Origin of the sequence: Actinomadura alba (assembly GCF_014323705.1) — a bacterium.
In the GTDB taxonomy this organism is placed as follows: domain Bacteria; phylum Actinomycetota; class Actinomycetes; order Streptosporangiales; family Streptosporangiaceae; genus Actinomadura_C; species Actinomadura_C alba.
This window is the reverse complement of sequence record NZ_JABVEC010000001.1, coordinates 499,315-556,985: the sequence shown is the minus strand read 5'-3', so window position 1 is coordinate 556,985 and position 57,671 is coordinate 499,315. Positions and strand designations below refer to the sequence as shown.

The following is a 57,671-nucleotide window of genomic DNA, read 5'->3' as shown; positions in this document are numbered from 1 at the left end:
CGCCGCCGGGGCCGCCGCCGGGCCGCCTGTACGACGACCGGCTCTGTGTCCGGGGCCGGCGCCGGGTCGAGTGCCGGGTCGACGGTCCGCGCGGGAAAGAAGAGGTACGACACGAGCACACAGGCGCCGGGCAGCATGAAGAAGTAGGTGCGCAGGGCGATCTCGCCGCCGTAGCTCTGCAGGCCGAACGAGGCGAGCGGCGCGAGCAGCAGCACGAGGGCGACGCGGTCGCCGGTCCGGCGGGTGCGCCGCCGCAGCAGGCCCAGCAGGGCCAGCGACGAGACCAGCACCGCCAGCGCGATCCGGGCGGACTGCACCCTGGCGAGCTGCGGGCTGCCCCGCGTGATGCGGTCGCCGACGCTGGCGGACAGGTTGGTCCCGAGCCGGCCCACGCCGCCGAAGACATCGCCCAGGTGTCCCGCCCAGTAGCCGCGGGTCATGAAGCTGAGCCACGCCACGAAGATGACCGAGCCGAGCAGGGGCAGCCCGCGAAGGGTGCAGCGGCGGGTCACCACCAGCCCCGCGGCCGTCGCGATCATGAGGAACGGGGTCAGCTGGTGGGAGGCGGTCGCCACCACGATGAGCGCCACCAGCAACAGGAACAGGACCGAGCGGTCTCTGGTGTCAATGGGCGGTCGCCGCAGCTCACCGGGCTCCATCGGGCCGAACGTCCAGTCGTAGGCACGCCAGAACCGCCCGGTGCGGCGCGCCCCCGGGCTGCGGCGCCGGCCCTCCGCGCGGACGGTGGCCGGGGCCGGCTGGAACCAGTTCACCAGGATCGCGACCCAGCACAGGTACAGCAGGTAACCGAAGGCCTGCGGGGACAGGTAGTCCTGGCCGACCCAGTTCGCCACCGGGAACAGCCAGGCGGCGAACCACTTGGCCCGCCAGGTGGCCCGCAGGGTCCGCAGGATCAGCGCGAAGGGGCCGAGGTAGAGCAGATTGGTGAGCACCGGCGCCCAGTGCAGCACCGGTTCCAGATCGTCCAGCCCGGCCGCCCTGGTCCCGAAGCCGATGAGGGCGAAGAAACCCGGCCAGTTGAAGCGCGCGTCGAGCAGCGTGTCGACGCCGTGCGTGCGCGTGATGTACTCGATGAACCCCGCGTGCTGCCAGGCGGTCGGGAAGCGCGCGAGCGGCTCCAGCGCCTGGGCCAGCGCGTGCAGCGAGACGGCCGTGCAGAGCAGCTGTACGGTCAGCAGCGCCCGGTGCGGCCGGCTCAGCCCCAGCGTGATCAGGAAACCGGCGGTGAGCACCGCGGCGCCCGCCAAGGTCGGCACCGGCAGCACCGAGATCAGTCCGTAGCCGCTCATGGCGTCGAGCTCGACCCCGCGCAGCGGCAGCCAGAACAGCGCGAGCCCGATCACGAACACGGCCCAGACCACGACCGCCGCGTCGAGACGGACCCGCCCGCGCACGCCGGTCGATTGGGACACCGGTCGCCGGGTCTTCCCTTGCCGGGCACCCCGCCGCCCGGCCGACCGCCGGGTCGTGTTGACCGGTCGTGCGGTGGTGATCGTCGCCGTGGACCCCGTGCCCGCGGTGAGGGGTCCGGTCGTGTGCGTCTCCGTCCGCCACGGTCCGCGGGGCATCGTCAGCAAGGGGCGGCTCTCCTTGGACCGTTCGCCACGGGTTCGTCGCCCTCGGCGGCGGCGCGGCGCAGGGCGGGGTAGACGGCGATGGCGATGACGACGTGCACGAGCAGCACGCCCACGCCCGTGCCGATGAGGACCGACTCGGTGGGCACCATGAGCACCACCGCGAGCGTGCCGGTGAGGCGGGCCCCTTGGATGACCGCAATCGCGCGAGTGCGCGACCGTACCCGCAGGACGCCGAGGTACAGCTCGATGATCGCTTTCGGCAGCGTGGCGGCGGCCAGCAACTGCAGCAGCGGCGCGCCCTGGGCGGCATAGCCGGGCCCGAACACCTTCAGGGCGAACGGGCAGAGCAGCACCGTCAGCACCGACGCGGGGATCAGCAGCATGACCGTGCGCCGCAGGGCCGCCCGTACCTTCACCGCGAACCGGGTGCCGTCGAAGGCGCCCTCGACGGTGAGCGACATCGCCATGGTGATCGACAGCAGGTTCAGCATCATGCCGAGCACCCACGCCATCGTGAAGTAGGCGTTGGTGTGCGGGTCGATCCTGGCCGCGACGACGACCGGGATGAGATTGATCGTCGCATGGGAGAACAGCCCGCCCAGGTAGTCGCCGCCGACGTAATGCGCGATCTCGGCGCCCTTGGGAGGCGGCCGCCGCCCTCCGGTCTCGCGGGCATGGGCCGGGATGAGCCGGCCGAAGATGAAGAGGTTCACCGGGACCAGCGACACCATCACCGGGAGCATCCAGGAGAGCCCCACGCCATCACGCGGCAGTGCTGCCGCGAAGGCCACCAGCAGCACCGCCTTCGCCACGCCGAAGACGGTGTTCTCGATCGGTACCCAGTGCGCCTGCCGCAGCCCGGTGAAGACCGCGTCCTGCTGGGTGAAGATATTCCACGCGAACGCCATCGCGAGGAACCACAACCCCGCTCCGACGCCGTGCAGGTGGGCGAATGAGGGCCCCCACCAGTGGAGTGTGAGCAGGAAGCCGAGTGCGATGACGACGGCGGCGCCGGAGCCGATGACGTAGCTGGCGGCGACGAACGCCCCGGTGCGGCGGCCGGTCTGCGGAATGAACCGGATCAGCATGAAGTTCAGCGCGGTCAGGCCGCCGACGAACATGACGGCCTGGATGACCGCCCAGTTCCGGCCGACGTCGGCGGGGTCGTAGTGGCGGGCGGCGAGGAACCAGTAGCCGAGCCCCAGCAGGCCGGTGATCCCGCCGTTGGCCATCAGGGCGTAGGCGTTGCGGAACAGCGGATCGGCCAGATCGGCGGCGACCCGCGCCGGGGCCGCCGAGGCGGGGTCAGACATCGCGCAGCATCCGCCGGGCCGCGTAGCGCGACCGCCGCACGACGGCGTACCCCTTGGTGAGCGCGTGTTCCAGCCGGTAGGCGGCGGCACCGTCGACGATCCGCCCGAACCGCTCGAGCGTGGTGCCGGCGCGGATCGTCAGGCGGGGGAGCGCCAGCCGGTCATGACGCGCCGGCTCGGCGACCTCGTTGGCCACCGCGCAGGCCCTGCGGTAACCCGTGTGCAGCGCGGCCCGCCGGACCCGGGCGCTCGAGTAGCCGTAGGGATAGGCCATCGCCTGCACCGGAACGCTCAGGTCGTCTTCGAGCAGCCCCCTGCTGCGGGTCAGCTCGTCGTACAGCGGCGGGCCGGGCAGCTGATCGAGCTGGGGGTGGCTGTGCCCGTGCGCGCCCACCTCGACGCCGTGCGCGGCGGCCTCACGCACCTGGCCCCAGCTGAGAGTGCGGTCCGGCGGGCGGCCGGCCGCGTGCGGCCCCGCGTCGGCCAGCCAGCCGGTCGTGACGAAGACGGTCGCGGTGAACCCGAGACGTTCGAGTACGGGCAGCGCGTTCTCGTGGAAGTCGGCGTACCCGTCGTCGAAGGTGATCACGACCGGTCGCCCCGCCGCGGTATCGGGCCGGCCGGCGCGGACCTCCGCGGAACGGCGGATCGGGAGGTCGGAGAGGGGGATGGGGGTGAAGCCGCGGTCGGCGAGGAGCGCCATCTGGTCGGCGAACGCGCCGGGATGGACCGCGAGCGGCGCGGTCGCCGGCGGCGGGTGCTCGCTGATCGAGTGGTACATGAGGATCGGCACGCCCGTCATCGCGTCCTTCCCTGGTGGCTGAGGATCGGCACGCCCGTCATCGAGTCCTGCCCGGCCGCCGGGCCGGCGGTCCGGCACCGACCACCGCGGGGTCGCGGGGGCCGCCGCCCAGGCCGAGAGAGCCGGCGGCGTAGCCGAACGCCGTACAGGACAGGCCGGTGACGATGGCCGCCGAGCGCCCCAGGCCGCTCAGGTCGCCGCGTACGGTGTCGCGTAACCCGCGGACCGCGCCGCGCGGCAGCGCCCGCAGGACGTGGGCGCGTTCGCTGGCCAGACCGTCGCCGGCGCCGACGCTGCGGGTGACGAGTGCCTTGGACAGCCCCTCCGCGTAGCAGCGGGCGCGGAAGTAGCCGAACCGGGCCCGCTCCGGCGGGACGCGGTGCCAGATCACGGCGCGGTCGTCGAAGAGCAGCACGGCACCGGGGCTGCTGCGCCCCAGCCGGATGCAGAACTCGGTCTCTTCGCAGCCCAGCGGCCGCTTGCCCGGGCCCCGGCCGATCCCGGTGGCGAACCCGCCGGTCAGCTCGAACGCCGCGGTGCGGAACGAGCAGTTGCCGCCCATCAGATTGCGGACCGGCCCGGGATCCATGCCCCGGTAGGTGCAGCCGACGGTCCAGTCGAACTCCTCGGGAAACCAGCCCGGCCGCCGCCCCGTGCCCCGGGCGAACGTGAGCTCGCGGTGCGTGGTGCCGACGAGCTCGCGCGATGACGGGGCGCCCGGCCACAGTGGGATCGTCAGTCCGCCGACCCCGATGACGGAGGGATCGGCGAAGCCCTCGGCGAAGGTGGCCAGCCAGCCCGGGGCGGCCACCGCATCGTCGTCGAGATAGGCCACCACGTCGCCGCGGGCCAGTTCGGCACCGGTGTTCTTGCCGCCCGACAGCCCCTTGCGATGCCGGTTGGCGACGACGACGACGTCCGGCAGCGACGCCTTCAGCCGGGCGAGCAGGTCCGGATTGTGGTCGACGGACAGGATGATCTCGTGGGGGGCGTGCCGCTGGGCCCGTACGGACATGACCGCCGCGTGCACGTCGTGCCATCGCTCCTCGGTGAAGGCGCAGATGACGACGCTGATCCGGATACCGGTGCCGGTCAGGGAAACCGCCTCCTCATCCGCGCATAGGTCTTGAGCACCCGGTCGGCCCGGTCATAGAGCCGTGGGTCGCGCAGCGCGGCGTTGCGGGCCACGCTCACCGGTTTGGTGCGGAGCCAGTGCAGGCCGGCACCGAGGCGGGCGCGCGCGACCCGGCCCTCGGCGATGCGGATCTCGCGGCTCTTCAGCTGCTCCTTGAACCGCTTGCCGCCGCGGCCCATGGCGATCTCGGTGATGCCGTGCTCGGCGCATGCCTGGGCGAGCCGCAGGTTGCCGATCAGACCGGGGGAGTACTGGGCGAAGCGGGTGTCGTAGGCGGTGAACCAGCCGGCGACCGTCGTGCGGTGGCGCAGGTCGAAGTTGGCCGCGATCGGCTGGTCACCCGCGTACAGGATGTTCAGCATGCCGAAGCCGGTCCGGTGGAAGTGCTCGACCAGCCGTACGATCCAGGGCCGGGCGAACCGGTCCATGCGGCCGGTGCGCCGGTACTGCTCGGACTTCCAGCGCATCAGCAGCCGCAGCGCGGCCGGGTCGGCCGAGGCGAAGACGTACCGCACCTCGCCCACCTCGCGGCCGAGCTTGCGCTCCTTGTACCTGACCGTCTTGTAGCTTTTCGGCGCCGCGCGCCGCGTGACCTCGGCATAGGCCTCGAAACCTCCGCTCAGATCGATGATCGGCTCGGCCCGCTCGACCGAGTGGTAGGGCCGGAACGTCTGCTGATGGGCGATCAGGTGGTCGAAGTCCCAGACGTCCAGGCGGCACGCCTCGAGCAGCGCCGGCGCGTCGAGCCGCAGCTCGGGCGGGGCGATGATGCCCTGCAGGTCGGTGAGGCCGGACCCGACCGGGTGGCCGATGCCCAGGGCGGTGCGCTCATGCGGGAAGAAGGCGACCACGTCCTGGCCCTCTTCGACGACGGCCACCCGGACACCGGGCCGGCACCGGCTGACGCCGGCCGTGAACTCGGGTGACATGAAGGGGTTCTGCAGAGCCGGGTCGGATCGCTGGAGCGCCCGCCACCGTTCGAGCTCGGCGGTGCCGAGCTCACGCGGGGCGACGAGAGTTACCTTCATGGCTCACCGGCTCTCGGCGCGGCCCAGGGCGGTGGACAGCCGGCTCACCGCGACCGGTTCCAGCGCCTGCCCGGCGTGCGTGTCGCCCAGCCGGCCGCGGAGGCGAAGCCGGACCATGGTCCTCAGCACCCGCCAGCCGTCCCGGAGGGTGCGGAGGTTGGAGTCGCCGTACCGCCGGTGGTGTTCGTGGCTGGCGACCTCGGCCATCCGCAACCCCGAGCGAACCGCGTTGACGCACATCTCGGTCTCGATCTCGAAGCCCGTCGAGGTGAGCTGGAGCCGCTCGACGGCGGACCGGCGCATCGCCACATAGCCGTAGCACAGGTCGGTCCAACTGGTGCGGTAGAGCAGGTTGGCCAGCCGGGTCAGCCACCGGTTTCCCTTGCTGCGGATCCGGGTGAGGTCGTCGGACGCGCCCCCGCAGCCGTAGCGCGTGCCCTTGACGATGTCGAACCCGCGGGCGATCAACGCCAGGAAGGCGTCGAACTCGGCCGGGTCCATGCTGCCGTCCGCGTCGAGCATGATGAGCACCTCGGAGCTGGCCACGGCCATCCCCGTCCTCATCGCACTGCCCTTGCCCATCGGCGGTTCGATGATGATCACTGCGTCGGGCCGCAGCAGCCGGGTGATCTCCACCGTGCCGTCGGTGGACTCGCCATCGACGATCACGACTTCGTCCACCGCGGTCAGCCGCGGCAGAAGCCATCGGAGGTTGTCCGCCTCGTTGAGGGTCGGGATGACGGCCGTGACCGTCGGCCACCGGTTGCCGGGCCGGCCGAGGCCGAGATGGTGAGGCTGCCGTACGGATGGTGCGCTCGAGGCGCCATCGGCGCGCACGAGGGGGTCAGGACTGTGCATGGGAGCCCCCGTGGGAGTGGTGTCTGCTTATTTGACGCCAGCCGTCCCCGTCATGCGTCGAGTAATCACGCATCGCTCCCTTTTGGTGACGCAGTGCTCACCATGCATCTCGTACCATTCCGTCACTTAAGGGATCGGTCACTCGCCGTGACCGGGCGCGTATTCAGCGTTAGTCCTGACTTTGGGCCATGGGACCGCGTCGGGGTGCGGCTTTGCCCAAAGATGATGGGTGGATTGCCGTCACGTGACCCGATCCTGGCCGTGGATCTACCTCGGAGCGGCGGCCCGGCCCACGATGCGGCTCACCGCCCGGAGCGCCCGGAGCGCCAGGAGCGCCAGGAGCGCTCGGGGTGCCGGGGCGCTCGGGCGCGGGAACGGCTCAGACCACGGAGTGGCGGAACGAGCTGAGCGGGATGTGCAGCCACGAGGGGCGGTTGCGCGCTTCGTACAGGACCTCGTAGACGGCCTTGTCGTACTCGAAGGCGCGCAGCAGCACCTCGTGCGCGGAGGGATCGGGGCCGCCGCCCTCGGCATAGCCCCGGCAGAACGCCGCCCTGTTGCGCTCGGCCCACTCACGGGCGCGGACCTCCAACTGCTCGCCCACCTCCGGGGCCACCTGGGTCTGCCCCGCGAGCAGGTGGCGGGAGGCGTACTCGAAGGAGCGCAGCATTCCCGCGACATCGCGCAGCGGGTGGCTGGGCGTGCGGCGTTCGGCCAGTGTGTGCAGCGGCTCACCCTCGAAGTCGAGCAGCATCCAGCCGCGCTCGGTGCGCATGACCTGGCCGAGGTGGTAATCGCCGTGGATCCGCTGCACAGGCAGATCCACCTCGTGCTTGGCGAGGTCGTCGAACACCGCGCCGATCATCGCGGCGTACGGCTCGAGCTCCGGCACCGCGAGGACCGTCTCGTCCAGCCGCCGGTGCATGTCCTCGGCCATCGTCCGCACATCGTCGACGGGAAGCCGGGAGACACCGAAGGCGCGGGCGAGGTCGCGGTGCACGGCCGCGGTCACGGCGCCCAGCCGCTCGGCCTCCGACGCGAAGTCACCGCCGACCTCGTCGGCGTGCAGGTCCACCTCGGCGTACAGGTCGCGGACGCTGGTGGCCGCGAGCCGCCAGCCGTCGGTGGCCGTGCGCAGGAACTCCGACAGCATGGCGAGTGTGGTGGGCTCACCGTCGAGGTCGGTCTCGGCCCAGCCGTGCAGCGCCGGGATGTGCTCGCAGCCGACCCGGGTGAGGCCGAGGTTGAGCTCCAGATCGGGATTGGTCCCAGGGGTGATCCGGCGGAACAGCTTGCAGATGTAGACGTCCCCGAAGATCAGGGAGCTGTTGCTCTGCTCGGCCGGGCTGGCGAGGCTGACCAGGTCGGTCTCGATCTCCTGGCCGGGAACGGTCCGCAGCCGGAGCGGGCCGGTGTCGGCGTTGCCGGCCATGCCGGTGAGCAGCGTGCGGGTGAGTTCAGGATCATGTACGGCGTCGTAGATGTGTCGCCCGCCCAGCCGCCCGATCTCGGCGTACTCCAGCCGGCCGGGCAGCTCCGCGCGCGTGCCGAGGAGCAGCTGGTAGCGGTCGACGGTGCCGGGCCCCGGAAAGCCCGGCTCGGCGTCGTGTCCGACCCCGATGACGAGATGGTGCAGGCCGGGGTCGCCGACGGTCAGCTCGGTGGCCTCGAGCACCGTGACCTCGCGCACCTCCCGCCCCTTGCCGGCGAACCACCGCTGCCGGGGCACCCATTCCCGCAGGAGCTCTGTCAGACCCGGCAGATCGACGACGTTGTCTGGGGTCGGTGCCCCGGTGGGCTGGTCGGACGACCGCACGGACTACTTCACCTCTTCTTGGTCTTCGCCTTCTGTCTCGCGGGCCGGGGGGACGGGGGGCAGCAGGAACCAGTAGAACCCATGCCCGGGAAGCGTCAGGAGATACGGGAGTTCACCGGCGGCGGGGAACTGGACGCCGCCCATGCACTCGATCGGCGTCGATCCCTCGAAGCGCCGCAGATCGAGCTCGACCGGCTGCGGAAAGCGCGACAGGTTGTTGACGCACAGTACCCGGTCGTCGCCGAACTCCCGGACGAACGCCAGCACGCTGGGGTTGGAGGCCGACAGCTCGACGTAGGAGCCGAGCCCGAACACCGGGTGCCGCTTGCGAATCTCGATCATCTTGCGGGTCCAGTGCAGCAGCGAGCCGGGATTCTTCTGCTGTGCCTCGACATTGATCGCCTGGTATCCGTAGATCGGATCCATGATCACTGGCAGGTAGAGCCGGGCCGGGTCGCACTTGGAGAAGCCGGCGTTGCGGTCCGGGGTCCACTGCATCGGGGTGCGGACCCCGTCGCGGTCGCCCAGCCAGATGTTGTCGCCCATCCCGATCTCGTCGCCGTAGTAGAGCACCGGCGAACCCGGCAGCGACAGCAGGAGGGCCGTGAACAGCTCGAGCTGGTTGCGGTCGTTGTCGAGCAGTGGGGCCAGGCGCCGCCGGATGCCGATGTTGGCCTTCATCCGGGGGTCCTTGGCGTACTCCGTGTACATGTAGTCGCGCTCTTCGTCCGTGACCATCTCGAGCGTCAGCTCGTCGTGGTTGCGCAGGAAGATGCCCCACTGGCAGTTCTCCGGGATCTTGGGCGTCTGCGCCATGATCTCGGAGATGGGGTAGCGCTGCTCGCGTCGCACGGCCATGAAGATGCGCGGCATCACCGGGAAGTGGAACGCCATGTGGCACTCGTCGCCCCCGGTGGCGGGGTCGCCGAAGTACTCGACCACGTCGGCGGGCCACTGGTTGGCCTCGGCGAGCATCACCCGGTCGGGGTAGAGCCGGTCGATCTCGGCGCGGACCCGCTTGAGGTAGTCGTGCGTCTCGGGCAGGTTCTCGCAGTTCGTGCCCTCGCGCGCGTAGAGGTAGGGCACCGCGTCGAGCCGGAACCCGTCGATGCCGAGGTCCAGCCAGAACCGCAGGACCTCGATCATCGCGTCCTGGACATCGGGGTTGTCGTAGTTGAGGTCGGGCTGGTGGTTGAAGAACCGGTGCCAGTAGTACTGACCGCGCACCGGGTCGAAGGTCCAGTTCGACGCCTCGGTGTCGACGAAGATGATCCGGGCGTCGGCGTACTTGTCGTCGGTGTCCGACCACATGTAGAAGTCGCCGTACGGGCCGTCCGGGTCGGAACGGGACGCCTGGAACCAGGGGTGCTGGTCGCTGGTGTGGTTCATGACCAGGTCGGCGATGACCCGGATGCCCCGCGCGTGCGCCTCGTCGATCAGCTCGACGAAGTCGCCGAGATCGCCGAACTCCGGGAGGATCTTGGTGTACTCGCTGATGTCGTACCCGCCGTCGCGCAGCGGCGACTGGTAGATCGGCAGCAGCCAGATGCAGTCGATGCCGAGCCACTGCAGGTAGTCCAGCCGCTGGATGAGCCCGCGGATGTCACCTGTGCCGTCGTCGCTGGAGTCGTTGAAGCCGCGGATGGCGACCTCGTAGAAGACGGCTCGCTTGTACCAGTGGGGGTCGTTGGGCTTCTCGTGCGTGAACGTGTCAGGAATGGGCTCGACGGCCGCGGTGTCGAGTGCGGCGGTGTCGGCCTCCGGCAGGGCGCCGGCGGAAGGCGGCGTGGTCAACTCTCAGTTCTCCGGACCGTGAAGATGTGGGCAGGCTGGGCGTGCGGGTCGAGGCGCACGTAGTTGGACTGCCGCCAGTCATAGGAGTCGCCGGTGAGTTCGTCGGTGACGACGAAACCCTCCGACCAGTCGAGACCGAGGGCGGGCAGGTCGAGATGGACGGTGGCCTCGTGAACATGATGCGGGTCGAGATTGACGACGGCGAGCACGACATCGCCGGGACCGGTGCCGGACGCGTCCTCGCCCGGATCGCCGGAGCCCGCGCCGGGCAGTCGCTTGGAGAAGCAGATCACGTCCGGCTGGTCGACGTGGTGGAACCGCGGGTTGCGCAGCAACTGCAGTGCGGGATGGGCCCTGCGCAGGGCGTTGAGCCGGCTGAGGAGGGGGGCGATGGTGCGCCCCTCGCGCTCGGCGGCCGCCCAGTCGCGCGGCCGGTACTGGTACTTCTCGGAGTCGCGGTACTCCTCGCTGCCCGGCCGCACCGGGATGTTCTCGATCAGCTCGTACCCGGAGTAGACGCCCCAGGTGGGGGAGAGCAGCGCGGCGAGGACGGCCCGGATCTCGAACGCCGGCCGGCCGCCCTGCACGAGGTACTCGTTGAGGATGTCCGGCGTGTTGACGAAGAAGTTGGGACGCATGTACTTCGCGGCGTCCCCGGACAGCTCGCGTACGTACTCCTCGAGTTCGTCCTTGCCGTTGCGCCAGGTGAAGTAGGTGTACGACTGGTGGAAGCCGATCTTGCCGAGCGTCTGCATCATGGCCGGCCGGGTGAACGCCTCGGCCAGGAAGATCACGTCCGGCGCGATCTCGTTGATCTCCGACAGCAGCCGGGCCCAGAAGGCGACCGGCTTCGTGTGCGGGTTGTCCACCCGGAAGATCCGTACTCCGTGGTCGATCCAGTGCCGGACGACCCGCTTGATCTCCTGGTAGATGCCCTCGGGATCGTTGTCGAAGTTGAGCGGATAGATGTCCTGGTACTTCTTCGGCGGGTTCTCGGCGTAGGCGATCGTGCCGTCGGCGCGGGTGGTGAACCACTCCGGGTGCTCCTTGACCCAGGGGTGGTCCGGAGCGCACTGCAGGGCGAGGTCGAGCGCGACCTCCAGGCCGAGCTCGCCCGCGTGCTCGACGAAGGCGTCGAAGTCGGCGATCGAGCCGAGCTCTGGATGGACGGCGTCGTGCCCGCCCTCCTCGGATCCGATCGCCCACGGCGAACCGGGATCGTGCGGCCCGGGGTTCAGGGTGTTGTTCGGCCCTTTGCGGAACGTACGGCCGATCGGGTGGATCGGCGGCAGGTAGACGACGTCGAAGCCCATGGCGGCGACGGCCGGAAGGCGCCTCATCGCCGTGCGGAGCGTTCCAGACGTCGGACCCCTGCGCCCCATCGGGTCGAACGTGGCTCCCTCGGAACGGGGGAAGAACTCGTACCACGAGCCGAAGAGCGCGCGCTCGCGGTGCACGACCAGCGGCAGCCACGGGGAGGCCGAGTCGAGCTCGCGGAGCGGGTGCTCGCGCAGCAGGTCGAGGATCTCGGGAGCGCTCGCGGCGGCCAGCCTGGTGAGGGCCGGGACGGCCGGGTCGACCAGGTCGCGCGCCAGCGCGGTGAGGACCGCTCGCCGCTTCGCGGGAACGCCCTCGGCGGCGCGGGCGAACAGCAGCGCGCCCTCTTCGAACATCAGGTCGACGTCCTGGCCCCGCGGCACCTTGATGTCGGCGTCGTGCCGCCAGTGCGCGATCGGGTCGCCCCACGCCTCCACGCGGAAGTGCCAGAGGCCGGTCTCGTCGGGGGTGACCTCGGCGGTGAGCCGGTCGGTGCCGGGAACGGTCTCGCTCATGTGCACGAGGGGCCGGGTCGTGCCGTCGGGGGCGCGCAGCACGACGCCCGCGCCGAGTCTCTCGTGGCCCTCGCGGAACACCGTCGCACTCACGTCGAAGGTCTCGCCGACGGCGGCCTTGGCGGGCCACCGACCGCAGTCGACGACGGGTTCCACGTCCAGGATGGGTATGCGCTCGATCATCAACGGCAACGCTACCGGCGGATTCTCAGGGGCGGTGCGGACTTCGGTCAAGTAATGATCACCCGTGTCGCGGGTCATTTCCGGCTTAACGCCCATACCTCACCTCTGCTCGCCGTCCCCTGCTCATAGTGCGTGATCGATACGAGTGGAATGTCCGCTCCGGCTGCCATCCAAGCCTCTCCATGCCCGAATCCGGCGCGTAACTCTCCAGTACGAGTGCTTAACTTTGTGCTACCTCTCCGACACTTCGTGTCATGGCGGAGGCGGGCCGCGGTTCCGGCGGTCCAGGCGTGGTGCCGGTACCGGCGACCCGAGCGGCAGCCTTGACCATTATCAAGGAATCTTGTGTGCGGGTTCGGGTCGCGAACACCCATGGCCTGCGCATAGCGTTACCCACCGTGAAGGCCATCCGACGATTCACCGTACGCACCGTCCTGCCCGAGCCACTACGGCAGCTCGAGGAACTCGTCCTCAATTTGCGCTGGTCATGGCATAACGAGACGCTTGACCTGTTCCGCTCGGTGGACCCCGATCTGTGGGAGTCCGTGCGCCACGACCCCGTCAAGCTGCTGGGGGAGGTCTCCCCGCAGCGGCTCGCGGCGCTCGCCGCCGACCGCCGGTTCCTCCGGCGGCTCCAGGACGCCACCGAGGATCTGCGCGAGTATCTGACCGCCCCGCGCTGGTACCAGTCGCTCGACGACGAGCCACCGGCGGCCATCGCCTACTTCTCACCGGAGTACGGCATCACCGCCGCCCTGCCGCAGTACTCGGGCGGCCTCGGCATCCTCGCCGGTGATCACCTCAAGACCGCGAGCGACCTCGGCGTGCCGATCATCGGTGTCGGCCTCCTCTACCGGCACGGCTACTTCTCGCAGTTCCTCTCGCCCGACGGCTGGCAGCTGGAGCGCTATCCGCCGATCACGCCGACGGGGCTTCCGCTCACCCTGCTGAGGGAGGCAGACGGCACGCCGCTGCGGATCCAGGTCGGGCTGCCCGAGGGCCGCGACCTCAGCGCCCAGGTCTGGCTGGCCGGCGTCGGCCGGGTGCCGCTGCTGCTGCTCGACTCCGACGTACGCGAGAACGACCCCGCCGCGCGCGACGTGACCGACCGGCTCTACGGCGGCGGCACCGACCACCGGCTCCTGCAGGAGATGCTGCTGGGCATCGGCGGCGTGCGGGCCATCCGCGCCTACTGCCGCATCACCGGGCACCCCGCGCCCGAGGTCTTCCACACCAACGAGGGGCACGCCGGCTTCCTCGGGCTCGAGCGGATCCGCGAGCTCGTCACCGAGCAGGACCTCAGCTTCGACGAGGCGCTTGAGGCCACCCGCTCCGGCACGGTGTTCACCACCCACACGCCGGTGCCCGCGGGCATCGACCGGTTCCCGCGTGAGCTCATCCAGAAGTACTTCGGCGGCCCCAACGAGACCGCCAGCGTCCCTGTCGACCGCGTGCTCGCGCTCGGCGCCGAGACCTACGAGGACGGCGACCAGGACGTCTTCAACATGGCCGTCATGGGCATGCGGCTCGCGCAGCGGGTCAACGGCGTCAGCCGCCTGCACGGCGCGGTCAGCCGCGAGATGTTCGGCGGCCTGTGGGGCGGCTTCGACGTCGACGACGTGCCCATCGGGTCCATCACCAACGGCGTGCACCCCGAGACCTGGGTGGCTCCGGAGGTCATCGAGCTGGCCGCCAGGGAACTGCCCGACGTCATCTCGGCCGGGCGCGGCTGGGAGGGCGTGCGGCGCCTGGCCGAGGGCGAGATCTGGCGGGTACGGCGTACCCTGCGCGAACGCCTGGTGCGCGACGCGAGGCGCCGGCTGCGCGAGTCGTGGCGGCAGCGCGGCGCCTCGGACGCCGAGCTGTCCTGGGTCGACGACGCACTCGACCCCGACGTCCTCACCATCGGCTTCGCCCGCCGGGTGCCGTCGTACAAGCGGCTCACCCTGATGATGCGCGACCCCGAGCGGCTGCGCAGGCTGCTGCTCGATCCCGAACGCCCCGTGCAGATCCTCATCGCGGGCAAGGCGCACCCGGCCGACGAGGGCGGCAAGCGTCTCATCCAGGAGATCGTCCGGTTCGCCGACGACGCCGGGGTGCGGCACCGCATCGTCTTCCTTCCGGACTACGACATGGCGCTCGGGCAGATGCTGGTCCAGGGCTGTGACGTGTGGATGAACAACCCGCTGCGCCCGCTGGAGGCCTGCGGCACGTCCGGCATGAAGGCCGCGCTGAACGGCGGCCTGAACCTGTCCATCCGCGACGGCTGGTGGGACGAGTGGTTCGACGGCCAGAACGGCTGGACGATCCCGTCGGCCGACGGTGTCGAGGACCCCGATCGGCGTGACGACCTCGAGGCGAGCGCGCTCTACGAGCTGATCGAGGACCACGTGTCGGTCATGTTCTACGACCGTGGCGGCGACGGCCTGCCGCGCCGCTGGCTCGAGATGGTCAAGCACACGCTGGCGTCGCTCGGCCCGAAGGTCCTGTCGACCCGGATGGTGCGTGACTACGTCGTCGACCTGTACGCGCCGGCGGCGGCCTCGCGGCGGGTCATGAGCGCCGACGCCCACGCCGGCGCCCGGTCGCTCGCCGAGTGGAAGCACCGGGTGGCCAAGGCATGGCCCGGCGTCGCCGTGGGCCACGTCGAGTCCGACGGGGTCGGCGAGAGCCCGCATATCGGAGCGCGGCTGACCGTGCGCACCACGGTCGAGCTCGGCGAGCTGCGGCCCGAGGACGTCGCCGTCGAGGTGGCGTACGGGCGGGTCGACGACACCGACTCGCTGATCGACGCGCGGTACCAGGAGCTGACCGACACCGAGACGGTCGAGAACGGGCGCCTTCGCTACGTGGGCGAGGTACCGCTCGACCGGACCGGCGACTTCGGTTACAGCGTGCGGGTGGTGCCCCGGCACGAGATGCTCGCGAACCGCGCCGAGATGGGGCTCGTCGCACTGCCGCCCGCTCCGCTCGGCATGACCAACGGCGACCTGCGCTGATCAGGGGTCGTCGCGGGTCGGCAGTGGCTGAGCATCGCCGGCAGCGCGGACTTCTCCGCGCTGTCGGCGATGCGGCCGTACCGGACCGCCGTTCGGGCGGCCTCGGTGATCACGCGTAGGCTCGCGCTGGACAGTCGTGGATCAAGGAGGTCGCGTGGGCGAGTTCGTGCGTGTCGAGATTGAGGACGGCGTCGCCACCATCCGGCTGGGCCGACCGAAGATGAACGTCCTCAACGCTCAGATGCAGGGCGAGATCGCCGAGGCGGCCCGGCAGGTGAGCGCCGACGACGACGTCCGCGCGGTCGTGGTGTACGGCGGTGAGAAGGTCTTCGCCGCCGGCGCCGACATCAAGGAGATGGCGGAGCTGTCGTACGTCACGATGTCCGTCCGGTCAGAGCGGCTGCAGGGCTTCACCAAGGCGCTCGCCGCGGTGCCCAAGCCGGTCATCGCTGCCATCACGGGTTACGCGCTCGGCGGCGGTCTCGAGGTCGCGCTGGCCGCCGACTTCCGGGTCGCCGGCGAAGGCGCCCGCCTGGGCCAGCCGGAGATCCAGCTCGGCATCATCCCCGGCGCCGGCGGCACCCAGCGGCTCGCGCGGCTGGTGGGCCCGGCCCGCGCCAAGGACCTCGTCTTCACCGGCCGCCATGTCAAGGCCGACGAGGCGCTCGCCATCGGCCTGGTCGACCGGGTCGTGCCGGACGCCGACGTCTACGCCGAGGCGCTGAAACTGGCGGAGCGCTACAAGAACGGCCCGGCGGTGGCGCTGCGCGCCGCGAAGCAGGCCATCGACTCGGGCCTCGACGTCGATCTCGACACCGGCCTGGAGATCGAGCGGTTGCAGTTCTCCGCCCTGTTCGCCACCGAGGACCAGAAGATCGGCATGAAGAGCTTCGTCGACGAGGGGCCCGGCAAGGCCAGGTTCACCGGCCGCTGACGCGCCCACGCGCGGCCCCGTGGACCGGTGCCACGGGGCCGGGATCCCGGTCGCGGGCGGGAGGCCGGCGGACCGGTCCACGGCCGGGTCTCCGGCGGACCGATCCACGGCGGCGCCTTCGGCGCGGGCGGGCGGGACCGTCACGCGTGCGCGGAGGCACAAATGGCGCGCGCTCATCTTTGTCGATTCCCGCGTGGTCTCATTACCTACGCACCCGTAAGTTAGCTCGTGACAGATTCGTTATGCGCATCACTGAGGGGTTGCCAATGGCGTCCACGTCCCGCCCGAAGACGACGACCGAGCTGCTGTTGGAGCTGGAGCCGGTCGTCGCCACCGAGCTCGACCGTCACCTCGCCACGGCCAAGGAATGGTTCCCGCACGAGTACGTGCCCTGGAGCGAGGGCCGTAACTTCGACGGCCAGTTCGAGGGTGAGCCGTGGGTCCCCGAGGACTCGAAGGTGACACCCGAGGCCCGGGACGCCCTGGTGGTCAACCTCCTCACCGAGGACAACCTGCCCGGTTACCACCATGAGATCGCCACCATCTTCGGCCGTGACGGCGCCTGGGGCACCTGGGTCAACCGCTGGACCGCCGAGGAGAACCGCCACGGCATCGTCATCCGCGATTACCTCACGGTCACCCGCGCCGTCGACCCGGTCGCGCTGGAGCGGGCCCGGATGACGCACATGGAGGGCGGCTACCAGGCCGACCACGGCGAGAAGATGCTCCACGGCCTCGCCTACGTGTCGTTCCAGGAGCTGGCGACCCGGGTGTCGCACCGCAACACCGGCCGGGCCTCGGGCGACCCCGCGTGCGAGCGGCTGCTGACCCGGGTGGCGGCCGACGAGAACCTGCACATGCTCTTCTACCGCAACGTGCTCGCCAAGGCCTTCGAGCTCGCGCCGAACGACACCATGCGCGCCGTCACCGACGTGGTGAAGAACTTCCAGATGCCCGGCCACACCATCGAGGGCTTCCTGCGCAAGTCGGTCGTCATCGCGAACGCCGGCATCTACGACCTGAAGCTGCACCTCGAGGACGTGCTTTCCCCGGTCCTGCGCCAGTGGAAGATCTTCGAGCTCGAAGGCCTGAGCGGCGACGGCGAGAAGGCGCGCGAGGAGTTGTCGGAGTACCTCGGGGAACTCGACACGGCGGCGACCCGCTTCGTCGAGCGCCGTGCCGAGCGCCGGGCCAGGCAGGCCGCCCGCGAGGGAAAGTAACGACCTCAGCAGGAACCAAGGCCCCTCCGGTCCCGTCGAAGAGAGAGACGAACAGGCGGTTCAGGACGGGGAAGGGGTCATGGCGGCGGTCGAGCGACTGGGCGAGTATCGGTTGCTGGAGCGGATCGGAGTCGGCGGCACCGCGGTGGTGCACCTGGCCGTGGACTCCCACGGCCGCGAGGTGGCGGTGAAGGAGCTCCGCGCGGAGTTGGTGGACGAGCCCGGCGCCAGGCGCGCACTGGCACGGGAGATCCTGGCCCAGGGCAAGGTCGGCAGCCGCCATGTGGCGCGGCTGCTCGACGGCGACGTGGGGGGCGACCGGCCGTACACGGTGACGCAGTACGTCCCGGGGTCGACCCTCCGCGAGTTCGTCAAGACCTACGGGCCGCTCGGCGGCATGTCGCTGACGCGGTTCGCGCGTGAGGCGGCGGAGGGCGTCGCGGCGATCCACGCGGCCGGGGTCGTTCATCGGGACCTGACCCCGGGAAACGTGATGATCCTCGGGGGGTCGCCGATCATCATCGACTTCGGTGTCGCCTACGAGGCCCGTACGGGACAGGAGACCCGGCCCGGGATCCTCATCGGCACGCCGGGCTTCCTCGCGCCGGAGCTGATCGAGGGCGAGGCGGTCACCGGCGCCGCCGACGTGTTCTCCTGGGCCGCGACGGTCGCCTTCGCCGCGACCGGGCGCCCGCCGTTCGGCAAGGGCTCGCTGCACGGCGTCTGCTTCCGTATTCTGCGTGGTGCGGTCGACCTCGACGGGGTCGCCGAGCCCCTCGCCTCGTTGCTGCGCCTCGCCCTGCGGCGTGACGCACATGCCCGTCCTTCCGCCGCGTGGTTCGCGGGCGAGCTGGCACAGTGGAGGCAGGCGCCCGCGCTCGCCCGGACGGGGCGAGATGCCGCATAGGTCCGACTTGTCGTCGATAGTGCGGGTAGGGTTTTCAAGGGCGATGAAGGGGGTTGCTACGTCCGGGGATCAGGTCGGCCACTACCGCCTGCTCAATGTTCTGGGCGAGGGTGGGATGGGCGTCGTGCACCTGGGGATCGACCCCCAGGGTCGCAAGGTCGCGGTGAAAGTGCTCCGGCCCACCGTCGCGGGCGACGCGACGGCGCTGCGCAGGCTGGCGCGCGAGGTCGACACCATGCGCCGGGTGCACAGTCCGCACGTCGCCGAGATCATCGATGCCGATGTCACCGCCGAGCGGCCCTACATCGTCACGCAGTACGTGCCCGGCCGCACGCTCGAGCAGATCGTTCTCGAGGACGCGGGCCCAATGAGCGGCCGGCCGCTGCAGAGGCTGGCAGCGGGGCTGGCGACGGCGCTCACCGCAATCCACGCGGCCGGGGTCATCCACCGCGATCTCAAGCCGGGCAACGTGATGTTCCTCGACGGCGAGCCGGTGCTGATCGACTTCGGGATCGCCCAGGTGGTCGACTCCACCCGGCTGACCGCCACCGGAATGGTCATCGGCACGCCCGGGTATCTCGCCCCGGAGGTCATCGAGGGCGAGGACGCCGGCGCCCCGGCGGACGTGCACTCCTGGGCTGGAACCCTGGTGTTCGCGACCACCGGACGGCCTCCGTTCGGTTCCGGGACCTTCGAGTCGATCTTCTACAAGATCATGCAGGGGACGCCGGACCTGGAGGGCGTGCCCGACGCGCTGCTGCCGGTGATCCGCAGCGCGATGGCGCGCCATCCCGCCGAGCGGCCCACCGCGCCCAAGCTCGCCGAGCTCTGCCGGCGCATCGACCTGGACGCCACCCTCACCGACCAGACTCGCGTCGACCGGCCGTTCCCGACCTTCACCGCCCCGGCCCCCATGGCGATGCCGGGTCCGACACCGACGCGTCCCGCGCCGTCCCGGCCCGAGCCGGTGCCGGCGCAGCCCAAGGACTTCGTCGGGCTGCTGCCGCCGGCCGCCCCGCCGCCCGCGCCACCACCGGCTTCCGGGCCGTACGCCCCATCGCCGTACGCTCCGTACGGTCCCCCGCAGACCGGGCGCAGGTCGCATGACCGGCAGGACGGACGGCAGGTCCCGCCCGCGCAGCCGGATCCGTACGACCCGCGCCGCGCCGACCCCCAGCAGCGGCCGGATCCCCGCCGGGCAGACGGGCAACGGCGGCCCGACGCGCCCAAACCGCCCAAGCCGTACGGTTGGTATCGCCTCATCAGCCTGACGCTCCTCGCCGTGACCGCCGGGTTCACCCTGCAGTTGCCGGTGCTGACCCTGATCGTCGTCGTGGTCGGCATGTTCGTGCTGCGCGTCGGCGACCGGGCCGGCCAGAGCCTCACGGCCAAGCGGACCCGCACCGGGCCGACGCCCGGTGACGTGGTGGGCGCGGTGCTCAAGTCGCCACTCGGAATTCCGGGCGCGCTGCTGACCACGCTGCTCCTCACTCCGCTCGGGCTGCTCGCCGGCGCGATCCTGCTCACCGTGCTGATGGCGTCGCGGCCCGACATTTCCGTCGACCAGGCGTTGACCTACAGCACCCTCGCCGTCATCGGCCTGTTCTGCCTCGGGCCGGGCAGCCGGGCTCCCCGGCGCCAGCTCGCGCGCGTGTGGGGTGCCGTACTGCCCCGCCGCGAGATCGCGATGGTCGTGGCGGCCTGCCTCGGGCTCTTCGCGCTCCTGGTCTTCGGGCTGTCCAGCGGGGCGACCCCCGACACCTACCCGCTGCCCAGCCTGTCCGGCGATCTCTCCAGGCTCCGGTCCGACATCATGGACCTGCTCCCCGGCTAGCCGCGCACCGCCCGAGGGTGTTTCGCGCGTGATCGCCCAGGTCACCGGCCGCACGTCGAATCGGTGATCCACTCGATAGGCTGACGGGTGCCATGACCGGGGACGGGACGCAGGACGAACTGGGCGGGGGCGCCGCCGCGCACTCCCACGCGCGACCGGCCGGGCCGCTGCCGGACATCGGTCCGTACCGCCGCGTGGCATGGGTCGGCGAGGGCGGCCTGGGCGCCGTCTACCGCGGCACCGATCCGGCCGGTCGCGACGTGGCGATCAAGGTGCTGAGCGCCGAGATGTCTCACGACCGGGGGGCGCGGCGCCGGCTGGCGCGCGACGTCGATCAGATGCGCCGGGTGCGCAGCCCCCACGTGGCCGACGTCCTCGACGCCGACGTCACGGCCGATCATCCCTACGTGGTCACGCGATTCGTGCCCGGACGGCCGCTGGACGAGATCGTCGCCGCCCATGGGCCGCTGGGACCGGCGGGCCTGCGGCTTCTGGCGCTGGGCCTGGCCAAGGCATTGGTCGCGATCCACCGGGTCGGCGCCGCCCACCGCGACCTGAGGCCGAGCAACGTGAAGCTCGTCGGCGGTGAGCCGGTGCTGATCGACTTCGGGGTGGCGCAGGTCGCCGGCCGCGGGCTGGAACCACGGGCCGCAGCCGCGGAGGGCGCGACGGGAGCGGTCGGCGCCGAAGACGCCTTCACCGGCGAGCCCGGCTCGTCCGCACAGGACGTGCGCGCCTGGGCGGCCACGGTCGCCTTCGCCGCCACCGGCCGTCACCTCGCGGAGCTCGCCGGGGTTCCAGAACCGCTGCGCGCGGTGCTGGAATCCGCGCTCGACCCGGACCCGGCCCGGCGCCCCACCGCCGCCGCGCTCGCCGACACGGTGGCCGCCCTCCCGGTCGAGGCGGACGAGCTCACCTCGCCCGAACCGCTCGGCAGGGTGTCCGACCCCGCCGAGCCCCCCGTGCCGGGCGCAGGGCGTACGGCCGGCCCGGAGCCGTTTCCGCCACCGGAGCGGGTCACCGGCCCGTCGGCACCGGCCGACACCGGTGTCCGGCACCGGCCCGCCGCCGAGGGCGCGGCCGGCGCCGACCTCGCGGTCGCGCCGGCCTGGGCCAGGCTGTTCTCCTACCTGGTCGTCGCGACGGTCGTCGGCATGGTGATCGTCATGCCCATCGCGGGCTCGGTGATGGCGCTGGCCGGCGTGTTGGTGCTGAACGCGGCCGACGCCGCCGAACGAGGGCGGGCGGGCACGCGTGCGCCGCGCCCGCCGGTCGCGCCGCCGTCGGTTCCGGGCGTCCTGGTCCGCGGCATGCTGATGACGGCGCTCACGATCCCCTACGCGGCGGTGTGCGCGGTGACGATCACGCTCGCGCTCGTGGCGCTGGCCGCCGTCGGCATCGAGCCGGACGTGCTCGCGGCGTGCGCCTGGGGGGTGGGCGGTGCGGCCTATGTGCTGTGGGCCGGCCCGGGGGTCCGCGCGCCCCGGCGCCAGCTCACGAGGATCTTCGCGGCGGTGACTCGCGGACCGGGGCCGATCGCCCTGGTGGGCGTCGCGCTCGGTACTCTCGCGGTCGCCGCGGTGGTCGCGGCGATCTCGCTGACACCGAGCTTCGCGCCGATGTACGAACTGCAGAACTCGCTGTCGAGCTCGCTGGGCCGCCTCCAGCACACGCTGCAATGATCACCGGGGTTCCGCTGTCGCCCCGCCCTAGGCGGCGCTCGTCAGCGGCGCGGCGGCGAAGGCCACCGAGAAGCGCTTGCACCAGATCACGACGCTCTCGTATCGCTCGAGGTCGGCATCCGCCGGAATCTCGTAGTTGGAACTGCCCTGGTTGCCCTTGAGCGTGCCCAGATTCAGGTGGCCCGAGGAGAAGTCACCGGCGGAGTAGGCCCGCGTCGACAGCCAGACCTTCACGTCGGGGCCGTTGGAGGTCGTGAAGTCCTCGAGGCGCAGCACGCGGCGGCCGTCGGCGAGCCGGTAGACCTTCACGGTTCCGGCCGTCTCGTGCTCGTACGCCTTCCACGTGCTGGTGCGGTGCAGCAGGCGCGCGGCGGGCGCGGGCGTCGCGGGCGTCGCTCCCGCCGACGCCCGCCCGCCTTCGGCCGGTGCCGCCGCCGGCACGGGGGCGGCCTCGTCGACCCGGTCGTCCACGACCAGCTTCCACGGCTGGAACAGGACCAGGGCGGACGCGGCCACGATCGCCGCGACCAGGCCGCCGCCGATCAACGCTGCTCTTCCACTCCGCACGCCGCCTCCTCGTCGTCAGGTCCCCCGTCGCCGGGTCCTCGTGCCGTTCATCCAACTACGCGGAGGGTCGCCGTCACCGTCGGCGGAGCCTTACGAAGTCCTTAAGGTGTTCGCGGCCAGATGGGTCGGCGGGTGCTCTCACGGCCGGTGGGGTCGGTTCACGGCATGTCCGCAGAAGCGGGCGTACAGAGCACGATGTCCGCAGAGCGTGATATCACTCACCTGACGTTACGGGTGCCGCCTCATGTGGTGTCGGTGGCGTGATCCGCCGTCCACGTGGTGACCGGGATTTGCACTGTGTCTACTCGCCGGTAACATCGGTGGTGCAGCCGAAGAGGGAGCCCGGAGCCGAAGCATGCTCAGGTCTTTGGCAGGCTGTGAGGCGCGAACGTACAGCCCCGCCGACCCGTCAGGGCGGCGTTCCTTCGGCCGCGCGCACACGCGTGCGGCTGACTGAGTGCAGGGAGGTCGGCCACCGGCCATGAACATCGTCGTCTGCGTGAAGCAGGTTCCCGATACCGAGAGCCCGCGCAAGTTGAAGTCCGACGACAAGACGCTCGACCGTGGCGCCGCCGACGGTGTCATCAACGAGCTCGATGAGTACGCGATCGAGGAGGCCCTGAGCATCAAGGAGGCTCACGGCGGTGAGGTGACCGTGCTCACCATGGGCCCCGACAAGGCGCTCGACTCGATCCGCAAGGCCCTCGCGATGGGCGTGGACAAGGCGGTCCACCTCGTCGACGACGCGCTGACCGGCTCTGACGCGCTGCAGACCTCGTACGCGATCCAGCAGGTGCTGGCCAAGACCGGGTTCGACGTGGTGATCCTCGGGTCGGAGTCCACCGACGCGCGCACCGGCGTCCTCGCCGCGATGCTCGCCGAGCGGCTCGGCGTGCCGCAGCTCTCCCAGGCCAAGAAGGTCGAGATCGACGGTTCCGCCATCGCGATCCAGCGGCAGACCGACTACGGCTACGACCGGGTCGAGGCCGCGCTGCCCGCCGTGGTCAGCGTCGTCGAAAAGATCAACGAGCCCCGCTACCCCTCCTTCAAGGGGATCATGGCGGCCAAGAAGAAGCCGGTCGAAGTGCTGTCCGCCGCCGCCGCCGGCATCGACACGGCCAAGGTCGGGCTGGCCAACGCCGCCACCGAGGTCATCGAGTTCGCCGAGGCGCCGCCACGGGAACAGGGTCAGATCGTCAAGGATGAGGGCGACGGCGGCGTGAAGCTCGCCGAGTTCCTCGCGGCCAAGAAGTTCGTTTGAGGGAGGACTGGAAATGACCGAGATTCTCGTCCTCGTCGACCACCTCGACGGCGAGGTGAAGAAGGTCACGTTCGAGCTGCTGACGCTCGCCCGCCGTTTCGGTGACGCCGCGGCCGTCTGGATCGGCCCGGGCTACGAAGGGGCCAAGGACAAGCTCGCCGAGTACGGCGCCGCGAAGGTCTACGTCGCGGCCGACGAGGAGCTCACCTCCTACGTCGTCGCGCCGAAGGCGGAGGTGCTGGCTCAGCTGGTGAGCGAGAAGTCCCCGGCCGCGGTGCTCGTCTCCGCGACGGCCGAGGGCAAGGAGGTCGCCGGCCGGCTGGCCATCAAGATCGACTCTGGTGTTCTCACCGACGTCGTCGATGTGGCGGAGGGCTTCGTCGGAGAGCACTCGATCTTCGGTGGCGCGATCATCGCGCAGGCGAAGGTGAGGTCGGGCACGCCCATCATCGCCGTCCGGCCGAACGCGGTCGCGGTCGAGGCCGCGCCGTCCTCGCCCGCCGAGGAGCAGGTGTCGGTCGCGCTCACCGACGCGGCCAAGTCCGCGAAGGTCGTGGAGAAGGTCGTCCAGGAGAAGGGCGAGCGGCCGGACCTCACCGAGGCCGCGATCGTCGTGTCCGGCGGCCGTGGTGTCGGCGGTGCGGAGAACTTCAGCATCATCGAAGGGCTGGCCGACTCGCTCGGTGCCGCCGTCGGCGCATCGCGCGCGGCGACCGACGCCGGCTGGTACCCGCACCAGTTCCAGGTGGGCCAGACCGGCAAGACGGTGTCGCCGCAGCTCTACATCGCGGTGGGCATCTCCGGAGCCATCCAGCACCGCGCCGGCATGCAGACCTCGAAGACCATCGTCGCGATCAACAAGGACGCCGAGGCCCCGATCTTCGAGCTCGTCGACTACGGCGTCGTGGGCGACCTCTTCCAGGTCGCTCCGCAGCTGACCGAAGAGGTGAACAAGCGCAAGTGAACCGTGGTGGCGCGGTCGCCCGCGTCACCACTGACAACGAGGGACGACGCCCGCCCGGACCACGGGCGAGGTGACCGCGGAGCCCCGGCGATGTTGTGCGTCGCCGGGGCTCCGCCGGTTTGGTAACGACAAGACGGGCATAACGGCGTCCCGCACTGGAACCGATTGGAGCCTCACCGGCGTTGTCAGTGGCGACCGGTCCTCGCATCACCCAAGGGACACATGGACGCGATCCCCGATCACAACGGACGGCCGCACCCGGTTTCCGCCGGGCACCTGGCCTCCGCCTCCCGTTCCCTCTCCGTCACCACAGACGAACCACTCACCCTCAGGATCGAGAGCGTCGCCGAGCTCGGCGAACGCATGCGCGCGAACATCCGCACGGCGGTGCGGATGCCGGATCACGTGCTCGACACCGTCCTCGCCACCGTCCTCGCCGGCGGGCACCTGCTGGTCGAGGACCATCCCGGCGTCGGTAAGACCCAGCTCGCCCGCAGCCTCGCGCGAAGCCTCGACGGACGGTTCGCGCGGGTGCAGGCGACCGTCGACCTGCTTCCTGCGGACATCGTCGGCGCCAGCGTCTGGCGGGCCGACACGGCCTCGTTCGAGTTCCGCCCCGGCCCAATCTTCGCGAACGTCGTGCTCGTCGACGAGCTGAACCGGGCCACCCCGAAGACGCAGTCCGGCCTGCTTGAGGCGATGGAGGAACGCCAGGTCACGGTCGACGGGACGAGCCGGCCGATCCCGGCCCCGTTCATGGTGATCGCCACCCAGAATCCCAGCGCCGGCTACGACGGAACCTATTCGCTGCCGCCCGCGCAGCTGGACCGCTTTCTCGCCCGGATCTCGCTCGGCTATCCCACGGTCGATCAGGAGATGGCGTTGCTGCGCGACGGGCCCGACCCCTCGACGGAACCGGTGTCGACCCCTGCGGAGCTGCTGGCCGCACAGGAGGCGACGGCCGGCGTGCACACCTCGGACGCGCTGCTGAGGTACGTCGTCGAGCTGCTCACCGCCACCCGCGCGCATCCGCTCGCCGAGGTGGGGGCCAGCCCGCGGTCCGGACTGCTGCTCCTCGCGGCGGCCCGGGCGCACGCGGCACTCGAGGGACGCGTCTTCGCGGTGCCCGACGATGTGCAGAAGGTGGCCACGACCGTGTTGACCCACCGGATCCAGCCGGCCTCTGCGGCGCCCGCCCAGGCCCAGGAGGAGGTCGTCCTGGACGCCGTGGCCAAGGTGCGGGCGCGATGAGCCGAGTGGCGGTGTGGCTCGCGGCGGCGCTCGGCCTGGCCGTCTGCGCCGCCACCGTCGTCTCGCTGACGCTGTTCGCCCTGGCGGTCGGGCTCGTCGTGGTGGTGGCCTCGGCAGCCCTGACCGTGACGGTGGCCGCCCGCCGCGTGACCGTGACGCGTTCGCTGGACGAGCGGGAGGTGCTGGAGGACGAGCCCCTGCTGCTGAGCTTCGGCGTCCACGGCATCGGCGGGCTCCCGGTGCGGCTCGAGGTCCTGTTCGGTGACGAGACCGGCGACGAGCACTGGGTGCCGCTGGAGGAGTTCGGCGGCACCATGCCGTTCATCGTCGGCCGCCGCGGTGCGTACCGGCTGGATCCGACGCCGCTCCGGCTGGTCGACTTCTTCGGCATCTTCCGCCGTACGGTCTTCGCGGGCGAGCTCGAGCCCGTTCTCGTGCTGCCCACCCCCGACACCGGCGCGCACGTCCTCGTCCCGCCCGGCGCGCCCGCCGAGGACATCGACCCCGACGGCCTGCGGCCGTACGTTCCCGGCAGCCCGGTGAGCCGCATCCACTGGGCGTCACTGGCGCGTGGCGGCGACCTGCACGAGCGGCGGTTCGCCAGCCCGCCGGCCGGGCTGCCGTTGGTGATCGTCGAGACGGCCGGCGCGGACGACCCGGCCAAGGTGGACTGGGTCGCCCGGGCCGCCGCGGGCTGTGTCCTCCGGCTGACCCGGTCCGGCGGCTGCAAGGTCATGCTGCCCGGTGACAAGGCCGCGACCGAGGTGACCGACGCGGGGGCGCGGCACGCCGTGCACCGCCGCCTCGCCGGCCTCGAGGTGGCGCCCGCCGGGGCGGCGTCGCGGATGCCGGGGGCGGGGCAGTCCTCCATCGTGCGCTTCCCGGCCGGCCTCGTCGTGCCGCCACGGCCTCCGCTGCCGTCGGGCCTGGTGCCCATGCCGGCCACCGCCGTACAGCCCGGACCGGCGGAGCAGGGGTGGAACCGCCAGGACCCGGGCGTCTCCGCGGTCGGTGGGCTCGCCGGCGACGAACCCGCACAGGAACGGCTCGACTGGGGGGAACCGGTGCGAGCGCGATCCGTTCAGCGGAAGAAGGCGTCGTGACGGCCGGCTCCCGGGCGGCGCCCGCGCCGGGCCCTCCCGCGGTGCGGCCGGCGCCGGCGGTCAAGGCGGCGCTGGCGGTGCTCGCCACGATCGCCGCGGCGGCCGGTGCGTGGTCTGCCCTGCTGGGCGGGGCGGTCCTGCGCGTGGCGCCGGTCGCCGTCGCCGCCGTCGCGCTCACCGTGCTGCGGCCCACGCCGCGGCTCACGGGAGCGTTGCTGGCCGGGTGGCTCCCGGCCGCGGTGGTCGTCGCCGGCGCGCCGGCGGAACGCTGGTGGCCGAGCCACTGGATGGAACTGCTGCGCGACCTGTCCGACGGTGCGTCGATGCTCGCGACCCTCGGCCCGGGCCGCGTCGAGGGCGATCCGTGGCCGGTGGCGAGCTGGTTGCTGCTCACCGGGACGGGCTGGCTCGTGGCGAGCGCGCTGGGGGCGGCCAGGCCGGTCCCAGGTTCCCTGCGCACGATCGCCTTCGCGCTGCTCGTCGCGCCGTGGGCGGTGGCGGTGGCGGTCCGGCAGACCGACGATGCGGCCTGGCAGGGCGCCCTGATCCTCTTCGCGGCCTGTCTGTGGTTCGCGCCGCGTGTCGCGTCGACCGTGCCGGTGCTGGCCTTCGGGATCGCGGCCGCCCTGGTGTCGGCGCTGACCGCGCAAGCCTTCGGCCCGAAGGAGCCCTGGCTGGCGCTCGACGACGTCTTCCAGCGTGAGGCGCAGTTCACCCGGCTCGACACCACGCAGACGTACGGCCCGCCGCGCGGCCGTCGTAGTGGCGCGACCATGTTCGAGGTCACCGCGCCGGAGCCGGCACTGTGGCGGATGCAGGTGCTCGATCGCTACACGTGGCGGGGCTGGGACGTGAGCACCCGCGCCGGCGTGGAGCTGCCCGAGCCGGCCGCGCGGCCGATCGACATCGATGTCGAGGTCGTAGGGCTGCGGAGCGACATGGTGGTCTCGCCGGGACGGGTCATGTCAGTCACCGCCGAGGAGAAGGTCAGCGAGGGCAGCGGGCAGTCCAAGCGGCTCACCCCCGTGCCGAGGCGCGGCGACACCTACACCGTCAGCGCGAGCATGGTGCGCGCGACCGCGGATCAGCTGCGCGCCGCCCCGCCGCCGTCCGATCCGCGGATCGGCGCGTACACGAACCTGTGGTCGGGCTATGGCTCGTTCGGCCGTACCGACTGGTTCGGCGCCCCTCCCTACCGCGGGTCCGGGGAGTCGCAGCGGTTCGACGGCATTCCGCAGCAGATGGAGGGGTACGACCGGTCGCCGTTCCAGGCCGTTTCCGACATCTCGCAGCAGCTCGCCGAGGGCACGCGGAACCAGTTCGAGATCGTCCAGCGGGTACAGCGGTATCTCACCGAGGGTGATCGCTTCCAATACACCACCGACGTGCCGAGGCCGGGCCGGTACCCACTGATGGACTTCCTGCTGTACGGCCGGAAGGGGTACTGCCAGCACTTCGCCGGGGCGGCCGCCCTGCTGCTGCGCATGGCCGGGGTCCCGACCCGGGTGGCGGTCGGCTTCGCCACCGGCGTGCCGGCGGGCGACGGCCGCTACAGCGTGCGCGACGCCGACGCCCACGCCTGGATCGAGGTGTACTTCCAGGATGTCGGATGGGTGCCCTTCAACCCCACCCCGGCGGCGGCCGACGCCGAGATCCCGCAGGAGCTCGACCCCCTCGCCCCTCCCGTGGAACCGGGCCGCACGGGCACGGCCGCGACCGTGTGGGCGGGCGCCGCGATCCCGCTCGTTCTGACCCTGGGCGTCGTCGCGGTCGTACGGCATCGGCGCCGCGACCCGCGCACGGAGCTCGGTGAACTGCTCGAGCGGCTGGCGCGGCGGACCGGCGCACCTGTGGAGCCGTCGACCACGCTCGGGGAATTGCGCGGGCGGCTGGCCCGGATCGGCCCGCGCAGCGCCGCACTCGTGACCGAGGCCGAGCACACCAGGTTCGCGGCCGGCCCGCAACAGGTCCGCGGGCACCCGCGGGTCCGGCTCTTCCGCGCCCTGGTCGAGGATCTCGGCACCACGCGTGCGCTGCTGATCCTGCTCGCCCCCGTGACCAGGCCGCTCCGCGCGGTCGTGTCCGCGCGCTCGCGCCTGCCAGATCCGATCCGCCGGCCGGCCGGCGCCGCCGTCGCGGTGCTTTCGCGCCGGCGCCGGCGCCGGCGCACGTGAACCGCCCGGGGCCGAACGGGCTCGACGCCGGCGAACGCGCGACGCGATGGGCGGCGGTCGTGGTGCCGTCTCCGCCACCGGCCGCTCCGCACGGTCGTACCGGCACGCCGGCCGCGGTGTGCGGCGGCATGCGCGTCAGCCGCGCGCTCAGGCGGCCAGGAGCTCGGGCGTGCCGTCCGGGGCGGTGTCCGGGCTCGACGCGGCGACGTCGGTCTGGGCGGTCACCGGCAGGTACCGGGCGCCGACGGCGATCAGCAGCGCGAGTGCCACCACGATGGTGAGGCCCAGCCGGAGGGACGTGTGGTCCGCGACGAGGCCGATCACGATCGGCCCCAGCAGGAGACCGCCGTAGCCCATCGTGCCGACCTGGGCGATCGACGCGGCGGACTGGCCGGGGGCGACCGTGCCCGAGAGCGACACCATCGTCGGCACCACCGTGCAGACCGCCGCGCCCGTGAGGAAGAAGCCGGCGAGGGCGACCGGGGTCGACGGGGCGAGCAGCACGAGGCTCACCGCCACCGCGGTGCCGAGGCCGCCCAGAGTGAGCAGCCTGCGCGTGCCCAGCAGGAGGCGCAGCCGGTCGCCGACCAGCCGCCCGCAGAGCATGGCCAGCTCGAACAGGGGGTAGCCGAGCGCCGCCACCGCCTCGGAGGCATGCAGTTCGTCGTGCAGCAGCAGGCCGCTCCAGTCGGCGATCGCGCCCTCCGCCATGAAGGCCAGGAAGGCCAGCGTCCCGATGAGGTAGACCACCATCGGCAGCCGGCGGCGCCGTTCCCGGCTCCGCTCCGCGGCGACGGGCGGGTCCTGCAGGTACATCCGGCCGATGAACAGCGCCACGGGCAACGCGAGCAGGGCCGCGGCGAGCACGGCGCGGGTGAAGGACATGTTCAGGAGCGCCGTGAGCGCACCGAACAGCCCGCCGCTCATCGCGCCGACGCTCCATCCGGCGTGCATGCCGCTCATCAGCGGCCGGTCGTGGGCCCGTTCGACCACGCTCGCCTGCGCGTTCATGGACACGTCCATGACGCCGAACGCCATGCCGAACATGGCGATGGCCGCCAGCAGCAGGCCGTACGTCGGGGCGACGGCGACCAGGGCCGAGGTGGCCGCGGCGAGCGGGGCGGCGACGCGCAGCACCTTCCGGCTGCCGGTGCGCGCGATGACCGCACGAAGGCCCTGCATGGCGATGACAGCGGCGACGCCCCAGGTGAGAAGCACGATGCCGATGTCGCCCGCGTCGATGTCGAACTTGGCGGCGAGGGCGGGCATGCGCGCCACCCAGACGCCGCACAGCAGACCGCCGAGAGCGAAGGCCAGGAACGTGCCCACGCGGGCTCGGAACAACATGTGGTGACTCCTTGCGTGCCGGCCTGCGGGGCACACCGGCGGACTGGTCTCACGGCTCGTCGGCCGCCGACCGGGATCGGAACAGGGGAGGGGGAGGGGGAAGCGGGCGCGTCAGGACCGGAGCAGGCTCAGCAGCCGTTCTCGCAGGGCCTCGTACCGCCCGGGATCGAAGATTCCGGGATTCTGCCCGACCACTTCCCACAGGCCTTCGGCCGCGAGCCGTACGACCATCGCGGTCACCGGGTCGGCGTCCTCGCCGGGATCTCGCCGATGCCAGCGGACCATCGCCTCGCGCAATGGCGCGACCAGTTCGGGGTCGGCGGCGGCCGCGGTGATGCCCGCCCACCGGCGCCGGGTGCGGGCGCCTTCGCTGCCCGTCAGGATCTCGAAGGTCGCCTCGACGAAGGCCCGGCTGTAAGAACCCGGGAGGCCGTCGTCATGGGCGGCGACGAGCGTGTCGAACTCCTCGATCACCCGGTGGACCAGCCCTTGGACGAGGGCCTCCTTGCCGGGGAAGTGGTAGAGAAGCCCACCCTTGCTGACGCCGGCGCGGTCGGCGACCGCGGACAGCGTCAGAGCCTGCGTGCCGTGCTCACAGAGCACCAGTTCCGCGGCGTTGAGGATGGCTTCACGTTTCATGGCGATCGAACTGTACCGTCCGGACGGTACAGTAGCCAAAACGGCGCCGCGCCGGGGTGACATCGGTGGTACCGGCCACGGACGCCGGACGCGCCGCGGCTAGGCTGAAGCCGCCATGGTGACCTATCTCGACCACGCCGCGACCACTCCGATGGTCGCGGAGTCCATCGCCGCGATGACGGCGGAGCTCGGCCAAGTGGGCAACCCGTCGTCTCTGCACTCCGTGGGCCGGCGCGCCCGCCGTGTCGTCGAGGAGTCGCGGGAGATCATCGCCGAGGCGTTCGGCGCCCGCCCCAGTGAGGTGGTCTTCACCGGAGGCGGCACCGAGGCCGACAACCTCGCCGTCAAGGGGCTGTTCTGGGCGCGTCGCGCCGCCGATCCGCGCCGGACCCGGGTGCTGGCCAGCGCGATCGAGCACCACGCGGTGCTCGACGCCGCGCAGTGGCTGGCCGACCACGAGGGCGCGCGGGTCGAGCTGATCCCGGTCGACGAGTACGGCCGGGTGAGTCCCGACACGCTGCGTGCCATGATCGGCGAGGACGTCGCCCTCGTCACCGTCATGTGGGCGAACAACGAGGTCGGCACGGTACAGCCGATCGAGGAACTCGCGGCCGTCGCCCGCGAGCACGGTGTCCCGTTCCACTCCGACGCCGTGCAGGCCGCCGCCCAGCTCCCGGTCGACTTCGCCGCGGGCGGTGACGCGCTCAGCGTCAGCGGGCACAAGCTCGGCGGCCCGCTCGGCATCGGCGCCCTGCTGCTGGCCAAGGGCGTCGATCCGACCCCGGTGCTGCACGGCGGCGGTCAGGAGCGCGACGTGCGCTCCGGCACGCTCGACACCCCGGCCATCGCCGGGTTCGCCGCGGCCGTGCAGGTCGCCGCCGCCGGCCGAGCCGCCGGCGCCGCGCGGCTCACAGCGTTGCGCGACACGCTCGTCGAGCGGGTGCGGGCCGCGGTGCCCGACGCCGTCCTCAACGGCCACCCGACCCTGCGCCTGCCGGGCAACGCGCACTTCTCGTTCCCGGGGTGTGAGGGCGACGCGCTCCTCATGCTCCTCGACGCGCGCGGGATCGAGTGCTCCACCGGCTCGGCGTGCTCGGCCGGGGTGTCCCAGCCCAGTCACGTGCTGTTGGCCATGGGCGCCGACGCTGCCCGAGCTCGCGGTTCACTGCGTTTCACCCTCGGCCATGACTCGACCGCCGCCGATGTCGACGCCCTCGTCGACGCGATCGGCCCGGTCGTCGACCGCGCCCGGCGGGCCGGGCTGAGCTGACAACCGCACGCGCTTCCGCGAGGCCGGCCGGCGTCGCGTGCAGTCCGGCTGAGGGCGATGGCCCGGCTGAGGCCGGGGAGCCCGGCTAAGGCTGGTAGGGCGCGAGCGCCCGCCACCCCGGGTCCGGCGTGGAGGCCACCTTGGCGCGGCCTTCCGACCAGCCTGCGGCGAGCTGATCGAGCTCGGCGAGGACTCCCGACTCCGGGTCGGCGTACAGGTGCAGGACCCGCAGCCCGTCACCGGTCTCGCGCACCGCGAGCACGGCCCGGTCGCCCATCTCGGCGAGATGCTTCTCGAACTCCCTCAGCGCGGACGAGGACGGTTCGACCGGCAGCCGGTCGGGATTGCTGTGGGCGTACGGCAAGGACACCGCCACATGCAGATCGCACAGCGGATGGTCCGGCCGGTGCAGGGGAAAGCGGACGCCCAGCCGGGCCGGATGGCCGCGCGGCGTCCGTCCCTCGCCGGAAAGCCAGTTCGCCTCCCGGAACGGCTCGGCGATCTGCTGCACCACCGCGGACAGCATCGCGGGCGTCAGCGAGTCCATCGGCTCGTCGGTCGCGACCTTCACATCGCCGATCCAGCGCGCGACGTCGTCCTCGCCCAGAGCCCAGTCGAGGATGTGGACGGCCACCTGGAGCCGGATCCCCTCCGGCACGAACAGGAAGTCCGGATGGTAGGCGGTGATGTGCACCCGCGCCCGGCCCTCGTCGGCGCGCATCCCGAGCCGCACGTACTCGAGGTCGAACTCGTGGTCGCCCAGCGTGAGCTTCTGGCCGAGCATCTCGGGATCGGCCTGCCGGGACGAGTGGTAGGCCCAGCCGCCGTCCTTCGGCGCGGCGCGGCACCACCGCTCGGCGACCCCGCGCAGCTCGGGTGTCCCACCGCCCGTGACGGTCAGCACCGGCGTGCCGTCGCCATGGCCGATCTCCCACTGGAGCTGTGGATGGATCTTGCGGATCCGGCGGGAGATCTCCTCGATGGTGTCGGTCGGCAGGCCCTCGGTCAGGGTCGCCTCGACGGACGGCCTGATCTGCTCCCACCAGGCCCAGAATTCGGCGATGGCCGGGCCCGATGGTGATGACGTGTCGCGCGGGCGGCGGAAGATTCCCATATCGCGTGCAATCGTACTGCGTTCGATCGTCTCGCTCCGCTCGACGCCGCGCCGGGTTGTGAGACGTCGGCCTCTTCGGCGATCGTTCCGCGTTTCCGGGCGGGGGAAAGGATGTGAGGGCCGGGCGCGGGGGCGCGTACCCTCTTGAGTGTTATGACTTTGCGCGTACTCGCCGCCATGTCGGGCGGCGTCGACTCCGCCGTGGCCGCTGCCCGGGCCGCCGAGGCCGGTCACGATGTCACCGGCGTGCACATGGCCCTGTCCAGCAACCCGAAGTCCTACCGCAGCGGCGCCCGCGGGTGCTGCACGCTCGAGGACTCCCGCGACGCGCGGAGGGCGGCCGATGTGATCGGCATCCCGTTCTACGTGTGGGACCTCGCCGAGCGGTTCGACCGCGACGTCGTCCAGGACTTCGTGGACGAATACGCGGCCGGCCGCACGCCCAATCCGTGCCTGCGGTGCAACGAGAAGATCAAATTCGCGGCGCTGCTCGACAAGGCCCTCGCCCTCGGATTCGACGCAGTGTGCACCGGCCACTACGCCCGCCTCGACGACGGGGTGCTGCGGCGCGGCGTCGACGAGGGCAAGGACCAGTCGTACGTCCTGGCCGTGTGCACCAGGGAGCAGCTGGCGCACGCGATGTTCCCGCTCGGCGACACCACCAAGGCCGACATCAGGCGCGAGGCGGAACGGCGCGGCCTGCGGGTCGCCGACAAGCCTGACAGCCACGACATCTGCTTCATCGCCGACGGCGACACGCGGGGGTTCCTCGCCGAGCGCCTCGGCGCCGCGCCGGGCCCGATCGTCGACACCTCCGGCGAGGTCGTCGGCGAGCACGACGGCGCCTACTCCTACACGGTCGGCCAGCGCAAGGGGCTGCGGATCGGCCGGCCCGCGCCCGACGGCAAGCCGCGCTACGTGCTCGACATCTCGCCTGTGAACAACACGGTCACCGTCGGCCCGCGCGAGGCACTCGACGTCCACGAGATCACGGGGGAGCGGCCGGTCTGGCTCGCCGCTCCGCCCGCGGGGCCGCACGACTGCCAGGTGCAGCTGCGGGCGCACGGCGAGGTGTACGACTGCACCGCCGGGGTCGAGGGCGATCTCGTGCGGATCCGCCTGCACGCTCCTGCGAAGGGCGTGGCCACCGGTCAGGCCGCGGTGCTCTACGACGGCGACACCGTGCTCGGCTCGGCGACCATCGCCGCCACCGACAGCGTCTTCGCCTGACGCGTGCTCTCGCGGCCGGTCAGCGCGTCGCGGCCACGGCCTCCATCGCCACGGCCTGGAGGTCGCCGGCCAGGCTGGCCCGGGGGACCTCGGCGCCGGTGAACGCCAGCCCGATCGAGACGATCAGTTCGCCCTGCACGCAGCGGAGCTGCGGCGCCCGCCGGGGGTCGAAGACGGCCTTCTCGCCGACGCCGATCAGCTGCACGCGGGTGCCGGTGGGCCGCCCGACGGTCGCCCAGCGGTCCGCACCGGTCCGCGCGTCGCGGCGTGGCGCGTACGAGACGGTCAGCTCGGCCGGCGCGCGGCGGCCGTGCAGCCGGGCGGTTCCGGTGAACCGTGCCACGAAGCCGCTCGCGTCGCCGCTGGTCGCACAGGCGGTCGACCTGCCGTGCATGGCGGCGGTGACCGTTTTCGGGCTGATGGCCTTGCACAGGTCAGGCGTCGGCACGGTGGCGCGTGGTGCCGCGTCCGACGTGGGACCGGAACCGCATGCGGAGAGTGCCGCTACCAGGGACAGGGACAGGAGCGACCCCCGTGACAGAAGCGGCCACGGGGTCCGGCGGGGGTGCGGGGGCATGCCCGTGAGGATAGGCCCTCGTTAGGCTTCGGCATGTGCCAGAACCCATGACGTACCCATGGCCGGCGGCGAGCGCGACGGGGGTCGGCTCCCATCCGGGCGCCGATCCCGCCGAGACGCTGCGCGTTGTGCTCGGCGAGCTGCCCGCCCTTCCGTACCTGCCGGAACTGCCCGCCCGCGGCCCCGGGGCGGACCTGACCGGCCGCACGGCGGGTCTGCTGGTGGAACTGCCGGTGGCGCTGCAGCCCTCGGGCTGGCGGTTCGCCGACCGGCCGGGCCGGGACCTGCGACGGGCGCGTGACCACCTCGCCCGCGATCTCGACGTTCTCGAGGAGCGGGCGGCCGGCTACGAGGGGCCGTTCAAGATCCAGGTCGCCGGGCCGTGGACCCTCGCGGCGACGATCGAGCTCAAGCACGGCGACCGCACTCTCAAGGACCCGGGCGCGACCCGCGATCTGGTCGACTCGCTGGCCGAAGGCGTCCGTGAGCACGTCGCCGACGTGCGCCGCAGGCTGCCGGGCGCCGAGATCCTGCTGCAGGTCGACGAGCCCGGCCTGCCCGCGGCGCTGGCCGGGACGGTCCCCACGGCGAGCGGTTTCGCCCGGCTCCGTGCTGTGGAGGCGTCAGTGGCCGAAGAGGGCCTCGGGCGGGTACTGCGCGCCGCCGACGCCTACCCGATGGTCCACTGCTGCGCGTCCGGCGTGCCGTACGGCCTGCTGCGCGGGGCCGGGGCCAAGGCGATCTCGGTGGACGCCAGGCTGGTCCCCGCCCGCGACGACGACGCGATCGGCGAGGTCATCGACGCGGGGGTCGGCCTCCTGCTCGGCCTCGTCCCGGCGACCGGCACGCAGCCGCCGCCGGCCGACCGGTCCGCACGACCCGCCGTGGAGTTGTGGCGGCGGCTGGGCTTCCCGCCCGGCCGGCTGGCCGAACAGGTCGTGGTCACCCCCTACTGCGGCCTCGCCGGGGCCTCGCCCGCCTACGCCCGGACGGCCCTGGCGCACTGCCGCGAGGCCGCGCAGGTGCTGCGGGACAAGCCCGAGGGCTGATCCCGACACCCGTCCCGCCATGTGCACGTACCGCCGCTCGCCCAGGGACCCGGGGAGGACGTCGCCGGCCGGCCGGTTCGCCCCACGAGGCGACGAATCGCCGACGCCGCCGGGATTCCGACCCGTCGACCCGGCCGCTCGCGTCCCCGGCTCTGGCCCCTGACGAGGGAGAACGGGCGCAGGATCACGGTGGGGAGGAGGCCGAAGCGGCCGGAAGATTGTCCGTGGCACGGTGGAGACTAGGGCCATGAGCTTGAGTCAGGATGCGTCCGGACAGGCGGCACGGCACGCGGAGCTGTGCCAGGACATCGACGACGCCAACTACCGCTACTACGTTCTCGACGACCCGACGCTGAGCGACGCCGAGTACGACGGGCTCATGCGCGAGCTGCGCGAGCTCGAGGAGAGCCACCCGGAGCTGGTCGGCCCCGACTCGCCGACGCAGAAGGTCGGCGCGCCTATCACCACCGACTTCACGACCGTCGAGCACGTCGAGCGCATGCTGAGCCTCGACAACGCGATGAACTCCGACGAGCTGTCCGCGTGGGGCGAGCGCGTCGAGAGGGAGGCCGGGCCGGGCAGCGGATACCTGTGCGAGCTCAAGATCGATGGGCTCGCCGTCGCGCTGCTCTACCAGAACGGCCGGCTGGTGCGCGGCGCGACCCGCGGCGACGGTCGCAGCGGTGAGGACGTCACCAACAACATCCGCACGATCGCGGCCATCCCGACCCAGCTCACCGGCGACGAGGTCCCCGAGCTGCTCGAGGTGCGGGGAGAGGTGTACCTGCCGGTCAAGAGCTTCGAGGAGCTCAACGCCGCGCTGGTCGAGGGCGGCCGGGAGCCGTTCGCCAACCCGCGCAACGCCGCCGCGGGCTCGCTGCGGCAGAAGGATCCGCGGATCACCGCGCAGCGGCCGCTCAGCATGATCGTGCATGGCTTCGGCGCCTGGGAGGGCGGCGAGCAGCCGCAGAGCCAGGCCGAGGCCTACGAGCTGATGCGCGCGTACGGCCTGCCGGTGAGCGACCGCTACCGGGTGGTGCCTGGCCTGTCCGAGGTGGGCGACTACATCAGGTTCTACGGCGAGCACCGGCATGACCCCGAGTACGAGATCGACGGGGTGGTCGTCAAGATCGACCAGCGGGCGGTGCAGCGCAGGCTCGGCTCCACCAGCAGGGCGCCGCGCTGGGCGATCGCCTTCAAGTACCCGCCCCAGGAGGTCAACACGCGGCTGCTCGACATCAAGGTCGGGGTGGGCCGCACCGGGCGCATCACGCCGTACGGGGTGATGGAGCCGATCAAGGTCGCCGGTTCCACCGTGGCCTACGCGACGCTGCACAACGCCAGCGAGGTCAAGCGCAAGGGCGTGCTGATCGGCGACACCGTGGTGCTGCGCAAGGCGGGCGACGTCATCCCCGAGATCGTCGCGCCGGTCACCGGGCTGCGCGACGGCACCGAGCGCGAGTTCGAGATGCCGACGCACTGCCCCGAGTGCGGCACCGAGCTGGCCTACCAGAAGGAGGGCGATGTCGACATCCGGTGTCCCAACGCCCGGCTGTGCCCGGCACAGCTCCGCGAGCGGCTCTACTTCGTGGCCAGCCGCAACGCCCTCGACATCGAGGCACTGGGCTATGTGGCGGCGACCGCGCTGACCCAGCCGCTGGAGCCGGACGAGCCACCCGTGCGGAACGAGGGGGATCTGTTCCATCTGACCGTCGACCGGCTGCTGCCGATCAAGAGCATCGTGCGTGAGCAGCGCACGGGCCTGCCCAAGATCGATGACAGCACCGGCGAGCCCAAGGCCGTCACGTTCTTCGCCAACAAGGCCGGCGAGCCGAAGAAAACGGTGGAGAAGCTGTTCGAAGAGCTCGAGAAGGCCAAGCGGCAGCCCCTGTGGCGGGTGCTGGTCGCCCTGTCCATCCGGCACGTGGGGCCGCGCGCCGCGCAGGACCTGGCCCGTGAGTTCCGTTCGATGGACGCGATCGAGAGCGCCACCGAGGAGCAACTGGCGGCTGTCGACGGTGTGGGGCCGACCATCGCGGCGTCGCTCAAGGACTGGTTCGCGGTCGACTGGCACCGCGAGATCGTCCAGAAGTGGCGGGACGCCGGCGTGCGCATGGAGGACGAGGGCGCGGTGGGCCCGCGTCCACTCGAGGGCGTGACCGTGGTCGTGACCGGTTCGCTGGAGCGCTACAGCCGCGACTCCGCCACCGAGGCCGTGCAGGATCTCGGTGGCAAGGTGACGGGTTCCGTGTCAAAGAAAACCGGCTTTGTCGTCATAGGAGACAATCCAGGATCAAAATACGACAAAGCCCTCAAACTAGGTGTCCCTATCCTCAATGAGGAGGGGTTCCAAGTGCTGCTGGAGAATGGGCCGGATGCGGCCAAGGTCGTAACGCTTCGCGTGGACGAATGACCCGCTGTCGTGGTTGTGCCTTCGACCAGCAACAAGTTACCGTGAGGTAGAACTTAGTTACACAGAGATCACTAGCGGCATCAAACAGGACGTAACGGAACGTACCCAATCGGTTTCGCGAAGTTGCCCGAAGGTCGTAGTCTCCCCTCATCACCTGAAAGCGGACCTCCGGTGCGGTCTTCGACTGTGCGAACGCGAGGGCGATCTCCGGACCTTCCCCGAGGGAAGTGATGAAGGACCCGAACAACACACGGGACACCCTGCCCCGGCGGGGCTCCCCCTTGTGGATCTATCTCGTCTGCGTCATCGGCCTCGGCGCCGTGGCGTTCGCCGCGGCGCTCAGCGGGTTGGTCGCCGAGCACTGTGAAGCGCTCCTCACCAACCCGGTGTTCTGGGTCCTGGCCTGCTTCATCCTGTTCGGCGAGCTCAGGCCCATCATCACCCCCGGCTCCACTGAGACGGGTTCGACCGAGACGAGCGGCGCGACCACCTCGACCACCTTCGTGTTCGCCGCACTGCTCTACGCGGGGCTGCCGGTCGCCGTGATGCTGCAGGCCGTGGCGGCGGTGGCCTACGGCGTGTTCCGGCGCTGGGCGCCGCACCGCACCGCGTTCAACGTCGCCCAGTACTCCCTCAGCATCAGCGCCGCCACCCTGGTGCTCGCCGCCTTCGACATCCATCCCACGCCGATCCGCCCCTGGGTGCCCGAGGGCACCGATCTGTTCGCCATCGCCGTCGCCGCCGCCGTGTACTTCCTCAGCAACGACACGCTCGTCAGCGGTGCCGTCGCGCTGCACGAACGCGTCTCGCTGATCAAGGCGATGCGCCGTGACTTCGGCTACCAGGTGCTCGTCAACCTCGCGCTGCTCGGGCTGGCGCCGCTGGTGGTGGTGGCCATGGACAGGTCGGCGGCGCTCGTCCCGCTGATCGTGCTGCCCTTCATCGCCGTCTATCTCAACGCCTCGGGCTCGGTACGGCGCGAGCACCAGGCGCTGCACGACGGCCTGACCGGGCTGCCCAACCGCAAGCTGCTGATCACGCGTACCGAACAGGCCCTGGCCGAGGCGCGGCACGAGGCCGGGCGCGGCGGAGGCTCCGGGTCGGGGGAGCGGGTCGGGCTGTTCCTGCTGGACCTCGACCGGTTCAAGGAGGTCAACGACACGCTCGGGCACCACACCGGCGACCGGCTGCTGCAAATGGTGGCGCACCGGCTCACCCACAGCGTACGGCCGGGCGATCTCGTCGCGCGGCTGGGCGGGGACGAGTTCGCGGTGCTCCTGCCATCCGTGCGCGACGCCCAGGCGGCGAGGGAGGTCGCGGTGCGGCTGCGGGCGGCGCTGAGCGAGCCCGTGCGCCTGGACGGCATGTCGTTCGACATCGAGGGAAGCATGGGCATCGCGCTGCACCCCGATCACGCACCCGACTTCGAACTGCTGCTGCAGCGGGCGGACGTGGCCATGTACGTCGCCAAGGAGAGCCGGTGCGGTGTCGAGATCTACTCGCCCGCCAAGGACCGCAACTCCCCGGCCAGGCTCGGGATGCTCGGCGATCTGCGCCGGGCGATCGACCGTGACGAGCTGGAACTGCACTTCCAGCCCAAGATCGGGTTGATCGACGGGCAACTGGTCGGGATGGAGGCGCTGTTGCGCTGGCACCATCCGGAGCAGGGACTCGTCGGTCCGGGCCAGTTCCTGCACATCGCCGAGCAGACTTACCTCATGAGGTCGATCACGCACTATGTGGTCGACCGGGTGCTGGCCCAGGCCGCGGCCTGGTGGCGTGAGGGGCTGGCGGTGCAGGTCTCGATCAACATCTCCGGCCGTGATCTGCTCGACTCGACGCTGACCGAGACGATCGCGGCCGGCCTGGTCGAATACGACCTGCCCGCGGCGACGCTACAGCTGGAGATCACCGAGCGGATCCTCATGAACGAGCCGGCCTACGCCGGCGAGACGGTGGGAGCATTGGCCGAGCTGGGGATTCCGCTCAGCCTGGACGACTTCGGCACCGGCTACTCCTCCCTGGTCCGGTTGAAGCGGATGCCGGTCGAGGAAATCAAGATCGACTCTTCGTTCGTGCAGCGGCTGGCCGAGTCCTGCGACGACACGGTGATCGTTCGATCCATCATCGACCTGGTACGGACGCTCGGCCTGCGGTCGGTGGCCGAGGGGGTCGAGGACGCCAAGACGGCTCAGTTGCTGCGCGAGATGGGCTGCGACGCCGCCCAGGGATGGCATTTCGGCCGTCCGATGGGCGCCGCGGAGGCCACCGACTGGCTGCGGCGTCGCATGGAACGCGCACCCGAACCCGCCGCCTGACCCCCACGTCCCAGGTCGCGCGCGCGGCCAGGTCAATCAGGTGGGCTCCAGCAGCGCGCGCCCCATAGGATGGGGTCGAACCCATTGATCTCTGAAACGGCTTCCGACTATGCCCATCACCCGTGACGAGGTCGCTCACCTCGCCCGGCTGTCCCGGCTGGCGCTCGGCGATGACGAGCTCGACCATTTCGCCGCCCAGCTCGATGTGATCATCTCCGCGGTCGCGCGGGTGCAGGAGGTGGCGGCCGAGGACATCCCGGCCACCTCGCACGCGCTGCCGCTGACCAACGTCTTCCGGCCCGACGAGGTGCGCCCCTGCCTGACCGCCGACCAGGCGCTGGCCGGCGCGCCCGCCGCCGAGGGGGACCGGTTCCGGGTGCCACGGATCCTCGAGGAGGAGTCATGAGCCTGACCCGGATGACCGCCGCGGAGCTGGGCGAGCTCATCGCCTCTGGTGAGACCTCCGCCGTCGAGGTCGCGCAGGCGCATCTGGACCGGATCGCGGCCGTGGACGGGCAGGTCAAGGCGTTCCTGCACGTCGATCCCGACACCACCCTCGAGCAGGCGCGCGGCGTTGACGCCCGGCGTGCCGCGGGGGAGGAGCTCGGCCCGCTGGCCGGCGTCCCGATCGCGCACAAGGACGTCTTCACCACCAAGGACATGCCGACCACGGCCGCCTCCAAGATCCTCGAAGGCTGGCTGCCGCCCTATGACGCGACCGTCACCGCCCGGCTACGCGCGGCGGGCATGGTCATTCTCGGCAAGACCAACATGGACGAGTTCGCGATGGGCTCGTCCACGGAGAACAGCGCGTTCGGCCCGTCCCGCAACCCGTGGGATCTGACCCGGGTCCCCGGCGGCTCGTCCGGCGGCTCATCGGCCGCGGTCGCGGCCTACGAGGCGCCGCTGGCCACCGGCACCGACACCGGCGGTTCGATCCGGCAGCCCGCCGCGGTCACCGGCCTGATCGGCATGAAGCCGACCTACGGCGGCTCGTCGAGGTACGGCCTGATCGCCTTCGCGTCCTCCCTCGACACGCCCGGTCCGCTGGCCCGTACGGTCCTGGACGCCGCCCTGCTGCAGGAGGCGTTCTCGGGACACGATCCGATGGACTCGACCTCGATCGACGAGCCGGTGCCCTCCATCGTGGCGGCCGCCCGCAACGGCGACGTCGCCGGGCTGCGCGTGGGCGTGGTGCGCGAGTTCGACGGAGAGGGGTACCAGCCGGGTGTTCTCGCCCGCTTCCGCGAGGCGGTCGAGCTGCTGGAGTCGCTCGGCGCCAAGGTGATCGAGGTCTCCTGCCCCAACTTCACCTACGCGCTGCCTGCCTACTACCTCATCGCGCCCTCGGAGTGCTCGTCCAACCTGGCCCGGTTCGACGCGATGCGCTACGGGCTGCGGGTCGGCGACGACGGCACCCGGTCGGCCGAGGAGGTCATGGCGCTCACCCGGGCCGAGGGCTTCGGCGCCGAGGTGAAGCGGCGGATGATGCTGGGTACTTACGCTCTGTCGTCCGGCTACTACGACGCCTACTACGGCAAGGCGCAGCAGGTCCGTACTCTCATCGCGCGCGACTTCGACGCCGCGTTCGAGCAGGTCGACGTACTGGTGTCGCCCACGACGCCGACGTCGGCGTTCGAGCTCGGCGAGCGGGCCGACGACCCCGTGGCGATGTACCTCGCCGACCTGTGCACCATCCCGTCGAACCTGGCGGGCAACGCGGCGATCTCGGTGCCGTGCGGGCTCGCCGACGAGGACGGGCTTCCGGTCGGCCTGCAGATCATGGCTCCGGTGCTGGCGGACGACCGCGTCTACCGCGTCGGCGCGGCCGTCGAGTCGGCACTCGCCGATCGCTGGGGCGGTCCGCTGCTGGCCAAGGCTCCAGAGCTGTGAGGAATCGAGCCGGGCGCGGAACGGGCCGGGCACAGAAGGGATTGGGAGACCTGTGAGCGTCGAGACGCTGATGCCCTACGACGAGGCGCTGGCGAGGTACGAGCCGGTGCTGGGCATCGAGACCCACATCGAGCTGGGCACGAGCTCCAAGATGTTCTGCGGCTGCGCGACCGCCTTCGGCGCCGAGCCGAACACCCAGGTGTGCCCGGTCTGCCTCGGCCTGCCCGGCTCGCTGCCGGTGGTGAACCGCGCGGCCATCGAGAGCACCATCAAGATCGGCCTGGCGCTGAACTGTTCCATCGCGGAATGGTGCCGGTTCGCCCGGAAGAACTACTTCTATCCGGACATGCCGAAGAACTATCAGATCTCCCAGTACGACGAGCCGTTGTGCGTCGAGGGCCATCTCGACGTCGAGATCGAGGGCGACGACGGCCCCGAGGTGCACCGCATCGCCATCGAGCGGGTGCACATGGAGGAGGACACCGGCAAGTCGCTGCACGTCGGCGGCTCCACCGGCCGGATCCACGGTGCCGACCACTCGCTCGTGGACTACAACCGGGCCGGCATCCCGCTGGTCGAGATCGTCACCAAGCCGATCGAGGCGACCGGGGCCAAAGCGCCGCTCGTGGCCCGGGCCTACGCCACCGAGCTGCGCGAGCTCATGCGCGCCCTCGGCGTCTCGGACGTCCGCATGGAGGAGGGCTCCATGCGCTGTGACGTCAACGTCTCGCTGATGCCGCGGGGCTCCTCGCAGTGGGGGACCCGCACCGAGACAAAGAACGTCAACTCGCTCCGCTCGGTGGAGCGGTCCGTGCTGCACGAGATCGAGCGGCAGGCCGGGATCCTCGCCGGCGGCGGGCGGATCATCCAGGAGACCCGGCACTTCCACGAGGACACCGGCTCGACGACGAGCGGCCGGAGCAAGGAAGAGGCCCAGGACTACCGGTACTTCCCCGAGCCCGACCTGGTACCGGTCGCCCCGGCCGGCGACTGGATCGAGGAGTTGCGCGCGGGGCTGCCCGAGCGGCCCGCCGCCCGGCGGGCCCGCGTCAAGGCCGACTGGGGGCTCACCGACAAGGAGCTCCAGGATGTGGTCAACGCCGGTGCCCTCGACCTGATCGAGCAGACGATCGCGGCGGGCGCCGACCCGGCCGCGGCGCGCAAGTGGTGGATGAACGAGCTGTCACGCCGGGCGACCGCGCTGGCGGTCGAGCTGGCGGCGCTGCCGATCACCGCCGAACAGGTGGCCCGCGTGCAGGCGATGGTGACCGCCGGTGACCTGAACGACAAGCTGGCCCGCCAGGTGTTCGAGGGCGTGCTCGCCGGGGAGGGGACGCCGGACGAGGTCGCCGCCGCCCGCGGGCTCAAGATCGTCAGTGACGACGGGGCGCTCGCCGGCATCATCGACCAGGTGATCGCCGACAACGCCGACGCGGCCGACAAGGTGCGCGCCGGCAAGGTAGCTGCGGCCGGAGCGCTGGTCGGAGCCGTCATGAAGGCCACCCGCGGCCAGGCCGACGCCGGTCGCGCGCGCGAGCTGATCCTGGAGCGGCTGAGCGGCTGAGCGGCTGAGCGGCGTTCGGCGGGAGGCCGGCGGGTTCGGTGCGAACTCGGCCGGCGCCCGCGCGCCGGTGGTCACCGCAGGGGGATGACGATGATCCGGTCGTCTCCCTCGTTGATGTCGCCACGGCCGTCGTGGTCGCTGGTAGAGACCCACAGCGACCCGTCGGGGGCGCGCTCGACCGCCCGCAGCCGCCCGTACGTTCCGGTGAGGTGCGCCGTCGGCCGCCCCGCCGTACCGTCGCGGCCGAGCGGTACCTGCCAGAGGCGTTCGCCGCGCAGTGCCGCCGCCCAGAGTGAGCCTCCGGCATAGGCCAGCCCGGACGGCGAGGCCTCCGCGGTCGACCAGGTGAGGAGCGGGTCGGTGTAATCGCCGCCACCGCCGGTTCCCTCGACCTCGGGCCAGCCGTAGTTGCGGCCCTGCTCGATCCGGTTGATCTCGTCGAGGCGGTTCTGCCCGAACTCCGTGGCGTACAGGCGTCCCCGCTCGTCCCAGGCGATTCCCTGGACGTTCCGGTGCCCGTACGAGTAGACGCGGGAATCGAACGGATTGCCCGGGGCCGGGGACCCGTCGGGCCGGACCCGCAGGATCTTGCCGCCCAGCGACCGGCGGTCCTGCGCCAGGGGTTCGTCCCCGGTCTCTCCCGTGGTGATGTACAGCATTCCGTCGGGCCCGAAGGCCAGCCGCCCGCCGTTGTGGTTGCCGCCCTTGGGGATGCCCGTCACGATCGGCCGGGGAACACCGAGGCCTTCGTCGTAGCGCAGGCGCACGACCCGGTTGTCGGAGGCGGCCGTGAAGTAGAGGTACACGTACCGGTCCCGGTCGAAGGACGGGGACACCGCGACCCCGAGCAGACCGCCCTCACCGGCCGGCTCGACTCCGGGGACGGTGCCGATCTCGGTGACCCGCCCGGCCGGGGTGACCCGCAGCAGGCGCGCGGTGTCGCGTTCGGTGACCAGCGCGTCGCCACCGGGCAGGAACGCGATCGCCCACGGAACCTTCAGACCGGTGACGAGATCCCGCGGCTGCCCGATCCGGGTGCCGCCCGGCTGCGCGGCGCTGCTCGGCAGGGGCTCGGGCGTGCGGGCCCCGCCGGTCGATTCCGAGGTGCACGCGGGCAGGGCCAGTGCGGCGACCATCGCGATCACGGTGACCGGGCGCCACCGGATCGCGCCCGTGCCGCGTCCGCCGCCGTCGGCGGGGTCCGTGGCGGAGGAGATGGCCGGCCGCCCGCCCGGCCCGGCGCCCGTCGTGTCCGGTTCCGTCATGCCCGCTCCGTGTCCGTACACCGTGTCCCGTCCGCTGTGCCGCGTCCTGTGCGCTCGCGTTCTCGATGTGCCCTTGCCGGGCCCTGCCCTGCCCTGCTGTGCCGTGCTGCTGTGCCGTGCCCGTTGTGCCCTGCCTGGTGTGCCGTCACGCCCTCTCACTGTTACCTACGGATGCGAACGTGATCGAGTTCCGAGGGACCTGGCCGGGCTGGTGGAGATCAGCCCTACGATCGGGAGGCGTGACGCCGGGAGCGGCCACCCCGGGGCCGCGTTCCGGTGCCTCCTGCCGCGAACGGAGTGGATGATGAGCACGGTATGGGTGGCCAGGGAAGAGATCGCCACGGCGGTGGCGGATCTGCCCGGTGTGAGAGTGGAGCTGTACGACGGCGGAGACGACGTGCCCGGTCCGGCCGACCGGGTCGAGTTCTACGTCCCGGTGCTGCTGCCGCGCCCGCGGAGCCTGGAACTCATGGACCACATGCCGAGACTCCAGGTGGTGCAGCTGCAGACGGCGGGGGTGGACCACGTCAGGCCGCATGTCCCGGCCGGTGTCACCTTGTGCAACGCGCGGGGCGCACATGACGCGGGCACCGCCGAGTGGGCGGTCGGCGCGATCATCGCGAGCCGGCGGGAGTTCCCCGAGTTCACGCTCGCGCAGCGGGAGGAGCACTGGGCCTACCGCCGGACCGAGACGCTGACCGACGCGAAGGTCCTGATCGTGGGCTACGGCTCGATCGGGGCGGCCCTCGAACGGCGGCTGGAGCCCTTCGAGGTCGAGATCGTACGGGTGGCGCGCTCGGCCAGGCCCGGCGTGCACGCGCTCGAGGATCTGCCCGATCTGCTGCCGGCCGCCGACGTGGTGGTGCTGCTGGTCCCGGCCACGGCGGAGACCAAGGGGCTGGCCGACGCCGGGTTCCTGGCCCGGATGAAGGACGGCGCCCTGCTCGTCAACGCAGCGCGGGGGACCGTGGTGGACACCTCGGCGCTGGTCGCCGAGACCTCGCGGGGACGGCTGCGGGCGGCGATGGACGTGACCGACCCGGAACCGCTGCCCCCCGAGCACCCGCTCTGGCACTGCCCAGGGGTGTTCATCACCCCTCATGTCGCGGGCTCCACACCCGCGTCGACCCGGCGGATCGCCCGGCTGGTGCGGGAGCAGCTCCGGCGGCACCTGTCCGGTGAGCACCTGCAGAACGTGATCACAGGAACCTACTGACTGTGCAGTCCGCCAAATGTGCAGTCGCCTTGACAAAACAGCTTTACTTACCTGTCTCCGGAGTGGGCATCGTTGTCAGTTGTCGCCGGGTGGACGCTGAGCCTCAATCGCTCCGTGACCTAGGGAACGTAGATTGATTCGGAACGCTACCCGCGTAAGCGTCCTGGGTGACGCAGGGGCACCCCCTGCAAGGCCACAGGAACCGAACTGTCCACCTCCGAGAACCGCAGCCGCGGCTCACGGCCCGTAATGAAACGACGTTGCGTACAAACGACCGGCTGAGCCGTTCTCGCGCCATTGGCCGGCGCCTGCCCGACCCGGATGAGGGAGCGGGGCTTCATACCCGCGGACCGGGAGCGGCCACGCACGTGGTCGACGGGGGACATGACGCCGAGTTTCTCGACCCGGGGCAGAGAGCGAGCATGATATGAGCGCCGACGACTCGAGGCGGCTGCCGCGCCGAGCGCTGCCGGCCGGCGCCGTCGCGGCCGTTGGTCTGATCTTCGTGCTGAGTTCGCTCTTCGGCGAGGCCGGTGAGGCCATCGCGTCCTGGGCAACCGCTTTCACGGCGGCCGCGGCCGCCGGCTCGCTCTTCCACGCGGCCGGCCGGTCGGCCGCCGCCTCGCCCGACAGTGAGAGCGCGCGGATCCGCAGGGACTCATGGCGCTGGTTCGGCGTGGCGGCCTTGTGCTGGTGCGTCGGCGGTGTGATCAACGCGGTCTCCGCGGTCGTGCTGAGCGACGATGTGGTGTCGCTCTCGCTCGCCGACCTGTTCTTCCTGGCCGCGGTGGTGGCGCTGGCCACCGGTTTCGTGACCATTGTCCGGCTGCCCGGCTCGGCCCGGCACTGGCTGCGGTTCGTAGCCGACACCTACCTGCTCATGTGCGCCGTGTTCATCATCGGCTGGGTCGCGCTCTTCGGCAGGCTTTACCACGAATCCGGAGAGTCACCGCCGGAGTTCTTCCTGGAGCTGCTGTACCCGCTGGTCGACGTTGCGGTGGTGTGCGCGTCGCTGGCCTTCGCCCTCGGTGCCGTACGAGGCAGCCGCTGGTCGTCGGCGGTCGCCTACGGCGCGCTGCTCGCGGTGGCCGCCGCGGACATCGTGACGACCGTGGTCCGGCTGCGCGGCGGCGCGACCCCCGGCTATCCGGGCGAGGCCGTCCGCGTGCTCGGGCTGCTCCTCCTCGCGGCGGTGCCCTGGACGGACGAACGGCTGCGGAGCCGGCCCGCCTCCGAGGGAACCGATCCCGGTGCGGCGGACGCGACGCCGCAGAAGGGCACGGAGGAGACCCGCGGCCGCATGAGCGGCCTGGGCATCGCCGCCGTCGCGGCGACGGCCGCGGGGGCCGCGGCCGTCTTCCTGGCCATCCGGGCCCTGACCGACTCGCAGGACCTCGATCCCGTCGTCGAGGCGGTCATCGGCTCGGCCGTGATCGTGGTGCTCGTCAGGCTCGCCGAACTCCTGCGGGAGAACCATTGGCTGCGGCGGTCGTTCGACACCGGCGAGGAGCATTTTCGCGCGCTGGCCGAGAGCATCAACGACGTGGTGCTCATCTGTGGTCTCGACGGCACCGTCGAGTACGTGAGCGCCGGTGCGCAGCGGACCTTCAGCTACAGTCCCGACGAGCTGCTGGGACGGCTCATCCATGAGATCGTCCACCCGGAGGACCTGCCGAAGGTCGAGAGCGTCTTCGCCACTTTCCTCGAGGGCGAGCGGGACGTCACGGCGACCTCGGCGGACGGCCCGAAGCAGGACACGCTCCGGGTGGCCTGCCGGATGCGGGCCGCCGACGGCACCTGGCTGCCGACGGAGTCGACGATCTCACCGTACGCCCACTCCAAGGAGGAGGGCGGCGGGCGGCTGCTCGTCACCACCAGGGACCTCAGTGAGCAGGCGGCACTCCGGCGCCAGGTGACGCACTTGACCTTCCATGACGGCCTCACCGGGTTGCCGAACCGCGCGTACTTCGAGGAGCGGGCCGGCGAGGTGCTCTCGCACCAGCGCGACGGCGGCCGGGTCGCCGTGGTCTTTGCCGACCTCGACGGCTTCACCGCCGTGAACGATTCGGCCGGGCACGCCGCCGGCGACCAGGTACTGGCCCAGGCCGCCCGGCGGCTGCGCGCCGCCGTCCAGGCGGAGGACACCGTGGCCCGGTGGGGCGGTGACGAGTTCGCCGTCATCGTCGAGAACGCCGGTGAAGGGCGGTCCGTGGTCGAGCTGGCCGAACGGCTGCTGCGCGCGCTGTCGGCGGAGCCGTACCGGGTGGGCACCCGGGGCATCGTGCTGACCGCCAGCATCGGCGTCGCCTTCGCGGGCGAGGACGACGGCGAGGACGGCGGTACGACCGAGGACGAGGCCGCCCGCGCGCCACGGGGCCGGCGGATGGGCACCGATCCGGCCGAGCTGATCCGGAACGCCGACCTCGCGATGGCCCGCGCCAAGGAGCGCGGCGGCGGCCGGGTGGAGATCTTCGCGGCGCACATGCACGCCGACGTCGTACGCCGGCTGGAGCTCGGCAGCGACCTTCAGCGGGCGTTGGCCGAGGAGCAGTTCGCAGTGGAGTTCCAGCCCGTGGTCGAGCTGGCGACCTCGCGGGTGACCGGTGTCGAGGCCCTGGCGCGCTGGTGGCGCGACGGCGTGTCGGTGCCGCCCGAGGAGTTCATCGGCCCGGCCGAGGAATCCGGTCTGATGATCCCGCTGGGCAACTGGATACTGCGCGAGGCATGCGCCGAGGTCGCCCGATGGCGGGAGTCGTCCTGGGACATCGGCCTCTCGGTGAACCTGGCCGCCCGGCAGGTCGCGGCCCCCCGCTTCGTCGAGACGGTCGCCGAGGTGCTGGAGGAGACCGGCCTGCCGCCGCACGCACTCACCCTGGAGGTGAAGGAGGAGGTACTGGTCGAGGACGCCGGCCAGAACGTCGAGCGGCTCTCGGCCCTGCGCGAGCTCGGCGTGCGCCTCGCCATCGACGACTTCGGCACCGGCTACGCCTCGCTCGCCTATCTCGGGCAGTTGCCGGTCGACATGATCAAGATCGACCCGTCCTTCGTCGCCGGCCTGGGCCGGGACGAGACGCTCACCCTGCTGACCCGGACGATCGTACGGCTGGGCCACGACCTGGGCCTCATCGTCGTGGCCGAGGGCATCGAGCGGCCCGAGCAGCTCGAGTTGCTGCGCGAGATGGGGTGCCCGCGCGGGCAGGGATTCCTCGTGGCCCGCCCGATGTCGCCGGGCCGGGCGCAGGCCCTCGTGCGCACGAACCTCACGCCGCCGGCCGGTCAGGGCGGAGCGAGCATCCCCCTGTCCGGTGCCGTCGGAGCATGACGGGCCGGATCGCGACGGATCCGGCCGGTCGGCGCCGGCGGCGGTGCTGAGCCCGTACTATGTCTCGTATGGTGAGACGTTGGTGTCATAGATTTGACCGGTGGCCGGAACTCGGCCAAGGTGAAGCTGTGCAGAGCAACCCCAAGATCCTTGTAGTACTTGGTCGGCGCGCAGGCTGACCAAGCACGCTAGGCCTGTGCGCTCCCCTCGACCGCCATCCGGCGCGAGGGGTTTTTTGTTGGCCGGATCTCTCTTACCCAAGGACGAAGCAGATGACCGAACGGATGACGGGAGCCCAGGCGCTGGTCCGAGCGCTGGAGAACGTCGGTGTCGACACCATCTTCGGGATCCCAGGCGGCGCGATTCTTCCCGCCTACGACCCGCTGTTCGACTCCCGTCAGGTACGTCACATCCTCGTACGCCACGAGCAGGGGGCGGGCCACGCGGCGCAGGGATACGCGCAGGCCACCGGGCGGGTCGGCGTCTGCATGGCGACGAGCGGTCCGGGTGCGACCAACCTCGTCACCCCGATCGCGGACGCCTATATGGACTCCGTGCCGATCGTCGCGGTGACCGGTCAGGTGGCCAGTGGAGCCATCGGCACCGACGCCTTCCAAGAGGCCGACATCTCCGGCATCACCATGCCGATCACCAAGCACAACTTCCTGGTGACCCAGCCGGAGGACATCGGCCGGACGATCGCCGAGGCCTTCCACATCGCGGGCACGGGGCGGCCCGGGCCGGTGCTGGTCGACATCGCCAAGGACGCGCTGCAGGCGAACTTCGACTTCGCGTGGCCCCAAGCGCTGCAACTGCCCGGCTATCGCCCGGTCACCCGGCCGCACTCCAAGCAGGTCCGCGAGGCGGCCAAGCTGATCGTCGATGCACGATCGCCCGTGCTGTACGTGGGCGGCGGCGTCATCAAGGCGCGGGCGGCGGCGGAGCTGCGGGTGCTCGCCGAGCTCACCGGCGCGCCGGTGGTCACCACCCTGATGGCCAAGGGCGCGTTCCCCGACAGCCACCCGCAGCACATGGGCATGCCCGGCATGCACGGCACCGTCGGAGCGGTCGGCGCGCTGCAGAACGCCGATCTGATCGTGGCCCTGGGAGCGCGCTTCGATGACCGGGTCACCGGCAAGCTCGACGGCTTCGCCCCGCGTGCCAAGATCGTGCACGCCGACATCGACCCGGCCGAGATCTCCAAGAACCGCCACGCCGACGTTCCGATCGTCGGCGACTGCCGCGAGGTGATCGCCGATCTGATCGTGGCGGTGCAGGCGGAGCACGCCGGCGGGCGCATGGGCGACTACACCGCATGGTGGCGGCAGCTCAACGCCTGGCGCGAGACCTACCCGCTCGGTTACGACCAGCCCGGCGACGGATCGCTGTCTCCGCAGCACGCCATCCGGCGGATCGGTGAGATCGTCGGGCCGGACGCGCTGTACGTCGCGGGCGTCGGGCAGCATCAGATGTGGGCGGCCCAGTTCATCGGCTATGAGAAGCCGGGCGCGTTCATCAACTCCGGCGGTCTGGGCACGATGGGCTACGCCGTGCCCGCCGCCATGGGCGCCAAGGTGGGCAGCCCCGACACCACGGTCTGGGCGATCGACGGTGACGGCTGCTTCCAGATGACCAATCAGGAGCTCGCCACCTGCGCGATCGAAGGTATCCCGATCAAGGTCGCAGTGATCAATAACGGCAGCCTGGGCATGGTCCGGCAGTGGCAGACCCTGTTCTACAAGGGCCGTTACTCCAACACCGACCTGCACTCGAGGCGGGTGCCGGACTTCGTCAAGCTCGCGGAGGCCTACGGTTGCGCGGGCCTGCGCTGCGAGAAGGCCGACGACGTCGACGCGACCATCGAGCAGGCCATGGCGATCGACGACATGCCCGTGGTCGTGGACTTCGTCGTCCACCAGGACGCGATGGTGTGGCCCATGGTCGCGGCCGGGACCAGCAACGACGAGATCCAGGTCGCCCGCGACCTGGCCCCCGAGTGGGAGAACGGAGACTAGCGGTGAGCGGCCACGGAGAAGGGGAACGGCGATGAGCAGGCACACGCTCTCTGTGCTGGTGGAGAACAAGCCCGGCGTGCTCGCCCGAGTGTCCGCGCTGTTCTCAAGGCGCGGATTCAACATCGACTCACTCGCGGTCGGCCCGACGGAGCATCCGGAGATATCCCGGATGACGATCGTGGTCAGCGTCGAGAGCCTGCCGCTCGAGCAGGTCACCAAGCAGCTCAACAAGCTGGTCAACGTCCTTAAGATCGTCGAACTGGACCCCGGATCCTCGGTGCAGCGCGAGTTGCTGCTCGTCAAGGTGAGAGCCGACACCGAGACCAGATCGCGGGTCCTCGAGACCGTGCAGCTCTTCCGGGCCAAGGTCGTCGACGTGGCCTCGGACGCCGTCACGATCGAGGCGACCGGGAGCAAGGACAAACTCGAGGCCTTCATCCGGGTGCTCGAGCCGTTCGGAATCAAGGAACTGGTTCAGTCGGGCATGGTCGCGGTGGGCCGCGGTGCCCGCTCCATCACGGATCGTTCGCTGCGAGCTCTCGATCGCAGCGCCTAGCAACGGCGGGATCGTCGCCGCCCGTTCGGCGGCGGGCGGGCGGCGCCACGGCGCTCGCTCGACGTCCTCCCGCTTCACACGGAAAGGTATGGCAAGTGGCTGAGATGTTCTACGACAACGATGCGGATCTGAGCGTCATCCAGAACCGGCACGTGGCCGTGCTCGGGTACGGCAGCCAGGGGCACGCGCACGCGCTGTCGCTGCGCGACTCCGGCGTGGACGTACGGGTGGGTCTGCCCGAGGGTTCCAAGAGCCGGGAGAAGGCCGAGAACGACGGCCTGCGCGTGACGACGCCGGCCGAGGCGGCCGAAGAGGCCGACCTCATCATGATCCTCGCGCCCGACCACGTACAGCGCGCGCTGTACGCCGAGGCGGTGGCCCCCGCGCTCGTGCCCGGCGACGCGATCTTCTTCGGCCATGGGCTGAACATCCGCTATGGCCTGATCGAGCCGGCCGAGGGCGTCGACGTCGCCATGGTGGCGCCGAAGGGCCCGGGTCATCTGGTGCGCCGTCAGTTCACCGAGGGCCGCGGGGTTCCGGTGCTCGTGGCCGTCGAGCGGGACGCGACCGGCAACGCCTGGCCGCTCACGCTGTCCTACGCCAAGGCCATCGGCGGGACCCGCGCCGGCGCGCTCAAGACCACGTTCGCGGAGGAGACCGAGACCGACCTGTTCGGTGAGCAGGCCGTTCTCTGCGGTGGGGTGTCCGAGCTGATCAAGGCGGGCTTCGACACGCTCACCGAGGCGGGCTACCAGCCTGAGATCGCCTACTTCGAGTGCCTGCACGAGATGAAGCTGATCGTCGACCTGATGTACGAGGGCGGCATCTCGAAGATGTACTGGTCGGTGTCCGACACCGCCGAGTACGGCGGTTACACGCGGGGCACCCGCATCGTGAACGAGCAGACCCGTGAGGAGATGCGCAAGATCCTCGCCGAGGTCCGGGACGGTACCTTCACCCGTCAGCTGGTCGAGGAGTTCGACGCAGGCCGGCCGAACTTCCTCAAGCAGCGCGAGGCCGAGCAGAACGACGCCATCGAGCAGACCGGAGCCAAGCTCCGCCCGATGATGAGCTGGCTGAACGACTGACGTTCGCGGGTTCGCACGTACGAGGGGGCGCGTCGCCGTAAGGCGGTGCGCCCCTTTCGCCGTTTCCCGGCATTTCACGACTCGGTATGGCCGGGCCATTGCGGAGAGCATACGCCGTATGCATACTACGTAGGCATGTCGATCCGTCATGGTCTGCTGGCCCTGCTGGCGCGGGGACCCAGGTACGGCTACCAGCTGCGCGCGGAATTCGAGGCCTCCACCGGCTCGACGTGGCCGCTCAACATCGGGCAGGTCTACTCCACGCTGTCCCGGCTCGAACGCGACGGCCTCACCGTCCGCGTCGGCGCCGACGAAGAGGGACGCTTCATCTACCGGATCAGTCCGGAGGGCGCCGAAGAGGTGCGGCGGTGGTTCCGTACGCCCATCGCGCGCACCGACCGCCCGCGCGACGAACTGGCGATCAAGCTCGCCATGGCCGTCACCAGCCCCGGCGTGGACGTCCGCGACGTCGTGCAGGCCCAGCGGACGGCGACGTTGCGCACCCTGCAGGACCTCACCCGGCTCAAGGCCGACGGCCCCGCGGTGCCCCCGGAGGCCGGGGAACGGGCCTGGCGGCTCGTCCTCGAATCCATGATCTTCCAGGCCGAGGCGGAGGTGCGCTGGCTCGACCACTGCGAGGCCTACGTCCTGCGCGCCTCGACACTGCCCGAGCCGGCTCCGGAGCCCACGCCCGAGCGCTCGTCCGCCACCGAGACCGCCGCGGCCCCCGAGGAGACGAAACGATGACCATCCTGGAAATGCGGGAGGTCTCCCGCGATCACGGCACCGGCGCCGGTCTCGTGCACGCGCTCCGCGAGGTCACCCTCGTGGTGGGCCCGGGCAAGTTCGTCGCCGTGATGGGTCCTTCCGGATCGGGCAAGTCCACGCTGCTCACGCTGGCCGGCGGCCTCGACGCCCCGACCCGCGGAAGCGTCACGGTCGAGGGGGCCGACCTGGGCTCCCTCAGTGCCACCGCCCTTTCGGCGGTCCGCCGCCGCAGCATCGGATACGTCTTCCAGGATCTCAATCTCATCCCCGGGCTGACCGCGGTGGAGAACGTCATGCTCCCGCGCGAGCTGGACGGCGTGGCCACCCGGAAGGCCCGCGCGCAGGCCCGCGTGGCCCTCGAGGAGGTCGGCCTCACCGATCTCGCCGATCGCTTTCCCGACGAGATGTCCGGCGGCCAACAGCAACGGATCGCGATCGCCCGCGCACTGGTGGGGGACCGGCGGCTGGTCCTGGCCGACGAGCCGACCGGCGCCCTCGACTCGCAGACCGGCGACGACGTCATGCGGCTGTTGCGCGCCCGTTGCGACGCCGGCGCGGCCTGCCTGATGGTGACCCACGATGCCCGGCACGCCGCCTGGGCGGACCGCGTCATCTTCCTGCGCGACGGCTTCATCGTCGACGCGGGCTCGCGTCCCGGCCCGGAGACCCTGCTCGAGGGCGCCCGATGAACATCAGCTCGCTGAGGGCCGCACTGCGCATCGCCCGGCGTGACGCCCTCCGCTCGAAGGGGCGCACCGCGCTGGTCGTCTGCATGATCGGGCTGCCGGTGCTGGTCATCACGACCCTGGCCGTGCTGATCAGGACGGACGCCTGGTCGGCGGCAGAGTCGCTGCCGTACGACCTGGGCCGCGCCGACGCCCGGATCGAAGGTCACGACCGGACGCCGGTACTGCAGGAACCGAACAGCCTCGCCGGCTCGGTCGGCGGCGGCGAAGGGGCGCTCGGCAGGCCGTGGGAGACCGAGGAGGTCGGCCAGGTGGTCGCCGCCAAGTTCGGTCCGGGGGCGCGGGTCATCCCGATGACCACCGACGGCGAGACGCCCATCAGGACGGACCGGGGCTACGTCACCGCCATGGTGCGAGAGCTGGACCTTCGTGACCCCATGACCCGCGGCATTCTTCGCATCACCGCCGGTCGTGCGCCCGCCTCTTCAGGCGAGATCGCGATCTCGGCCGCCGTGCGCGAGCGCGGCTTCCGGCTGGGCGGATCGATCCAGGTCGACCGCGATGGTGAGCGCAAGACGGTCGTCGGCTACGTCGAAGACCCCCGTGTCCCAGGGGAGATGACCGTGCTGAGCCTGCCGGGTGTGCTGTCGGGCGGGGACGGCCCGCATCAGTGGCTCGCCACCACCGGTCGCCCGGTGAGCTGGGCCGATGTCCGCGATCTCAACGCGTCCGGTCTGATCGTGCTCTCCCGCGAGGTCGTACGGCGGCCGCCGGCGAAGAGCGAGATCCCCGCCGAAATCCAGGGCGGTTCGGACACCACGGGCATGGCCGTCATCGCAATGATCATCGCGATGATCGTGCTCGAGGTCGTGCTGCTGGCCGGGCCCGCGTTCGCGGTGGGCATCGGGCGCCAGCGGCGCCAGCTCGCCCTGGTGGCCGCCGGTGGGGGAGGCCGGGGGCACCTGCGCGTCATCGTGCTCGGCGGAGGACTGGTGACCGGGCTCGGCGCGGGCGTTCTCGGGGTGCTCGCGGGGCTGTGCGTCGCCGCCGCGGCGGTGCCCGTCATCGAGGGGTCCACCGGCACCGCCATGGGGCCCTTCGAGGTCCCGTGGAGCTGGGTGGTGGCCACGATGCTGGTCGGTGCGCTGAGCGGCCTGGCCGCGGCGTACGTTCCCGCCCGGCAGGCCGCGCGCATGAACGTGGTGGCGGCACTGGCCGGCCGGCGTGAACAGGCCGTCACCCGCAGGGGCTGGCCCATCGCCGGAGCGGTGCTGATCGCGGCCGGGTTCGCGACCAGCGTGCTGGGCGTGAAGGTGCTGCGCGAGTTCGGGGCGGCCGCCGGAGCGATATTGATCATCGTGGGATTCGTCATGACCGGGCCCTGGATCATCGGGCTCACCGGACGGCTCGCCCGGTGGCTCCCCCTGCCGATGCGGCTCGCCGTTCGCGACGCCTCCCGGAACCGGGGCCGTACCGGTCCCGTCGTCGCCGCCATCATGGCGGCGGTCGCGGGGGTGACCGCGCTCGCCATCGCGGGAACGAGTGACTTCGCCCAGCAACGCGTGGAGTACGTGCCACGGCTGCAGGCGGGATCTACCTTGATTCAGGTAACGGACGCCGGAGAGTTCCAGCGCGTACGGCAGACGATCGCACGGGAGCTGCCCGGCGTGCCGGTGACCGAGCTCTTCGAGGTGGGCGGCACGAATGCGTGCGGCTCCACAGACGACTGCACCCACGTTGAAAGCGCCACTCTGGGCGAGTGTTCCGAAGCCAATCCAGATGCATGCATCTACGGCACCAGTGAATTCAGCTTCGAGTACGCGGTGGGCGACGAGGCCGTCGCGCGGTTCATCCTGGGCCGTGACGACCCCGCGGTGATGGCGGCGCTGAAGGCCGGCAAGGCCGTCCTCTTCGACCCTCGCGGGGTGCGCGACGGGGCCACTGTCCTCAAGGTCGTACGGTCCCAGCAAGGGAGCGTCGAGGAACTGCGTAAGGTGACACTGCCCGCGGTCCGGGCCGATGCCGCCGGATCGGCTCCGACGGCGCTCCTGCCTCCCTCGGCGGCGCGGAGGCTCGGACTGCCGAC

At 71.3% G+C, this 57,671-nt stretch carries 42 protein-coding genes (2 of these 42 only partly in view); 27 read left to right on the top strand and 15 right to left on the bottom strand.

Annotated elements, in window-relative coordinates; translation table 11 throughout:
• From HKK74_RS02845 to HKK74_RS02805, 9 genes are all read right to left on the bottom strand, one after another.
• A protein-coding gene (locus tag HKK74_RS02845; RefSeq protein ID WP_187241352.1) for a hypothetical protein crosses the window boundary here: on the bottom strand, positions 1-1,598 show its 5' portion. The gene continues 739 nt to the left of window position 1, outside the view; 1,598 of the gene's 2,337 nt are visible here — the first part of the coding sequence; it begins with the start codon at positions 1,596-1,598; the stop codon falls past the left edge of the window.
• A complete protein-coding gene (locus HKK74_RS02840) occupies positions 1,592-2,911 on the bottom strand; it encodes a lipopolysaccharide biosynthesis protein (protein ID WP_187241351.1) in 1,320 nt (439 codons plus the stop codon). Before HKK74_RS02840 ends, HKK74_RS02845 begins: the two co-directional genes overlap by 7 nt.
• A complete protein-coding gene (locus tag HKK74_RS02835; protein WP_187241350.1) occupies positions 2,904-3,713 on the bottom strand; it encodes a polysaccharide deacetylase family protein in 810 nt (269 codons plus the stop codon). The genes HKK74_RS02840 and HKK74_RS02835 overlap by 8 nt, the downstream gene beginning before the upstream one ends.
• Before the next feature lie 37 nt (positions 3,714-3,750).
• The gene (locus HKK74_RS02830; protein WP_376771503.1) at positions 3,751-4,776 is read right to left on the bottom strand and encodes a glycosyltransferase family 2 protein; all 1,026 of its coding nucleotides are present in this window, start codon (positions 4,774-4,776) and stop codon (positions 3,751-3,753) included.
• 29 nt (positions 4,777-4,805) lie between these two features.
• Complete coding sequence (locus HKK74_RS02825; protein WP_187241349.1) at positions 4,806-5,876, bottom strand: GNAT family N-acetyltransferase; 1,071 nt, start codon at positions 5,874-5,876, stop codon at positions 4,806-4,808.
• 3 nt (positions 5,877-5,879) lie between these two features.
• The gene (locus HKK74_RS02820) at positions 5,880-6,734 is read right to left on the bottom strand and encodes a glycosyltransferase family 2 protein (protein ID WP_187241348.1); all 855 of its coding nucleotides are present in this window, start codon (positions 6,732-6,734) and stop codon (positions 5,880-5,882) included.
• A gap of 379 nt (positions 6,735-7,113) precedes the next feature.
• Positions 7,114-8,550 (bottom strand): maltokinase N-terminal cap-like domain-containing protein, encoded by a 1,437-nt coding sequence (locus HKK74_RS02815; protein WP_312881190.1) that lies wholly within the window; start codon positions 8,548-8,550, stop codon positions 7,114-7,116.
• 3 nt (positions 8,551-8,553) lie between these two features.
• Positions 8,554-10,317, bottom strand: coding sequence for a maltose alpha-D-glucosyltransferase (gene treS, locus HKK74_RS02810; RefSeq protein ID WP_222721820.1), 1,764 nt, complete (start codon positions 10,315-10,317; stop codon positions 8,554-8,556).
• 23 nt (positions 10,318-10,340) lie between these two features.
• Positions 10,341-12,359 (bottom strand): alpha-1,4-glucan--maltose-1-phosphate maltosyltransferase, encoded by a 2,019-nt coding sequence (locus tag HKK74_RS02805; protein ID WP_187241347.1) that lies wholly within the window; start codon positions 12,357-12,359, stop codon positions 10,341-10,343.
• Positions 12,360-12,757: 398 nt separating this feature from the next.
• Between HKK74_RS02805 and glgP the strand changes: the two genes are divergently transcribed.
• From glgP to HKK74_RS02775, 6 genes are all read left to right on the top strand, one after another.
• A complete protein-coding gene (glgP, locus tag HKK74_RS02800) occupies positions 12,758-15,358 on the top strand; it encodes an alpha-glucan family phosphorylase (RefSeq protein WP_187241346.1) in 2,601 nt (866 codons plus the stop codon).
• Positions 15,359-15,512: 154 nt separating this feature from the next.
• Entirely contained in the window at positions 15,513-16,292 is a 780-nt protein-coding gene (locus HKK74_RS02795) for an enoyl-CoA hydratase/isomerase family protein (RefSeq protein WP_187241345.1), read from the top strand.
• Between the two features lie 266 nt (positions 16,293-16,558).
• A complete protein-coding gene (locus tag HKK74_RS02790; protein WP_187241344.1) occupies positions 16,559-17,512 on the top strand; it encodes an acyl-ACP desaturase in 954 nt (317 codons plus the stop codon).
• 79 nt (positions 17,513-17,591) lie between these two features.
• A complete protein-coding gene (locus HKK74_RS02785) occupies positions 17,592-18,419 on the top strand; it encodes a serine/threonine-protein kinase (protein WP_187241343.1) in 828 nt (275 codons plus the stop codon).
• Between the two features lie 43 nt (positions 18,420-18,462).
• Positions 18,463-20,253: a serine/threonine-protein kinase gene (locus tag HKK74_RS02780; RefSeq protein ID WP_187241342.1), complete on the top strand. Its 1,791-nt coding sequence runs from the start codon at positions 18,463-18,465 to the stop codon at positions 20,251-20,253.
• A gap of 92 nt (positions 20,254-20,345) precedes the next feature.
• Positions 20,346-21,935, top strand: a complete 1,590-nt coding sequence (locus HKK74_RS02775) for a serine/threonine-protein kinase (protein ID WP_187241341.1) — start codon at positions 20,346-20,348, stop codon at positions 21,933-21,935.
• A 27-nt stretch (positions 21,936-21,962) separates the two neighbouring features.
• Here HKK74_RS02775 and HKK74_RS02770 read toward each other — a convergent pair whose 3' ends face one another.
• Entirely contained in the window at positions 21,963-22,502 is a 540-nt protein-coding gene (locus tag HKK74_RS02770; RefSeq protein WP_222721751.1) for a DM13 domain-containing protein, read from the bottom strand.
• A 481-nt stretch (positions 22,503-22,983) separates the two neighbouring features.
• Here HKK74_RS02770 and HKK74_RS02765 point away from each other — a divergent pair, with 481 nt between their 5' ends.
• The 5 genes from HKK74_RS02765 (at position 22,984) to HKK74_RS41245 (ending at position 29,255) form a co-directional block, all read left to right on the top strand.
• A complete protein-coding gene (locus HKK74_RS02765; protein WP_187241340.1) occupies positions 22,984-23,763 on the top strand; it encodes an electron transfer flavoprotein subunit beta/FixA family protein in 780 nt (259 codons plus the stop codon).
• A gap of 13 nt (positions 23,764-23,776) precedes the next feature.
• On the top strand, positions 23,777-24,727 hold the full coding sequence (locus HKK74_RS02760; RefSeq protein WP_187241339.1) for an electron transfer flavoprotein subunit alpha/FixB family protein: 951 nt from the start codon (positions 23,777-23,779) through the stop codon (positions 24,725-24,727).
• A gap of 222 nt (positions 24,728-24,949) precedes the next feature.
• Positions 24,950-25,978: an AAA family ATPase gene (locus HKK74_RS02755; protein WP_187241338.1), complete on the top strand. Its 1,029-nt coding sequence runs from the start codon at positions 24,950-24,952 to the stop codon at positions 25,976-25,978.
• A complete protein-coding gene (locus HKK74_RS02750; protein WP_187241337.1) occupies positions 25,975-27,081 on the top strand; it encodes a DUF58 domain-containing protein in 1,107 nt (368 codons plus the stop codon). The genes HKK74_RS02755 and HKK74_RS02750 overlap by 4 nt, the downstream gene beginning before the upstream one ends.
• Positions 27,078-29,255, top strand: coding sequence for a transglutaminase-like domain-containing protein (locus tag HKK74_RS41245; RefSeq protein WP_187241336.1), 2,178 nt, complete (start codon positions 27,078-27,080; stop codon positions 29,253-29,255). Before HKK74_RS02750 ends, HKK74_RS41245 begins: the two co-directional genes overlap by 4 nt.
• 147 nt (positions 29,256-29,402) lie before the next feature.
• Here the strand turns inward: HKK74_RS41245 and HKK74_RS02740 are convergent, their stop codons facing one another.
• Both HKK74_RS02740 and HKK74_RS02735 read right to left on the bottom strand, forming a co-directional pair.
• Positions 29,403-30,602, bottom strand: coding sequence for an MFS transporter (locus HKK74_RS02740; RefSeq protein WP_187241335.1), 1,200 nt, complete (start codon positions 30,600-30,602; stop codon positions 29,403-29,405).
• Between the two features lie 111 nt (positions 30,603-30,713).
• The gene (locus tag HKK74_RS02735) at positions 30,714-31,241 is read right to left on the bottom strand and encodes a TetR/AcrR family transcriptional regulator (protein WP_187241334.1); all 528 of its coding nucleotides are present in this window, start codon (positions 31,239-31,241) and stop codon (positions 30,714-30,716) included.
• A 115-nt stretch (positions 31,242-31,356) separates the two neighbouring features.
• Between HKK74_RS02735 and HKK74_RS02730 the strand changes: the two genes are divergently transcribed.
• Positions 31,357-32,511 (top strand): cysteine desulfurase family protein, encoded by a 1,155-nt coding sequence (locus HKK74_RS02730; protein WP_222721750.1) that lies wholly within the window; start codon positions 31,357-31,359, stop codon positions 32,509-32,511.
• A gap of 85 nt (positions 32,512-32,596) precedes the next feature.
• On the opposite strand, the gene HKK74_RS02725 is transcribed toward HKK74_RS02730, so the two are convergent.
• A complete protein-coding gene (locus tag HKK74_RS02725) occupies positions 32,597-33,625 on the bottom strand; it encodes a DUF695 domain-containing protein (protein WP_187241333.1) in 1,029 nt (342 codons plus the stop codon).
• A gap of 153 nt (positions 33,626-33,778) precedes the next feature.
• Between HKK74_RS02725 and mnmA the strand changes: the two genes are divergently transcribed.
• A complete protein-coding gene (gene mnmA, locus HKK74_RS02720; protein ID WP_187241332.1) occupies positions 33,779-34,855 on the top strand; it encodes a tRNA 2-thiouridine(34) synthase MnmA in 1,077 nt (358 codons plus the stop codon).
• Between the two features lie 19 nt (positions 34,856-34,874).
• On the opposite strand, the gene HKK74_RS02715 is transcribed toward mnmA, so the two are convergent.
• Positions 34,875-35,303, bottom strand: a complete 429-nt coding sequence (locus tag HKK74_RS02715) for a hypothetical protein (RefSeq protein ID WP_187241331.1) — start codon at positions 35,301-35,303, stop codon at positions 34,875-34,877.
• A 176-nt stretch (positions 35,304-35,479) separates the two neighbouring features.
• Between HKK74_RS02715 and HKK74_RS02710 the strand changes: the two genes are divergently transcribed.
• From HKK74_RS02710 to gatB, 6 genes are all read left to right on the top strand, one after another.
• Positions 35,480-36,481 (top strand): methionine synthase, encoded by a 1,002-nt coding sequence (locus HKK74_RS02710; protein ID WP_187241330.1) that lies wholly within the window; start codon positions 35,480-35,482, stop codon positions 36,479-36,481.
• Positions 36,482-36,728: 247 nt separating this feature from the next.
• Positions 36,729-38,894, top strand: coding sequence for an NAD-dependent DNA ligase LigA (ligA, locus tag HKK74_RS02705; protein WP_187241329.1), 2,166 nt, complete (start codon positions 36,729-36,731; stop codon positions 38,892-38,894).
• 230 nt (positions 38,895-39,124) lie between these two features.
• Complete coding sequence (locus HKK74_RS02700) at positions 39,125-41,212, top strand: putative bifunctional diguanylate cyclase/phosphodiesterase (RefSeq protein ID WP_187241328.1); 2,088 nt, start codon at positions 39,125-39,127, stop codon at positions 41,210-41,212.
• A 109-nt stretch (positions 41,213-41,321) separates the two neighbouring features.
• Entirely contained in the window at positions 41,322-41,618 is a 297-nt protein-coding gene (gatC, locus tag HKK74_RS02695; protein ID WP_187241327.1) for an Asp-tRNA(Asn)/Glu-tRNA(Gln) amidotransferase subunit GatC, read from the top strand.
• Complete coding sequence (gene gatA, locus HKK74_RS02690) at positions 41,615-43,105, top strand: Asp-tRNA(Asn)/Glu-tRNA(Gln) amidotransferase subunit GatA (RefSeq protein ID WP_187241326.1); 1,491 nt, start codon at positions 41,615-41,617, stop codon at positions 43,103-43,105. The genes gatC and gatA overlap by 4 nt, the downstream gene beginning before the upstream one ends.
• Positions 43,106-43,175: 70 nt before the next feature.
• Positions 43,176-44,669, top strand: coding sequence for an Asp-tRNA(Asn)/Glu-tRNA(Gln) amidotransferase subunit GatB (gatB, locus tag HKK74_RS02685; protein WP_187241433.1), 1,494 nt, complete (start codon positions 43,176-43,178; stop codon positions 44,667-44,669).
• A gap of 71 nt (positions 44,670-44,740) precedes the next feature.
• Here gatB and HKK74_RS02680 read toward each other — a convergent pair whose 3' ends face one another.
• Entirely contained in the window at positions 44,741-45,805 is a 1,065-nt protein-coding gene (locus tag HKK74_RS02680) for a PQQ-dependent sugar dehydrogenase (protein ID WP_187241432.1), read from the bottom strand.
• A gap of 433 nt (positions 45,806-46,238) precedes the next feature.
• Between HKK74_RS02680 and HKK74_RS02675 the strand changes: the two genes are divergently transcribed.
• From HKK74_RS02675 to HKK74_RS02640, 8 genes are all read left to right on the top strand, one after another.
• A complete protein-coding gene (locus tag HKK74_RS02675) occupies positions 46,239-47,150 on the top strand; it encodes a 2-hydroxyacid dehydrogenase (RefSeq protein ID WP_187241325.1) in 912 nt (303 codons plus the stop codon).
• A gap of 427 nt (positions 47,151-47,577) precedes the next feature.
• On the top strand, positions 47,578-50,472 hold the full coding sequence (locus HKK74_RS02670) for a putative bifunctional diguanylate cyclase/phosphodiesterase (RefSeq protein WP_187241324.1): 2,895 nt from the start codon (positions 47,578-47,580) through the stop codon (positions 50,470-50,472).
• A gap of 272 nt (positions 50,473-50,744) precedes the next feature.
• Positions 50,745-52,487 carry an acetolactate synthase large subunit gene (locus HKK74_RS02665; protein ID WP_187241323.1) on the top strand — a complete coding sequence of 581 codons (1,743 nt, stop codon included), beginning with the start codon at positions 50,745-50,747 and terminating at the stop codon, positions 52,485-52,487.
• Between the two features lie 31 nt (positions 52,488-52,518).
• Positions 52,519-53,043, top strand: coding sequence for an acetolactate synthase small subunit (gene ilvN / locus HKK74_RS02660; RefSeq protein ID WP_187241322.1), 525 nt, complete (start codon positions 52,519-52,521; stop codon positions 53,041-53,043).
• 104 nt (positions 53,044-53,147) lie between these two features.
• Positions 53,148-54,131, top strand: coding sequence for a ketol-acid reductoisomerase (ilvC, locus tag HKK74_RS02655; RefSeq protein ID WP_187241431.1), 984 nt, complete (start codon positions 53,148-53,150; stop codon positions 54,129-54,131).
• Between the two features lie 135 nt (positions 54,132-54,266).
• Positions 54,267-54,878, top strand: a complete 612-nt coding sequence (locus HKK74_RS02650) for a PadR family transcriptional regulator (protein ID WP_187241321.1) — start codon at positions 54,267-54,269, stop codon at positions 54,876-54,878.
• Complete coding sequence (locus HKK74_RS02645) at positions 54,875-55,588, top strand: ABC transporter ATP-binding protein (protein ID WP_187241320.1); 714 nt, start codon at positions 54,875-54,877, stop codon at positions 55,586-55,588. The genes HKK74_RS02650 and HKK74_RS02645 overlap by 4 nt, the downstream gene beginning before the upstream one ends.
• On the top strand, positions 55,585-57,671 hold the 5' portion of the coding sequence (locus HKK74_RS02640) for an FtsX-like permease family protein (RefSeq protein ID WP_187241319.1). 556 nt of this gene lie beyond the right edge of the window; 2,087 of the gene's 2,643 nt are visible here — the first part of the coding sequence; it begins with the start codon at positions 55,585-55,587; its stop codon lies beyond the right edge, outside the window. Before HKK74_RS02645 ends, HKK74_RS02640 begins: the two co-directional genes overlap by 4 nt.

Coding starts and splice junctions, on each gene's coding strand:
- HKK74_RS02840 (WP_187241351.1), bottom strand. CDS start 2,911: ATGTCTGACCCCGCCTCGGCGGCCCCGGCGCGGGTCGCCGCCGATCTG.
- HKK74_RS02835 (WP_187241350.1), bottom strand. CDS start 3,713: ATGACGGGCGTGCCGATCCTCATGTACCACTCGATCAGCGAGCACCCG.
- HKK74_RS02825 (WP_187241349.1), bottom strand. CDS start 5,876: ATGAAGGTAACTCTCGTCGCCCCGCGTGAGCTCGGCACCGCCGAGCTC.
- HKK74_RS02820 (WP_187241348.1), bottom strand. CDS start 6,734: ATGCACAGTCCTGACCCCCTCGTGCGCGCCGATGGCGCCTCGAGCGCA.
- HKK74_RS02805 (WP_187241347.1), bottom strand. CDS start 12,359: ATGATCGAGCGCATACCCATCCTGGACGTGGAACCCGTCGTCGACTGC.
- HKK74_RS02790 (WP_187241344.1), top strand. CDS start 16,559: ATGGCGTCCACGTCCCGCCCGAAGACGACGACCGAGCTGCTGTTGGAG.
- HKK74_RS02785 (WP_187241343.1), top strand. CDS start 17,592: ATGGCGGCGGTCGAGCGACTGGGCGAGTATCGGTTGCTGGAGCGGATC.
- HKK74_RS02780 (WP_187241342.1), top strand. CDS start 18,463: ATGAAGGGGGTTGCTACGTCCGGGGATCAGGTCGGCCACTACCGCCTG.
- HKK74_RS02775 (WP_187241341.1), top strand. CDS start 20,346: ATGACCGGGGACGGGACGCAGGACGAACTGGGCGGGGGCGCCGCCGCG.
- HKK74_RS02765 (WP_187241340.1), top strand. CDS start 22,984: ATGAACATCGTCGTCTGCGTGAAGCAGGTTCCCGATACCGAGAGCCCG.
- HKK74_RS02760 (WP_187241339.1), top strand. CDS start 23,777: ATGACCGAGATTCTCGTCCTCGTCGACCACCTCGACGGCGAGGTGAAG.
- HKK74_RS02755 (WP_187241338.1), top strand. CDS start 24,950: ATGGACGCGATCCCCGATCACAACGGACGGCCGCACCCGGTTTCCGCC.
- HKK74_RS02750 (WP_187241337.1), top strand. CDS start 25,975: ATGAGCCGAGTGGCGGTGTGGCTCGCGGCGGCGCTCGGCCTGGCCGTC.
- HKK74_RS02740 (WP_187241335.1), bottom strand. CDS start 30,602: ATGTTGTTCCGAGCCCGCGTGGGCACGTTCCTGGCCTTCGCTCTCGGC.
- HKK74_RS02735 (WP_187241334.1), bottom strand. CDS start 31,241: ATGAAACGTGAAGCCATCCTCAACGCCGCGGAACTGGTGCTCTGTGAG.
- HKK74_RS02730 (WP_222721750.1), top strand. CDS start 31,357: ATGGTGACCTATCTCGACCACGCCGCGACCACTCCGATGGTCGCGGAG.
- HKK74_RS02725 (WP_187241333.1), bottom strand. CDS start 33,625: ATGGGAATCTTCCGCCGCCCGCGCGACACGTCATCACCATCGGGCCCG.
- mnmA (WP_187241332.1), top strand. CDS start 33,779: ATGACTTTGCGCGTACTCGCCGCCATGTCGGGCGGCGTCGACTCCGCC.
- HKK74_RS02710 (WP_187241330.1), top strand. CDS start 35,480: ATGACGTACCCATGGCCGGCGGCGAGCGCGACGGGGGTCGGCTCCCAT.
- ligA (WP_187241329.1), top strand. CDS start 36,729: ATGAGCTTGAGTCAGGATGCGTCCGGACAGGCGGCACGGCACGCGGAG.
- HKK74_RS02700 (WP_187241328.1), top strand. CDS start 39,125: ATGAAGGACCCGAACAACACACGGGACACCCTGCCCCGGCGGGGCTCC.
- gatC (WP_187241327.1), top strand. CDS start 41,322: ATGCCCATCACCCGTGACGAGGTCGCTCACCTCGCCCGGCTGTCCCGG.
- gatA (WP_187241326.1), top strand. CDS start 41,615: ATGAGCCTGACCCGGATGACCGCCGCGGAGCTGGGCGAGCTCATCGCC.
- gatB (WP_187241433.1), top strand. CDS start 43,176: ATGCCCTACGACGAGGCGCTGGCGAGGTACGAGCCGGTGCTGGGCATC.
- HKK74_RS02680 (WP_187241432.1), bottom strand. CDS start 45,805: ATGGTCGCCGCACTGGCCCTGCCCGCGTGCACCTCGGAATCGACCGGC.
- HKK74_RS02675 (WP_187241325.1), top strand. CDS start 46,239: ATGAGCACGGTATGGGTGGCCAGGGAAGAGATCGCCACGGCGGTGGCG.
- HKK74_RS02670 (WP_187241324.1), top strand. CDS start 47,578: ATGAGCGCCGACGACTCGAGGCGGCTGCCGCGCCGAGCGCTGCCGGCC.
- HKK74_RS02665 (WP_187241323.1), top strand. CDS start 50,745: ATGACCGAACGGATGACGGGAGCCCAGGCGCTGGTCCGAGCGCTGGAG.
- ilvN (WP_187241322.1), top strand. CDS start 52,519: ATGAGCAGGCACACGCTCTCTGTGCTGGTGGAGAACAAGCCCGGCGTG.
- ilvC (WP_187241431.1), top strand. CDS start 53,148: ATGTTCTACGACAACGATGCGGATCTGAGCGTCATCCAGAACCGGCAC.
- HKK74_RS02650 (WP_187241321.1), top strand. CDS start 54,267: ATGTCGATCCGTCATGGTCTGCTGGCCCTGCTGGCGCGGGGACCCAGG.
- HKK74_RS02645 (WP_187241320.1), top strand. CDS start 54,875: ATGACCATCCTGGAAATGCGGGAGGTCTCCCGCGATCACGGCACCGGC.